This is a genomic window from Ferrovibrio sp. (assembly GCF_002796975.1).
In the GTDB taxonomy this organism is placed as follows: domain Bacteria; phylum Pseudomonadota; class Alphaproteobacteria; order Ferrovibrionales; family Ferrovibrionaceae; genus Ferrovibrio.
Genome location: NZ_PEKV01000010.1, coordinates 109,043 through 160,817 on the forward strand (window position 1 = coordinate 109,043; position 51,775 = coordinate 160,817).

The window sequence follows — 51,775 nt, forward strand, 5'->3', positions numbered from 1 at the left end:
GGCCGGCAACCGCGAGGATTTCCCGCCCGCCACCGGCTGGATTGGCCGCGCCCATCGCGCCCATCTCAACATGGTGGAGAATATGGTGCCCTTCGCCGCCCTGGTGCTGGGCGCGGCTGTGGCCGGCAAGGCCGATGGCTGGACTGCGCTGGGCGCGCAGGTCTTCTTCTACAGCCGCGTGGTGCATGCCGTGATGTATATCGCCGGCGTGCCGTGGCTGCGCACCTTTGCCTGGCTCGGCGGCGTCGCCGGCATGGCGATGGTGCTGTACGGGATCGTGGCGTGAGGCAATGATCACTTGTCATGCCCGGGCTTGACCCGGGCATCCCATTTCAACTCACGTCAAGTAAATGGGATCCTCGGGTCAAGCCCGAGGATGACAAAGATTCAGCCCAGCTTCGCCCGGCAGGTCTTGTCGACAAAAATCGTCGCGTCCTTCGCCGGCACCGACAGGCGGCAGCGCATCTGGCGCGTCCGGCCGTCGAAGATTTCCACGGTGATGCCGTCCGGCTTGCGCGGCACATGACAGTCGCGTTCGCCCGGCATGAGATTGGGCTTCACGTAAACCGGCATCGGCGGACCGCCGGCCTGCACGACCAATGGCGTGGTGCCGTCATTCTGCACGCAGAAGGCACTGGCCGAACCGGCGTAGAAACCAGCGGCGAGGACAAGGGCAATGGCGGCGGCTTTCAGCATCCGGCCAGTCTGGCACGGAGTCCTGAAAAGGGGGTTAAAGCATGAGCATTCTCGACCACATCGGCGGCACGCGGCTGCTGGCGCTGACGTCAATGGCTCCGCGGAATTCCGCCACTGTCCTGCTCAAGCTGGAAACCGAGAATCCCACGGGGAGCATGAAGGACCGCATGGCGCTGGCCATGGTGACGGCCGCTGAGAAAGACGGCCGGCTCAAGCCGGGCGGCGCCGTGGTGGAATATACCGGCGGCAGCACCGGCGTCTCGCTCAGCCTGGTCTGTGCGGCAAAGCACATCCCGCTCGAGATCGTGACATCTGACGCCTTCTCGAAAGAAAAGCGCAACCATATGACGGCACTCGGCGCAAATCTGACGCTGGTGCCGAGCACGACCGGCGGCACCACGAAGGAGCTGACCCTGGAGATGATCGAGACGGCGCGACGGATCGCGGCGGCAAAACCCGGCAGCTTCTGGACCGACCAGTTCAACAACACCGACGTGCTGCCCGGCTATGCGAAAATGGCCGATGAAATCTGGGCGCAGACCGGCGGGAAAGTTGATGCCTTCGTCCAGAGCGTCGGCACATCCGGTTCCTTCCGCGGTCTTGCCACGCGCCTTCGTCAATTGAATCCGGCCTTGCACGCCGTTGCAGTCGAGCCGGCGGAATCCGCCGTACTGTCGGGCGGCCCGAGCGGCAGTCACAAGATTGAAGGCACCGGACCGGGCTTCGTGCCGCCGCAATGGAGGCCGGACCTCGCCAGCGAAATCGCGCAGGTGTCGAGCATGGATGCGATGGCGATGGCGCGCAGACTGGCACGCGAGGAAGGCATTTTCGCCGGCACGTCCACCGGTGCGAATGTGCTGGCGGCGTTGCACGTGGCCGAACGGCTCGGGCCGGGCAAAACGGTCGTCACTATCGCCTGCGATACCGGCATGAAATACCTCAGCACGGCGCTGTATTCCCGGACCTGACACCCCCACCCGTGTCATGGCCGGGCTTGTCCCGGCCATCCACGTCTTTGCCGTCACCAAGAAAGTAAGACGTGGATGCCCGGCACGAGGCCGGGCATGACAATTAGGGAAAGCCGGATTCAGGCAAAAACGCCGCCGAGATTGCTCTCGACGGCGTTTCCGCTTCCCTGGACCGGCGGCGAATGCCGGCTCAGAAATTTTTACGCGCGCTTGGCATCACTGGCAGCGGCAACCTTGTCGCTGAGCGGATGATCCAGACGTGCGATCATTTCCTTCGGGCAGATCTGCCAGAATTTCGCCTTCACCTGGTCCCAGTCGGCGAACAGGTTGTTGGCATAGAGCGACTGCGTTTCGCGGATATGCTCCTCGATCAGGCCGCGCAGCACGCCTTCCCAGTAGGACGACGCCAGCCGCTGGTACACCACGCTTTCGTCATTGATCGCGATCGGCAGCACATCGTCCACGTCGTAGACGAAGGCCATGCCGCCGGTCATGCCGGCACCGAAATTGTCGCCGACCTTGCCCAGAATGGCGATGCGGCCGCCGGTCATGTATTCGCAGCCGTTCGAGCCGCAGCCCTCGACCACCGCNNNATGATGGTGTTCTCATTCGTCACCGGCATCAGCGGCGAGGCCGGCGACGGCCGCACCACGATCATGCCACCCGACAGCCCCTTGCCGACATAATCGTTGGCATCGCCGAAGACTTCCAGCTTGAGCCCCTGCACGGCGAAGGCGCCAAGCGACTGACCAGCCGAACCGGTGAGCCGCGCGGTGATATGGCCCGGCTTCAGCCCCTTCATGCCGAACTTGCGCACCAGATGCGAGCTGAGCCGCGTGCCGATGGCGCGATGCGTGTTCCGGATATTGTAGGCCAGCTGCATCTTCTCGCCATGCGTGAAGACCGGGGCGGCATCCTCCAGCATCTGGGCATCGAGCGTATCGGGTACCTCGTTGCGGCCATCCAGCGTGCAGTAGCGCGCATGTTCGCCCGCATCGGCCTGCGCCAGGATCGGGTTGAGATCGAGATCGTCGAGATGCGCGCCGCCGCGGCTGACCTGCGTGAGCAGATCGGTACGGCCGATGATCTCGTCGAGCGACTTCACGCCGAGCTCAGACAGGATTTCACGTACCTCTTCGGCGATGAAGCTGAACAGGTTGATGACCTTCTCCGGGCTGCCATTGAATTTCTGCCGCAGCGCGTCGTTCTGCGTGCAGATGCCGACTGGGCAGGTATTCGAATGGCACTGGCGCACCATGATGCAGCCCATCGCCACCAGCGCCGCCGTGCCGACACCGTATTCCTCGGCACCCAGCATGGCGGCGATGACGATGTCGCGGCCCGACTTCAGGCCGCCGTCGGTGCGCAGCTTCACGCGATGCCGCAGCTTGTTCAGCGTCAGCACCTGGTTGGCTTCCGACAGGCCCATTTCCCACGGCGTGCCGGCATATTTCACGCTGGTCTGCGGCGAGGCGCCGGTGCCACCGACATGGCCCGAGATCAGGATGACGTCGGCCTTGGCTTTGGCGACGCCGGCGGCAATCGTGCCGATGCCGGCTTCCGACACCAGCTTGACGGCAACCTGCGCTTCCGGGTTGATCTGCTTCAAATCGTAGATCAGCTGCGCCAGATCCTCGATCGAATAAATATCGTGATGCGGTGGCGGCGAGATCAGCATCACGCCGGGCGTCGCCAGACGACGCTTGGCGATCAGCTCGGTGACCTTGAAGCCGGGCAGCTGACCGCCCTCGCCGGGCTTGGCGCCCTGGGCGACCTTGATTTCCAGTTCGCGGCAGTTGTTGAGGTATTCCGCCGTGACGCCGAAGCGACCCGAGGCAACCTGCTTGATGGCCGAATTGGCATTGTCGCCATTCGGACGCGGCTTGAAATTCTCGGGCCCTTCGCCGCCTTCGCCGGAATCCGACTTGGCGCCGATGCGGTTCATCGCAATGGTCAGCGTCTCATGCGCCTCGGGGCCGAGCGCGCCGAGCGACATGCCGGGCGTGATGAAGCGCTTGCGGATTTCGGTCACGGACTCGACCTGTTCGATCGGGATCGGCGCCGAAGCTGGCTTGATCTCCAGCAGATCGCGCACCGAGATCGGCGGCAGTTCGCGCAGACCGGCCGTGTATTTCTTGAACAGCGCGTAATTCTCGCTGCCCACTGCCGTCTGCATCATATGGATCAGGTTGGCTTCCCAGGCATGCGCCTCGCCGCCACGACGGTAGCGGTAGATGCCGCCAACCGGCAGCGCGGTCACGTCAGACCGGAAGGCCTTCTCATGCAGGGCGAGAACCTTCTTCTGGATACCGATCAGACCGATGCCGGAGATGCGCGACGGCATACCGGGGAAGAGATCGGCCACCAGCGACCGGGACAGCCCGAGCGCCTCGAAGTTATAACCGCCGCGATAGCTGCTGATCACCGAAATGCCCATCTTGGACATGATCTTCAGCAGGCCGCCATCCACCGCGTCCTTGAAGCGGGTGACGGCCTCTTCGGCGCTCAGCTTGCCGAGCAGGCCGCGAGTGACGCGGTCGACCAGGCAGGCTTCGGCCAGATAGGCATTCACCGAGGTGGCGCCGACGCCGATCAGCACGGCGAAGTAATGCACATCGAGGCATTCGCCCGAGCGCACGGTGAGAGAGGTGAAAGTACGCAGGCCCTGGCGCACCAGGTGGCTGTGCACGGCACCCGTCGCCAGGATCATCGGGATCGCGGCGCGGGCCGGATTCATGCCCTCGTCGGTCAGCACGATATGGGCAGCACCGCCGCGCACGGCGTTTTCCGCTTCGCCGCGGATTCGCTTCAGCGCATCGCGCAGGACACCCTCGCCGCCATCGATGGCGAAGGTGCAGTCGATCTTCGCCGTCATCTTCTCGGCGTATTTCAGCACTTTCGAATAATCGGCATTCGACAGGCAGGGCGATTCGAGCAGGAGAATCGCGACCTGCTTGGCATCTTCATCCAGCACGTTGGTCAGGTTGCCCATGCGGGTGCGCAGACTCATCACCCGCTTCTCGCGCAGGCTGTCGATCGGCGGATTGGTGACCTGGCTGAACTGCTGGCGGAAGAAATGATGCAACCCGCGATACTGCTCGGAGAGCACCGCAATCGGCGTGTCGTCGCCCATCGAGCCGATGGCCTCCTTGGCGTCTTCCGCCATCGGATGCAGGATCAGCTCCATGTCTTCCAGGGTCAGGCCGAAAGCCAGCTGCGAGCGGCGCAGCTCATCCTTGCTGAAGGGCCTGGACGCACCCGGCGCATCCTTGATCTTCTCCAGCGTGACGATGTTCTTGACCCACTCACCATAAGGGTGATCGGACGCCAGCTTGTCCTTGATCTCGCGATCGAGGAATAGTTTGCCCTTCTTCAGGTCGATGGCGATCATGTCGCCCGGACCGACGCGGCCCTTGCGGACGATATTCTGCTCCGGCACCGGCACCATGCCGGTTTCCGAGCCGACGATGAGAAGATTGTCGGTGGTCACCGTATAGCGGATCGGACGCAGGCCGTTGCGGTCGAGGCCCGCCACCGCCCAGCGGCCGTCGGTGGCGCAGATCGCCGCCGGACCGTCCCACGGTTCCATGATCGAGTTGCAGTAGGCGTAGAGGTCGCGATGCGACTGCGGCATCAGCGGCTTGTTCGACGCGCTTTCAGGAATCAGGATGGTCTTCACCATCGGCGCGGTACGACCGGCGCGCACCAGCACCTCGAACACGCTGTCGAGCGCAGCCGAATCCGACGAGCCCGACTGCACGATCGGCTTGATGTCGTCCGAGAAATCGCCGAAGGCCTCGGAGGCCATCTTGATCTCGTGGCTCTTCATCCAGTTGACGTTGCCGCGCAGCGTGTTGATCTCGCCGTTATGGGCGAGCATGCGGAAGGGCTGCGCCAGACGCCAGGTCGGGAAAGTGTTGGTCGAATAGCGCTGGTGATAGATGGCAAAGGTCGAGACGAAACGCTCGTCCTGCAGATCGGGATAGAAGAAGTCGATCTGCTCGGCGAGGAACATGCCCTTGTAGATCACGCTGCGGCAGCTCAGCGAGCAGATATAGAAGTCGCTGATATGCGCGGCCAGCACCAGATTCTCGATACGGCGGCGGATCAGGAAGAGATCGCGCTCGAACGCGCCGTCATCCTTGCCATGGCGGTTCTCGATCAGCACCTGTTCGATTTCAGGGCGCGTCGCATTGGCCTTCTCGCCAATGATGCTGGCATCGACCGGCACCTGGCGCCAGCCATAGATGCCATAGCCGAAATCGAGGATCGCGGTCTCGACGATGGTGCGGCAGGTTTCCTGCGCCGACAGGTCGGTCTTGGGCAGGAAGACCATGCCCAGGCCGAGCTTGCCTTCGCCCGGCTCGAAGCCCGAGCGGCGCACATGCTCGCGGAAGAAATCCTGCGGAATCTGCACGTGAATGCCGGCGCCGTCGCCGGTCTTGCCATCGGCATCCACCGCGCCGCGATGCCACAAAGCCTTCAGCGCCGTAATACCGGCGGCGACGACGCTGCGGCGCGGCTGACCATCCAGCGAGGCGATCAGACCGACGCCGCAGGCATCGCGCTCATCCTCGCGGCTGTACATGCCGGTGTCCGACAGACGCTTGGTTTCGTCCTGCCACTGCTCGACGTAAGTGTTCCTGATGTCGGTCATGGTCGGACTCCTTCTACTTCTTCTGCAGACCCAGCTCGGCGAGCCGGTCCTTGTTCAATTCCTGCGCCCGCTCGGCGCGCAGCCGCGCCAGCAAAGCGAGTTCCTTGTGGCGCTGGTCGAGCGACTGGCCGAAAGCAGCCATGCGGGTGTGATCGACATTGCGCTCGATCTCGAGCAGCACGTTGATCGCGGCCTTTGACAGCTTGTCGGTGGCGATGCCGGGCTGCATCGCCTCCTGGCCGGCCGGCGAGAGCAGCACGCGCTTGAAGACCTGCAGTTCAGTCGCCGTGAAATTGGCGGCGAATTCATCAGCGACGACGCCAACGAGGTCTTCCAGCACGGCGCGCATACTGGCGGCCTGGAATTCCTCGACATAAACCTGGATGCTGGCGTCCTTGCCGGGGAATTCACGGCTCAGGCTTGCATAGAGCTGGCTGCGGCTGAGCGCGATCTGCTCGGCCAGCATCTGCTCGACGGGGAAAGCGCGCGCCACGATCTGCGCGTCCTGCTGGCGCGAGACTGCGTCGTTCCTGGGCGCCCCATTTGATCCTGGCGTGACGCAGGCCGTCAGCGCGAGCGACAGCAGCGCAGCGAGCGTTATGTTGCGAAGCGCGCTCATTCGGCAGCCACAGCCGATGGCTGTACCTTCGACTGAATGAACTGATGGATCGCATCGGCGCAGTCGCGGCCGTCGCGGATCGCCCAGACGACGAGGCTGGCGCCGCGCACGATATCGCCGGCGGCAAACACGCCCGGGATATTGGTCATCTTGCTGCGCGCCGAGATCTTCACGGTGCCCCAGCGGGTGACTTCCAGATGCGGCGCCTTGAAGGCCTGGGCCAGATCTTCCGGATCGAAGCCGAGCGCCTTGATCACGATATCGGCCGGCTGGTCGAAATCGGCATTCTCGATTTCCACCGGGACCTGACGGCCCGAAGCATCGGCCGGACCGAGCTTCATGCGGCTGGCATGCACGGCGCTGACGCCCTCGCCGCCCTGGAAGCTGACATCCTTCACGCGGGCAGCAGCCGGATCGGCCTGCTTCAGCTTGTCGAAGCCGGCTTCGGCGCTGGCATTGAAGTCGCCGCCGCGGAAACTCTTGGGCAGCGACAGCCAGACGAATTCGACGCCTTCTTCCTCGGCATTCTTCACTTCGCGCATCGAGCCCGGCATGTTGGCCTTGTCGCGGCGATACAGGCAATGCACGGCGGTGGCGCCCTGGCGAATGGCGGTGCGTACGCAGTCCATCGCGGTGTCGCCGCCACCGATCACGACCACCTTCTTGCCAGCTGCATTCAGCTTGCCGCTGTCATACTCGGGCACCTTGTCGCCCAGACCGTTCCGGTTCGAGGCGGTGAGATAGGTCATCGCCGGCACGATATTGTCGAGCCCCGAACCCGGCGCCTGCAGCTCGCGCGCCTTGTAGACGCCGGTGGCGATCAGCACGGCGTCGTGCTTCTTGCGCAGGTCGTCGAGCGAGGCATCGCGGCCGACTTCGAAATTCATGTGGAAGGTCACGCCGGCCGCTTCGAGCAGCGCCGTGCGGCGCTCGACCACATGCTTCTCCAGCTTGAAGTTCGGAATGCCGTAGATCATCAGCCCGCCGGCGCGGTCGTAGCGATCATAGACATGCACCGCGTAACCCAGGCGACGCAGCTTGTCGGCGGCAGCCAGACCGGCGGGGCCGGCGCCAATGATGCCGATGCTCTGCGGCCGTTCGCCATGGGTCGGCTTCGGCGCCTGCACCCAGCCGGCCTCCCAGGCCTTCTCGGTGATGTACTTCTCGATCGAGCCGATGGTGACGGTGCCATGACCCGACTGCTCGATCACGCAGTTGCCTTCGCACAGACGGTCCTGCGGGCAGATGCGGCCGCAGACCTCGGGAAACGTATTGGTCGCCTGGCTCAGCTCATAGGCTTCTTCCAGCCGGCCTTCGGCGGTCATGCGCAGCCAGTCGGGGATATTGTTGTGCAGCGGGCAATGCACCTGACAGAAGGGCACGCCGCATTGCGAGCAGCGCGACGCCTGCTCGGTCGCCTTGGTGGCCGCGAATTCGCGATAGATCTCGTCGAAGTCGCCGGCGCGCTCGGACGCGGTGCGCTTTTCCGGCATCGCCTGGGCGGTCTGCACGAACTTCAGCATCTTCTCGGCCATGGCACGGCGCCTTCCTGGGGCGACCTGCCGGCTGGTCGATAGATATTAAGGAGCGGCAGATCGGGTCTTGGGACAAAGACACCCCGGGCGGCGGATCCGCTCGCACCCTGCTGGGATGCAAAAGGACGCTTCGACTGGGGCGGAGTGCAACTTTTATTGCTGAATGCCCGCCCGATCAAGCAAATAATATCCGATAGGTCATGTTTGTTGACCTTTTCGATTCTTGCGCGGCCATGACAAGGCTTGACCACAGGGTCAGAGCGTCACACACCCACCATATTAGGACCGAAATGAGACGATATGGGTATTAAGCCATTGAAATGGCTGCGGCAGTTTTCCACAGCCAGCCTGTGCCGCAAAACGCCGCCGCTTTGCCCGCCTTCCGCCTGAATTGAGCGTCTTGATGAGAGCAGGCCGGAACAGCCGGTCAGCCACATGCGAGGTTTCCTCATGCGCCTTCTTCATGGTCTGGCGATCGCGAGCGCCATGTTGATCTCGGTGCCCGCCTTCACCTCCTCGGCCGAGGCCGGCGACAGGCATCATCACGGCGGCCCCAGGCATGGCCATCACTACCATGGTGGCGGCAAGCAGGTGTTCTATGACTACCGGATCGAGCGACGCTGGCACGGCCCTCCCGGCTACTATGCCTATCCGCCGGGCTATTACATCGCGCCGGCCCCGGTCTACTACTATCCAGCGCCGCCACCACGATACGTGCCGCGCGGCCCTTCGATCAGCGTGACGATCCCGCTGGATTAAGCAGGCTTTCCAAGCCTTTGAACGACGAAGCGCCCGGTCATAAGCCGGGCGCTTTTTCATTGCCTGTGGTTGCAGAGATATGAATACTAGCATAATTAGGTTGCATATTTAGAACATTTCAGGTACATAAAGATGGTATGCCGTCTCGATATTCAGGATAGCCAAATGAGCCTGCTTCCGATTGATCCCGACCAGAACTCGATCCGCCCCTCTTTCTTCCCTGCCATCGGCGACATTTTCAACCTCACCGGCGCCATTGGACCGGAAGCCGCCAATGCCCGCGACGATGTCATCCGCGCGCAGATTCTGCTCGGCGAGTCCGGCGATCTCGATCTCGGAAGTCTCGGCGGTCCGACCGGCTGGCCCGGCAGCGAACTGACCCGTGGCCTGAAACGCTATCAGCGGCGCAAGGGACTGACGGTCGACGGCCTGATGCTGCCCGACGGCGAAACGATCCATGCGCTGCAGGCTCTCGGCGAACGCTTTGCAGGCTCTCACGCGCCGACAACAGCGGAGGTCGACGATCACCACGACCGCCTGGCGCGCTATCGCGCCGAGGATAGTGAAGATGTGGAGCTGCCACGGCTGGAACTGCCGCGTGCAGATGACGGCAGGGTGCCAGCTGACGCGCGGACCGTTGCGACGGATTCCGACCGGCTCGCTACGATACAGCCGCTCTCAGAGGTGAAAAGCGACATCGATGACGATGGCTCGCTCCGCTTCACGCCTGGCGCGCAGGTCGCACAAGCGGCCGAGCTCATGCAGATGATGCAGGCACAGGCAGCGGCCAACGCTGCTGCGGCAGCCGGTGGTGCTGTCGGTGCATCAAAACAACTGCCGCCCGGCGTGACACCGGAGATAGATAAAGTCGGCCATCGGCTGGAAAAATGGGTCGACGACAAGATCAACCTGCTGACTTTGCCGGTGCAGGCCCAGCGTTATCTCAATGACGGTACGCCGATCAACCTGCCGTCCGCCTTGCTCGATCCGGCCATTGACGCAGCCAGCAGAACGCCGCGCTGAAGCCGAGCGCGCCGGAGGAAAAGGGGAATTATTCGGGCGACCTATTAGCCTGGGGCACCAAGGCCATACAAGCTGGCATTCAGGATATTTTCGGCACAACAGTTGAGCGCAACGAAACAGACAACACCCGATTGTCGAGTAATGTCATAGTACAGGCATGCAATGAAGTGATTGGCGAAAATATCCGTCTACACGGCTTCAAGCATGTTGCTGGAGCCTCACTTGATGGGAAAGGTGAAAATGAACTCGCCGAAGCCGCAATGAAAGACGGTATAATCAATAAAGGCGGTGGCGGTCATAGCTTTCCTGATATTCTTTATAAGCGAGGAGAGGAACTCGTCGGCATCAATAGCGCTACGGAATCAGCACCCGGCCGTTATATTGGCCGTGAAGTCAGAAGTTTCGCCAAACTGGTGGAGAATATGGGGCGGTGGGTTGCAGCCATTACTGGCAAAAAGCGTCCCGATGAAGATATCGACGAATATCGGCAACGCGCCAGGCAGGTCTGTGAAGACGCATTTGGGAAGCATCTTGCAAAAGATGACGCCGAGTCAGAGCAGCAAGTCGATAATTCAAATCCTGCAAGCCCATGAGCACGACTTTCGCCATACATCGGAAACGGACGCATCACCGCTCCAGGAATACCGCGATGTCGGCCGAGGACTTCCGGGCTTTTTCAGAGATTCTCTCCGCAGTTTTTCCGGGCGCGCGCTACTATATGGCGCCGACAGACAAACAACGTAATTATCTTTACCGGCCGATCGACGGCCTTCTACGTCAACGGCCGCCACGCATACTGGCCCATCACTCACTGTACCGAGTGTGGCAAGCGGCGCATCGATGGGAAGCCGACATTGTAATGACTCTTGATGCACAGTGGCAGCCGGTCTGGGAACATACAAACACCGGCCATGAGGAGTATCCACCGTACTGGTATCTTATGTCCCCACAAAAACCATTTGTATGGTTTCAGCATCCAGCCCACCGCTTTACATCCACCCGAAGTGGAATGACCTGCATGGCAAACTGTCTTATGACGGCTCATTGCGTGCCCGGAAATCAGGGCCACTTTCGCTTTGCGAATCAGTTCTTTCGCTTACTTCGGAAGGTCACCAACGACAAGAATCTTGTGAGAGTGAAGCATCCCTCTGGAGAACTGGTCGCAGCTTATGTCGACAAAAGCTCCTGGCTATGGGTCGGCCATGACGCACGCCGATGGGCGGCGGAGGACAGCAAACATTTTCTCTCCTTTCAGGGCCATAAGGAGTGGGATGGCGGCATACGTCCGATGCCCATTAATTCACTCGAAACCTGAATACTCCTCTCTGCGCGCTTACCTCCTTCAACCCGAATACCGGCCGCAGCACACTCACCCGCCGCACAATCTCATAGCCCACGAAGCATGCCATCGCCGTGCCCAGCACAAGAAGCACTGCTTCCGCACCGACCGGCAGGGCGAGTTTGGTGAGGTGATGGCCCAGCACCACGATGGCGGTCTGGTGGATGATGTAGAAGGGGAAGACGGCATCCGTCAGATAGCGTCGCGCGGGACTGTCGAAATTCATCAGCCGCCGCGCGAAGCCCAGCAGCATCAGGATCCAGGCCCACTGATCCAGCGCCCAGATGAAGGGGCGTGCGGGCCCTCCGGTATTCGTCACCACCGCCACGATCATCGAGGCATAGATTGCGACGGCCAGCGTCAGGGCGATCCAGCGCAGGTTTTCGATGCTGCGCCAGATGCCCTCCTGCCTGGCAATGCCATAGCCGAACAGGAACATCGACAGATACAGCGCATGCAGATACCAGTCGTCGAGCAGCGCATGGGTCTCACCGAAAACCGGCTTCAGTGTCAGACGTAGCAGCCCGACGAAGAGCGGCGGCAAGAGAAGCAACGCCATCGGTCGACGCATCAGTGCAGCCATGCGCTGCATCGGCAGGCGATGGAGCAGCGGGCGCAGCGCGAGCACCAGCATCGTATAGACCCAGAGATAGACCACGAACCACAGATGATTCCAGGTCGGCACGATCAGCGGCGCGCCGTTGCTGCGCCAGCCATCGTGGAAGCCGATGTATTTCACGTAGAAGGCGAGCCAGCCTTCGTCGAAATTCATATGTTCCACGACCTCGTAATAGGTCTGCGGCGGCACGATGACCAGCATACCGAACAGGAGCGGCGGCAGCAGGCGCCAGCTTCTGGCTGTCGCCATCGCACCGCGCGGTAACTTGTCCGACATGAAACGCGTCGCGCAGCCGGCGATCAAGAACAGCAGGCCCAGTCGCCAGGGATTGCTCAGCAGCATTACAGGCTGGACGACCTGCCACACGTCCGGGCCGGTCTGGCTGCTCTTCACATGCCAGGGCCAGGAGACATAGAACATGCCGATATGGTAGAAAATCAGCAGCCCGAAGGCGCCGATGCGCAGCCAGTCGAGATCGTAGCGACGCTCAGTGATGTCCGACATGGAATCCTCTGTTCAGCAAGGCGACACGCCGTCATTGCCAGCGACGGACGCCGCTGCAAAGCCGGCTGGGACGGGCGGCGGGTCTGCTGGGATGAACGGCCCAAAGAGAAGTAACGTCACGGATTACATCGGTTTTTCGCGCCGGCTCTGGCTCGGTTATGCGGCGTCGCTGCTGATCGCCGCGGCGCTCGGCGCGACCTCCTTCTGGATCGAAGACACCCGCAACGGCATCGCCCTGCCGGCCTGGTGCTATGCCGTCACCGAGGGCACCAGCATCTTCATGCTGTTCATCCTGACCCCGGCGCTGCTGTGGCTGACCGCCCGGCTCGACCCGAACCGCATCGGCTGGCCGCGCACGGTCGCGGGCCATCTCGGCGGCTTCGCGCTGGGCAGTGCTGCGCATATTGCCGGCATGGCCGCGCTGCGCTGGCTGATCTTTCCGCTGTTCGGCCAGGCCTATGGCTTCGGCAGGCCCGGCCAGCTCGGCCTGCAGCTGCTCTACGAAGTCCGCAAGGACGCCGTGATCTATCTCGGCATGGTGGCGCTGATCTGGCTGGTGGCGATGGCGCGGCGACGGGCGCAGGTCATTGTTCAGCAGGTGGTGATACATCGCCCGGCTTCGACAGGCGCCTCCCGGCTGGAAATCCGCGACGGCACCAGACGCCTCTTCCTCGATCCGGCCGAGATCCTCTGGGCCGAAGCCGCCGGCAATTATGTCGAACTGCATCTGGCAAATGCCAGCCATCTGCAGCGCCAGACGCTGTCGTCGCTGGAAGAGCAATTGTCCACGCTGGGCTTCGTGCGCATCCATCGCTCACGGCTGGTCAACCGCCAGCGCGTGCGCGGCATTGCCGGCAACGACAGCGGCGACTTCACGGTGACGCTGGATGATGGCCGCGAGATCGGCGGCGGCCGGCGCTGGCGCGAGGCGCTGAAACTGAACTGAGGCTTACGAGAAGCGCGGCTCGAATTTGCCGCCGCCGCGACGGTAGCGGTAGAGATAGCTGTCGATATTGCCTTCCACCGGGGTCGGCTGGTCGACGCCAAGATCCTTCAGGCCTTTCGCGCCTTCCGAAACGACATTGTCGGATTTCAGCAGTTCGATCTGGTCGCGCGTGATCGGCGGCGCGAACAGCGGCTGCATCTCCAGCGCAAAGGCCAGCGGCTTGAGCGCGAAGCCCGGCACCGGCAGCAGCAGCCGCTTCTTGTGGATCGCGGCGAGCGTGAGCTGCAGGATTTCCTTCATGCTGTAGACCTTCGGCCCGCCCAGCTGATAGGTCTGGCCGGCGGCGGCATCGTCCTGCACGGCGCGCAGGATCGCGCTGGCGACATCGACCACGTAAACGGGCTGCAGCTTCGTATGGCCGCCATCGACCAGCGGCAGTACCGGCGCGAGCGCCGCCATGGAGGCAAAGCGGTTGAAGAAATCGTCTTCCTGGCCGAACACCACGCTGGGACGGATGATGGTCGCCTGCGGCATGTGGCGATGTACGCCCGCTTCGCCGGCGGCCTTGGTCCTGGCATAGTTCGAGCTGCTCCTGGCATTCGCGCCGATCGCCGAGACATGCACCATCTTCCGCACGCCGGCTTCCTTGGCGCAGAGCGCAATCACCTCGGCGCCGCGCGCCTGCACGGCGGAGAATTTCTGCGCGCCGCGCTCATACAGGATACCGACGCAGTTGATCACCACATCAGACCCCTGCACCGCCTGCTGCACCGACCTCGGCATGCGGATATTGGCCTGCACGATGTCGATCTGGCCGACCGAGCCCATTGGCTTGAGGAACAGGCCCTCGTCGGGACGGCGGATGGCGACGCGGACACGGGCACCCTCGCGGGCCAGCTTCTGCACGACATAGCGGCCGATAAAGCCGGAGCCGCCGAAAACGGTGACGAGCTGGTTGCGCAGCGACATGACGCGATTCCCCTGCCAAAAACGCGAGTATTGAACGCCCGGACTATAGCCAATTCGCTTCGCCATCCAATAGCTTGGCCCGCATGGGTGCCGGATTCCCCACTGTCATCATCGGCCTGCTGGCCGGGACGGTCTATTTCCTGCCCAGCCTGCTGGCCTGGCGGCGCCAGCATCGCTGGCGGGACAGGATCCTGCTGGCCAATCTCCTGACCGGCTGGACCGTGCTCGGCTGGGCGATCTGCCTCGGCCTGGCGCTGCGGCCAGCGCGCCCAAAGCTCTAAGCCATTGATTTCCCTGACTCTGCCCGCCCGTGGATAATGTTCATTTGACGTCACAGAATGTTCATGTGATGGTCATTTCAACGAAATAAGCGTCTGGCAATGTTCATTTGAACATGACCAGCTGCACGGGACAGGGAACGACCATGGGCGCCGGAATGCCGGCCGATAACCGCGCCCGCCTCATTCTGGAGGCGGTCCAGCGGGACGGTTACCAGACCATCGAGGCGCTGGCGTCGCTGTGCGGCGTGAAGCCTTACACCACCCGGCGCGACGTGATCGGCCTGTGCGACCGCGGCCTGCTGCGCCGTCGCCATGGCGGCGTCGAACTGCCGCCCGAGGGCGAGAACCTCGCCTATCCCGCCCGCCAGGTGCTGAACTTCCAGGCCAAGCGCCGCATCGCCGAACTGGTGGCGCGCAATGTGCCCGACAGCGCTACGCTGTTCTTCGGCATCGGCACCACGCCCGAGCAATGCGCGCTGGCGCTGACTGATCATCCCGGCCTGCGCGTGATGACCAACAACCTCAACGTGGCCACGGCGCTCAGCCGCAATCCGTCCTGCGAGATCACCATCGCCGGCGGTCGCGTGCGCAATCTCGACAGGGATGTGGTCGCCGCCGAGGCGCATGATTTCTTCAGCCGCTTCGCCGTCGATATCGGCATCTACGGCGTCGGCGCCGTGGCAGCCGACGGCACGCTGCTCGATTTCGGGCCCGACGAAGTGACGATGCGCCGCAACATGGCGCAGCACTGCCGCCAGCGCTTCCTGGTGCTCGATCATTCCAAATTCGGCCGCGACGCCACGGTGCGCGGCGGCCATATCACCGAGGCCACGGCTGTCTTCACCGACAAGCCGGTGCCACCCGCCATCGCCGCGCAACTGAAAGATGCCGGCGTCCGTCTCGTCGTCTGGTCCGACGACGCCAGTGAACCTGCACTCAACAACGGGAGAGGCTGAACATGTTTAAACGTATTCTTCTCGCGACCGCACTGGGCATCGCTGCCCTTGGCGGCGTGGCCGACGCCAACGCGCAGCAGCGCGCCATCTGCTACAACTGCCCGCCGCAATGGGCCGACTGGGGCTCGCAGCTCAAGGCGATCCAGAGCAAGCTCGGCATCACCGTGCCGCCGGACAACAAGAATTCCGGCCAGGCCATCGCCGCGCTGATCGCCGAGAAAGCCAATCCGGTCGCCGACGTCACCTATCTCGGCGGCATCGCCTCCGACCAGGCCAAGAGCGCCGGCATCCTGAGCCCCTACAAGCCGAAGAACTGGGACAAGATCCCAGCCGACCTGAAGGATCCGGAAGGCTACTGGTTCACCATCCACTCCGGCACGCTCGGCCTGTTCGTCAACAAGCAGGCGCTGGGCGGCAAGCCGGTGCCGCAGAGCTGGGCCGATCTGCAGAAGCCCGAATACAAGGGCCTGGTCGGCTATCTCGATCCCACTTCGGCCTCGGTCGGCCAGCTCGGCGTGATGGCAGTCAATCTCGCGCTCGGCGGCACCTACGAGAATCTCGATCCGGCGATCAAGTATTTCAAGGATCTGCAGAAGAACCAGCCGATCGTGCCGAAGCAGACCTCTTACGCCCGCGTGATCTCGGGCGAAATCCCGATCCTGCTCGACTACGATTTCAACGCCTATCGCGGCAAGTATACCGACAAGGCGCCGGTCGAGTTCGTGATCCCGAAGGAAGGCAGCGTGGTCTTCCCCTATGTGATGGGTCTGACCGCGAAGGGCCCGAATCCGGAGAACGGCAAGAAGGTGCTGGATTTCGTGCTGTCGGATGAAAGCCAGGCGATGTGGGGCAATGCCTATCTGCGTCCGGTCTTTGCCGAGCGTCTCTCGGCCGATGCCAAGGCGAAGTTCCTGCCCGACGCCGACTATGCCCGCGCCAAGCCGATCGACCTGAAGAAGCTGGCCGGCGCCATGCAGCCGATCGTCGACCGCTACAACAAGGAAGTGAACTGAGTATACGTTAAGGCGGAGATCAAACAGTTATTCGTCATTCCCGCGAAAGCGGGAATCCAGACCAGCCGCCGGTCTGGACCCCCGCTTCCGCGGGGGTGACGACGTAACTGGATAATACGAGTGGAGATGATGCGTCGGGAAACACAAAGACTGATTCTGCTTCTGCTGCCGGCTGGAATCCTCTTCTCGGCCTTTTTCCTGATTCCGATGGCCGAACTGTTCCTGATCGGCGGCGCCGGCAAAGACGGCTGGGCGGCCTATGCCGCCATCCTCACCAATGCGAATTACTTCAACAGCCTGCTCGCCACGCTGGGCGTCGCCGTGCTGACCACGATTGTGACTTTGATTATCAGTGGTATTTCCGGCGTGTTCCTGCAACGCCACAAGTTTCGCGGCAACGGCGCACTGGTCGCCATGCTGACCTTCCCGCTCGCCTTTCCCGGCGTCGTCATCGGCTTCATGGTGATCATGCTGGCCGGCCGCCAGGGGTTGATCGGCGCGGTGAGCGAGGCGCTGATCGGCGACAAGATCGTCTTCGCCTATTCGCTGACCGGCCTGTTCATGGGCTATGTCTATTTCTCGATCCCGCGCACCATCCTCACCGTGATGGCCGCCGCCGAAAAACTCGATCCGAAACTGGAAGAGGCCGCGCGCTCACTCGGCGCCTCGCCATTCCGTGTCGTGCTCGACGTCATCATCCCGGGGCTGAAACCCGCCTTCATCTCGGCCGGCGCGATCTGCTTCGCGACTGCCGTGGGTGCTTTCGGCACGGCCTTCACATTGGCCGCGAGGATCAACGTGCTGCCGATGGTGATCTATACCGAATTCACCCTGGCGGCGAATATCACCATGGCCGCGGCGCTCAGCTTCGTGCTCGGCGCGGTGACCTGGATCGTGCTGGCGCTGGCGCGCACCGCTGCCGGCGGCACCGTTGCGGCTGCCGGTTAGTGGGTGGGGGTTAGCACCATGCGCACAAAATGGCTCTTCAACCTGCAGCTCGGCTTCACCCTGCTCGTCTGCGCCTTCCTGATCGTGCCGGTCATCCTGTCGATCATGGCCGGCCTGACGGTGAATTATCTGGTTGGCATCGAAAGCGGGCTGACCCTGCGCTGGGTGATGGAAGTCTGGAACGGCTATCGCAACACCATCTTCCTCTCCATCGGCATTTCGCTGGCCTGCCTGGTCGTCACGCTGCTGATCGGCATTCCCACGGCCTATGTGCTGGCGCGGCGACAGAACGCGCTCGCCCGCGCCATCGAGGAACTGCTCGTCATGCCGGTGGCTGTTCCTGGACTGGCGACCGCGCTGGCGCTGATCGTCACCTATGGCAGCCTGTCCGGTTTCCGCACCAGCTGGACCTTCATCCTGGTCGGCCATGTGCTGTTCACCCTGCCCTTCATGGTGCGCAGCGTGCTGGCCGTGCTGATGGCGATCGACCTGAATACCCTGGAAGAAGGCGCGTCATCGCTCGGCGCCGGGTGGTGGCGGCGCTTCCGCGACATCGTGCTGCCGAACTGCCGCGCCGGTATCCTCGCCGGGTCGCTGATGGTGGTGACGCTGTCGATGGGCGAGTTCAACATGACCTGGCTGCTGCACACGCCCTTCACCAAGACGCTGCCGGTCGGCCTCGCCGATGCCTATGCGAGCTTACGGCTGGAAGTCGGCAGCGCCTATACGCTGGTCTTCTTCCTGATGATCATGCCGCTGCTGCTGGCCCTGCAGGCCTTTGCGCAGCCGCGTCTCAAGAAATATGTGCCCGAGGATGACACCCATGAGTGATATCAACCCGATGTCGATTGCGCTGAAAAACTGCGCCAAGACTTTCGCTGATGGCACCAAAGCGCTGGAACCGCTCGACCTTGCGATCAACGCGGGCGAGACCGTGGTATTCCTCGGACCGTCCGGTTGCGGCAAGACCACAACCTTGCGGATCATCGCCGGGCTGGAAGAACCGGATGCCGGCGGCAGCGTCCTGTTCGACGGCCAGGATGTGACGCAGATCCCGATCGAGCAACGCAACGTCGGCATGGTGTTCCAGTCCTATGCGCTGTTTCCCAACATGAGCGTGGCCGAGAATATCGGTTACGGTCTGAAGATCCGCAGAATGCCGGCAGCGCAGGTGCGCACCCGCGTCGGCGAGATGCTGGCCATGATGCAGATCGAGAAGCTGGCCAACCGCAGGATCGACCAGCTGTCAGGCGGCCAGCGCCAGCGCGTGGCGCTCGCCCGTGCCATCGCCGTGCGACCGCGCGCGCTGCTGCTGGACGAGCCGCTCACTGCGCTGGACGCCAAGCTGCGCGATACCTTGCGGCTCGAGATCGACACGCTGCTGCGCAGCCTGAAGATCACCGCGATCTATGTCACCCACGACCAGGCCGAGGCGATGGCGCTGGGCGACCGTATCGTGGTGATGGAGCATGGCCGCGTCGCCCAGATCGGCGCACCGCGCGACATCTATCAGAAACCCGCGTCGCGGTTTGTGGCCGATTTCATCGGCACCATGAACCGCCTGAACGGTGCGGTGCGCAACGGCGTGTTCACCTGCCGCGCCGGCGACCTGCCCTGGCCCGCCGCGCCGGCCGATGCCAGCGAGATCCTGTTCCGCCCCGAAGACATCCGCGTTACCGAAGACGGCGAACCCAGCACCTTGCGCGGCAGGATTGCCTCGGCCTTCTTCCTCGGCGACCGCACGCGGCTGTTCGTCGAAGTCGGCGAGCGTCAGCCGCTGGTGGTGGAAAGCACGGCGCGTCGCGACTTCTCCCATGGCGAACAGGTGGGACTGGCCATTGATCCGCGCGGTATAGTGATTCTGTGAGTTCGTTATTTTCGTCGTCCCCGCGAAAGCGGGGACCCAGCTTTAAAACAAAAACTGGATTCCCGCTTTCACGGGAATGACGGGAAGAAGGAGAATGCTCCCATGCTGATCGCCCAGATCACCGATACCCATATCAAGCTGCCGGGCAAGCTGGCCTATCGCAAGGTCGATACCGCCGCCATGCTGGAAAGCTGCGTGCAGCATCTGCAGACGCTGAAGCAGCAGCCCGACCTGATCCTGCTCACCGGCGACCTGGTCGATCTCGGCCGGCCCGAGGAATACGACCATCTGAAATCGATCCTCGCGCCCCTGCAGCAGCGTATCATCGCCATCCCGGGCAACCATGACGAACGCGATGCGATGCGCGACGCCTTTGCCGCCGGCGGCTATCTGCCAAAAGAGCGCGGCAGCTTTCTGCAATTCGCCATTGACGACGAATATCCGCTGCGTCTGATCGGACTCGACACGCTGGTCCCCGGCCAGGGCGGCGGCGAGCTTTGCGCTGAACGTTTAAGCTGGCTGGACGCAGTGCTGCAGCAGCGACCGGACCAGCCGACCCTGGTGATGATGCATCATCCGCCTTTCGTCACCGGCATCGGCCATATGGACAAGATCGGCCTGAAGGGCGCGACCGAGTTCGAGCGCATCGTGGCGCGGCATGCGCAGATCCAGCTGATCCTGTGCGGTCATCTGCATCGCGTGATCCGCGCCGATGTCGGCAGCCGCACTGCTCTCACCTGTCCGAGCCCGGCGCATCAGGTCGCGCTGGATATCGATGCAGACGCGCCGAGCCGCTTCACCATGGAACCGCCGGGCTACATGCTGCACTGGTGGAACGAGGGCAGGCTCGTTACGCATACGGTCGCCATCGGCGCATATGACGGCCCGCATCCCTTCCACGGCCCGGATGGGAAATTGATCGATTAAGCCCAATCGTCGTCCCCGCGAAAGCGGGGACCCAGAGCAACGGTTGGACTGGGCTCCCGCCTTCGCGGGAGCGACGAGATTCCTTAATCCTTCCCGTCCTTCCAGAACGGCTGCAGCGCCGCGAAACTTTCCCAGGCTTCGCCGAGCTGGGCCAGCTGCAGCTGCTGCCGCCCGGCGAACCAGGCGGCGATCGCGGCGGCGGCAGGATCCTGGTCCGGCACCGGCAGCAGATCGCGCACCAGACGCAGCCCCACATCGGCATCGTTGAGCATGCCGAGGCAATCCTGCAGATGCGCCAGCGCGTCGATGAAACGTCGCGGGCTTTTCTTCTGGCCCTTGCGATGCCGGAACAACGGCCGGAAGAACTCGGCCGCGTAACGCAGCTTCTTGGCGCGGATGCGCAGATCGTGCAGCGCCGGCACGTCGAGTTCGGCATGGCGGCTGCCAAGCAGCTTCACCTTGCGGCGCCGGCGCCGCAGCAGGTCGGTGGCGAATCCAGCGGCCGGCGCCGCGGCCAGCACGGCATCGGCCAGCACGGCGGGATCGTTGCTTTCGACGGCTACGAGGAAGCGGTTGAGCCCGAGGCGTAACGCGGCCAGCCGCGGCGCGTTCAACGCCGAGTCGAGGGCCTCCTGCGCCGAGACGCGGCGATCTTCCAGGATGGTGGCGAGATGCTGCAGGCGTTTCGGCGGATCGGGCAGACGGCGCAGCGGCGCCAGCGTTTCAGACAGGAAGACATCGAGATCGCGCTTGCGTCCGAGCGGCGCACCGAGCCAGCGCAGATCGTCGAGCAGCGGAGCGAGTGCGCCATCATCCAGCATCGGCGAGAACAGGCCGATGGCCGAACGCAGGCGGCGCAATGCGACACGCATCTGGTGCACGCCCTCGATATCGCGGTCGCGCAGCACCGGCAGCAGGTTGGCATCGAACTGCGCCAGGCAATGCCGGCCGATGGCGGCGAAGACAGTGGCGGCCGTGGCATCGCCGGGTGGTTCGAAATCCAGGCTGGCGGCACGCAGCGGCTGCGGCTCGATCAGGTCGAGTGCTGCGGCGGCCTGCACCAGCGGCGCAGCACCGGTCCAGCGCAACGGCAGATCGCGCACCAGATCGGTGGCCATCGCATCCAGCGCCGCGGCAGCATCGGCCGTCGCCTGCAGGGTCAGCGCTTCATACGTCGTGCGCTTGTGACCGGCTTTGAGCTGCACCTTGTAGGCCTGCAGCAGAATGGTGTGGCCGCCTTGCCGGAGATTATACAGCTGGCCGCTCTGCGTGCCTTCGGCCAGGGTTTCGAGATCGCCGATCTCTTCCAGTACCGGTGCCGGCGCGATCGGCAGGCCCGCGGTCGGCAGGGTGACGATGCGCTGGCCCTCCGCGTCGCTGATGGCGAGGCAGAGCCAGCCGCTGGCGGCAAAACGGCGGTCGACGGTATCAAGCAGGGTCAGCGCGGATTTCAGGACACGGCCGCGCCTGGCGACGAGACGTTCATGCCGGCGCAATGCCGACAGCCCACCCGGAGCAAGGCCGAAACGCAGCAGCGCGGGCGGTTCGTTCATGGCCGCGGACTCTATCGGAGCCACTGGAAAATAGTCAAACAATACAGCCGTTTACGATTGTTACAGTTCTGCGAAACCGATATGCGGTCCGCCCGCCCTATTTCCGCCGCTTTCCTTCGCTTAACTGCGTCCATTGCAGGCCGCTGAAAGGCAGCCTGAACAGGGCCGTCCGGCACCCCGCCATCCCCCCGGCATCGTCCGGACGGCCCTTTCCCTTTCTCTCCCAACAGCTTTCCGGTTTGCCGCCGCCTCACGCGGTCGCGATCCGCGCATTCCGTGCGGCACCCGATGCCGCCCTGCGCCGTTGTTACGGGAGCCTTCCAATCCTTCCTTCGTAGCGAGTTTCCCGATGGCCTCCAGCAAGAAATCCCCCGCCATGGGCGCCAGCCGGGCCCTGCAGCAACCGACACCGCGCCGCGCCCGCTCCGGCGGCAGCGACACCGAGCAGGTCCGCAGCGCCAGGCCGAAACTGATGCTGCGCAATGCCACGCCGCAGGACATTCCCGGCATCCATGCGCTGACCTCGAAAGTCTATGCCGGACACAGTTCGGACGGCGCCTATACGGTGGCGCAGCTGCGCGGTCACCAGCATCATTTCCCACAGGGGCAGTTCGTCGCGATCTTTGAAGACACCATCGTCGGCTACTGCGCCACCTTCCGCATAGCCGAGAAGCTGGCGCTCAAGCCGCACGACTGGGAAGGCATCACCGGCCGCGGCTATGCCGCGCGGCACGACAGCCAGGGCGACTGGCTCTACGGCATGGAGGTCTGCGTCGATCCCGACTATCGCGGCCTGCGTCTTGGTCAGCGGCTGTACAATGCGCGCAAGCAGCTCTGTGAGCGGCTGCATCTGAAGGGCATCGTCTTCGGCGGTCGCATGCCGGGCCTGAGCCGGCGCTGGTCGCAGCTGCGCTCGGCCGAGAAATACCTCGAACGCGTGCGCACAGGCAGCCTGCGCGATCAGGTGATCAATTTCCAGCTGCGCAATGCCTTCGAGCCGATCGGCGTGCTGCGCGGCTATCTCGACACCGACCATGAATCGCGCGGCCACGCCACCCATATGGTCTGGCGTAATCCCGCCTATGGCGTGGATGGTGGGTTGGAGGTTTCTGCCCCGCTGCCGCGCGCCCGCACCGCCCGCGTCGCCGCCGTGCAGTATCAGCAGCGCGCCGTGCATTCCTTCGAGGAATTCGCCAGGCAGGTCGAGTATTTCGTCGACGTGGTGGCCGACTACAAGGCGGATTTCGCACTGTTCCCCGAACTCTTTACGCTGCAGCTGCTATCCATCGAAAACCGCAACGCGCCGGCTGCCGAAGCGGTGGCGGCGCTGACGCGCTATACCGACCGGATCAAGACGCTGCTGAGCGAACTGGCGGTCAGCTACAACATCAACATCATCGGCGGCTCGCATCCGACGCGCGATCCGAATGACGGCCATGTCTACAACATCTGCTATGTCTGCCTGCGCAACGGTGCGGTGCACGAGCAGCGCAAGATCCATCCGACGCCGAACGAGCGCTACTGGTGGAACATCACCGGCGGCAACAGTTCGAATGTGATCGAGACCGATTTCGGCCCGATCGGCATCATGATCTGCTACGACGCGGAATTCCCCGAACTGGCGCGGCATCTGGTCGACCAGGGCGCGCAGATCCTGTTCGTGCCCTTCTGCACCGACGAGCGCCAGAGCTATCAGCGCGTACGTTTCTGCGCCCAGGCCCGCGCGGTGGAAAACCAGTGCTACGTGGTGATGGCCGGCAATGTCGGCAACCTGCCCAGCGTCGAGAATATGGACATCCAGTATGCCCAGAGCTGCGTGCTGACGCCTTGCGACTTCGCCTTTGCGCGCGACGGTATCGCCGCCGACACCACGCCGAATGTCGAGATGGTGGCGATTGCCGATGTGCAGCTCGACAGCCTGGCGGCTGCGCGCCAGCATGGCACGGTGCAGAACCTGAAGGATCGCCGTTTCGATCTGTACAACGTGACCTGGAAGGACGCGCCGCCACATTCGCATGGCCATGCACATACGCAGGCGCGCGAAACCCAGCTGCGCGATGCCGCCGACTAGGCCGAACCCTGGTCACCCAGCATGCGTTTGAGTGCTTCAGCCAGGTCGGCCTTGCGCACCGGCTTGGCCAGGATCTCCGAGACGCCGAAATAGCGCGTATCGCGCAGCAGGTCATCGCCGATAGAGCCTGACATGAACAGCACCGGCAGATCGGGTTTGCGCGCCAGCACCTGATCGGCCAGCTCGATACCGCTGATCCCGCCCGGCATCTGGATGTCGGTCAGCAGCAGATCGATCGGCAGGCCGCGCCGCAGTTCCTGCAGCGCATCATGCGCCGTGGCCGCCGGCAACACGGCAAAGCCCAGGCTGCCCAGCAGCGCCGTCATGGTGGCACGCACATCCGGATTGTCGTCGACGCAGAGCACCAGCCGGCGGTTGGGGTCGTATTCGGGCCGTCGCGCCGACAGGCGGTCGCCTTCCAGTGCGGGCAGGAAGATGCGGAATTCGGTGCCGGCGCCGGGGATGCTGTCGACCTCAATGAAACCGCCCGACTGCACGGTGAAGCCGTAGACCATGCTCAGGCCCAGTCCGCTGCCCTTGCCGACCTCCTTGGTGGTGAAGAAGGGCTCGAAGACGCGGGCGATGACATCGGGCGGCATGCCGCTGCCGGTGTCGCGCAGGCCGATCATCACATAGGTGCCAACCGGTGCGATGCGGGTGGGCATGGCACGCGGCTCGGCCAGGTGCGTTACCGCCGTGCGGACCACCAGCATGCCGCTGCCGCTCATCGCATCGCGGGCATTCAGCGCGATGTTGAGGACGGCATTCTCCAGCTGGTTCGGATCGGCCTCGACCATATAGACATCCAGCTCCAGCGCCGGCTGGATCGTCACGCCCGAGCCCAGCGTCCGCCGCAGCATGTCGAGCATGCCGTTGACCAGGTCGTTGACATCGAACCGGGCCGGCTTGAGCTGCTGCTGGCGGCCAAAGGCGAGCAGGCGGCGGGTCAGTTCGGCGCCGCGTTCGGCGTTGCGCATCGCCTGTTCGATCATCCGGCTGCCGTCGCCGTCGGTGACGCGGTCGCCGAGCAGTTCGAGATTGCCGACGATCACCGCCAGCAGGTTGTTGAAGTCATGCGCGATGCCGCCGGTGAGCTGGCCCAGCGCCTCCATCTTCTGCGCCTGGCGCAGCTGGTCGCGCAGTTCCTCGGCCTGGCGCCGCTCGGTCATGTCGCGCGTGATGTTGACGAAGCCGTGCAGCTCGCCATCGCCGTCGCGCAGCGCGCTGATCACCACGCTGGCCCAGAATTTCGTGCCGTCCTTGCGGATGCGCCATTCCTCGTTGACATAGCGGCCCTTCTCGGCGGCGATGCGCAGCACCTCGGACGGCTGGCCCGCCTGGCGCGCTTCGGCAACATAGAACTGATCGCGTGGTTGGCCGATTGCCTCCTCGGGCGTGTAGCCGGTCAGATTCTGCGCGCCGGTATTCCAGGTCAGCACGATACCCTCGGCATCCATCAGGAAGATCGAATAGTCGGTGATCGAATCGACCAGCAGGCGGAAACGCGCCTCGCTCTCGCGCTGCTGCTTCTGGCTGCGCCGGTCCTGTGTCAGGTCGTGGATCACGCCGAGGAACATCGGCGCGCCGTCTTCCTCGAAACTGCCGACCGCCAGCGAAAACGGAAACACCGTGCCGTCCTTGCGCCGGCCCATCACTTCGCGGCCGATGCCGATGATGCGTTTCTCGCCGGTCGCCAGATGATGCCGGAGGTAGCCGTCATGCGCCGAACGGTCGGGCTCGGGCATCAGCATCGAGACATTGCGGCCCAGCACCTCGTCCGGCCCATAGCCGAACAGCGTCTCGCAGGCCGGATTGAACAGCTTCACCGTGCCGCGTGCGTCGATCAGGATCATGCCGTCGATGGCGGTTTCCACCATCTTGCGCAGGCGCTGCTCGCTGCGCCGGTATTTGCTCAGGTCGTGGATCACACCGACGAACATCACCCGGCCGTCGCGGCTGTATTCGCCGACCGCCAGTTCGAAGGGGAAGACCGTGCCGTCCTTGCGCCGGCCCATCACCTCGCGGCCGACGCCGATGATGCGTTTCTCGCCGGTCGCGCGATAGCGGCCGATATAGTTGTCATGCGCCGAACGGTCGGGCTCGGGCATCAGCATCGAGACGTTGCGGCCCAGAACTTCGTCGCGGCTGTAGCCGAACAACCGCTCGCATGCGGCGTTATACAGCGCGACACGACCATCCGCCTCGATCAGGATCAGTCCATCGATGGCGGTGTCTACAACCGCCTGCAGCAGATCGTCGTTCATGTTCCGTTACCTGGAGCGCGGAAAACCGAACAGAAATACTATTTGAAATATATGCTGCATTCTGGATATTCGCCGCTAGAATGGGCAGAAGTCCGCAACATTTCAATCCAGAAGTTTTGTCCTGTTGCCAATAATCGCCCCCGGAAGACATTCACTGATGGCCTGCATCCTCGTCATCGACGACAACCCGGAATTCCGCGACATCCTTCGCGTCCACCTGGAAGCGAACGGTCACCGCACCGTGCTGGCCGGCAACGGCGAGCAGGGTATCGCGCTGCTGGAGCGCGGCGGCATCGACATGGTGCTGACCGATATCCTGATGCCGCAGCGCGACGGGGTGGAAGTGCTGCGCGAGGCCAAGCGGCGCTGGCCGGGCCTGCCGGTGATCGCGATTTCCGGCGGCGGCTGGATCGGCGCCAACGAACTGCTCGGCATGGCCGAACGGCTGGGCGCCGACAATATCCTGCAAAAACCGGTGCGGCGTGACGATCTGCTCAAGGCCGTGGACGACGCGCTGAAAGCCAACCTGAAGAAACAGGCCTGAGTTACGCCGGCATCATCGCGTAGCGCTGCAGCACCACGAGCAGCAGCCAGGCTGCCGTCACCCCCAGCACGATCCAGGTCAGCCCGATGCCGAGCGCGCGGCCGAACGACAGCTGCGGCGTCATCAGGTAGCCCCAGGCATGCAGCAGCCGGCCGATAAACAAAGCCGCACCGAGCAGATGCAGCGCCCAGACCGGCTGGCGCGACATCTCCAGCATGAACAGCAGCAGCAGGGTGAGCGGCACATACTCGACGAAATTCGCCTGCACGCGCATGGCGCGCGCGAGCGTCGCATGGCCGCCGTCGCCGGTCAGCACTGCATGCTTGCGCCGCAGTCGCACGACGACAAGGCCGAGCGCCAGCAGCAGCAGGCCACAGAGCGCAGCATAGAGCGGCGTGACGGCAAAAGGCGGCAGCATGGTTTCCTCCGGATCAAGATCGCGCAAGCTTAGCGGTCGTAGCAGAACCTGCCCAGTCGTCCGGAGTTCCCCTTACGGATCGCAGCGGCCGGCGCGCTCGGGCTGGTAGGCCACCTTGTGCAGCGTGATGCGGCGTACTGCGCCGCTGGCCGTCGTCCAGGCAATCGACTGGCCTTCGCGCAGGCCGATCAGCGCAGCACCCACCGGCGTCGCCACCGAGATCTTCGCCTTGTCGAGATCGGCCTCGGCCGGATAGACCAGCGTGAGCCAGTGACTGCGCCTGGCATGGTCGTAGCCGAAGGTGACGTGGCTGCCCATCGTCACCGTGTCGGGCGGCAGATCGGCGGGCGCGACAATGGCGGCGCGGGCAACTTCGGCCTCCAGCATATCGGCGACATCGGGCTGGCGGCTGCGGGCGGTTTCGGCCAGCGCCGACAGCCGGTCGGCATCGGCACCGGTGAGGATGATGGCGGGACGCGGATCGAGAAAGCTCATGACATGACTCCGTGCGCGGGGCAGCAGAGCTGCACGCGGTGAATGAGAAGAAAAAGTTTTTCGGAAGGTATGCCCCGGCGGGCGATGCGCGAAAACGCGCGCGCGGCCGGGGCCTAGCGGCCTGCGTGCAGGCGGCTGGCGCGGCAGGTCAGAGCAAGAAAGCGTGCGCGCGACGGGATCATGATGCAGCCAATATGGGCTGCATCGGTGCAGGTTTCAACTGCCACCCTCACCCCGACCCTCTCCCATTTCATGGGAGAGGGAGGACTGCGGCATCTTTCCCCTCGCCCGCGAGAGCGGGAGAGGGTGAGGGCCTGCTACTCCGCCGCGCCCTTAGCCGCGGTGGCATGCTGCTGGCGGATCAGCCTGACGATCTCGGCGGCGGCCTGCGGGATATTGGTGCCGGGGCCGTAGATGCCGGCGACGCCGGCTTTGCGCAGGAAGTCGTAATCCTGCGGCGGGATCACGCCGCCGGTGATGACCAGAATGTCGCCAGCACCCTGCTTGCGCAAAGCCTCGATCAATTGCGGCACTAACGTCTTGTGGCCGGCCGCCTGCGAGGAAATGCCGACGACATGCACGTCGTTCTCGATGGCGTCTTTCGCAGCTTCCTCGGGCGTCTGGAACAGCGGCCCCACATCGACGTCGAAACCGAGATCGGCAAAGGCCGTGGCAATCACCTTGGCGCCACGGTCATGGCCGTCCTGGCCGAGTTTCACCACCAGCATGCGCGGGCGGCGGCCCTCTTCGGCGGCGAAGGCCTCGATATCCTTCTGGATCTGCATGAAGCCCTCGTCGTTGGTATAGGCCGCGCCATAGACGCCGCTGATCGAGCGGATGGTGGCCTGGTGGCGCGAGAAGACGCGCTCCATCGCATCCGACATCTCGCCGACGGTGACACGCGCGCGCGCCGCCTGTACGCAAAGCTCCAGCAGGTTGGCGTTGCCGGCGGCACCTTCCTCAAGCGCCCTGATCGCGGCAGCGGCTTTCTCCTTGTCGCGCGTGTTGCGGATGGTCTTGAGCCGCGCCACCTGGTTCTCGCGCACTTTGGTATTGTCGACTTCCAGCGTCTCGGGCACGTCCTGGCTGGGCGCGCGATACTTGTTGACGCCGACGATGACATCCTCGCCACGGTCGACGCGGGCCTGGCGGCGCGCCGCCGCTTCCTCGATACGCAGCTTCGGCATGCCGCTTTCGACCGCCTTGGTCATGCCACCCATCGACTCGACCTCCTCGATCAGCGCCCAGGCATGGCTGGCCAGCGCATGGGTCAGCGCCTCGACGTAATAGGAACCGGCGAGCGGATCGACGACTTTGGTGACGTAGGTTTCATCCTGGATGATGAGCTGGGTGTTGCGGGCAATCCGCGCCGAGAATTCGGTCGGCAGCGCGATGGCTTCGTCCAGCGCATTGGTGTGCAGCGACTGGGTGCCGCCGAGCACGGCGGCGAGCGCCTCGACCGCGGTACGCACCACGTTGTTATAGGGATCCTGCTCGGTGAGCGAGACGCCCGAGGTCTGGCAATGCGTGCGCAGCATCAGGCTGCCGGTCTTCTTCGGGTTGAACTCCTTCATGATCCGCGTCCACAGCAGGCGCGCGGCACGCAGCTTGGCGATCTCCATGAAGAAATTCATGCCGATGGCGAAGAAGAAGCTGAGACGCCCGGCGAAGGCATCGACATCGAGGCCGGACTCGATCGCGGTGCGGACATATTCCTTGCCGTCGGCCAGCGTAAACGCCAGCTCCTGCACGGCGGTCGCGCCGGCTTCCTGCATGTGATAGCCGGAAATCGAGATCGAATTGAACTTCGGCATATGCTGCGCGGTATAGCCGATGATATCCGAGATAATCCGCATGCTGGGTGCCGGCGGATAGATATAGGTGTTGCGCACCATGAACTCTTTCAGGATGTCGTTCTGGATGGTGCCTGAAAGCTGTGCGGGCGACACGCCCTGTTCCTCGCCGGCGACGATGTAGCAGGCCAGCACCGGCAGCACGGCGCCGTTCATGGTCATCGACACGCTCATCTTGTCGAGCGGAATGCCGTCGAAGAGGATTTTCATATCCTCGATGGAATCGATCGCCACGCCGGCCTTGCCGACATCGCCGACCACGCGCGGATGATCGCTGTCATAGCCGCGATGGGTGGCAAGATCGAAGGCAACAGAAACGCCCTGCTGGCCGGCGGCGAGATTCTTGCGATAGAAGGCGTTGGATTCTTCGGCGGTCGAGAAGCCGGCATACTGGCGGATCGTCCAGGGCCGGTTGGTATACATGGTGCCGCGCACGCCGCGCGTGAACGGATCGACGCCGGGCAGCGAATTCAGGCCTTCGAGGCCTTCGAGATCGGCGGCGGTGTAGAGCGGCTTGACCTTGATGCCTTCGGGCGTGAGCCAGACCAGATCGGACAGCGGCTTCTCGCCCAGTTCCTTCTGCGCGAGTTTGGCCCAGGCTTCCGGGAAGGTGATGTCGTCCTTGCTGCCAGTCATCTTCTCTGCGTCCACCCACTCTACTTATATAGGCCGCAGTCTAACCCATGCTGCGGTGCAACAGGCAGTATGCCGGGCTTTGGCCAGGTGTCAAATTTACCTTTCGGGCCGAACCGGTCCGGGTCACCGGAAGTCCGCCCAGGGGGGTCCATCCGGTGCTCGTTCCGCTTCGCTGGTGCTTGTTTCGGTTCGTAGCGCTTCGTTTGCGTTCGTTGGTGTTCGTTGGTGTTCGTTGGTGTTCGTTTGGCTTCATTTGCGTTCGTTTGGGTTCTTTCAGCCCGTAAGCATTTGATCGAGCACAAACGGCACTGCAAGCCCGACGCCCCGTCAGCCTATCACAAATAGAACATTAAGGCAACATACTGTCTGGCAGCCGACCGGTCGGCCAACCCGGTTGACCAGGCAGCGATGCCGATATAGTTTACTAGTCAATTAAATCGATCCGGCCACAGTCTGTATGTCTGCCTCCTCACCCGCCGATACATCTCCCGGCCCGGCCGCGCTGGCCAGCCATCTCGGCTACTGGCTGCGCTACGTCTCCAACCATGTGTCGCAGGCTTTCGCGCGCCGGCTGGAAGATCGCGGCGTGACGGTGGCGGAATGGGTGGTGCTGCGGCAGCTGCTGGAGGGCGAGACCGCGCCGAGCCAGCTGGCGCAGCAGATCGGCCTGACGCGCGGCGCCGTGACCCGGCTGGCCGACCGGCTGATCGCCAAGCAGCTGGTGACGCGCCGCGCCAGCGCCACCGACGGCCGCGCGCAGATGCTCTCGCTCACCGAAGCCGGCCGCGATCTCGTGCCGGTGCTGGCAGCAACAGCGGATGAGAATGACGCGGCTTTCTTCGCGCATCTGCCGCCGGCCGAACGTGCGGCACTCGAACGCGCGCTGAAAGACCTGGTGCGCCATCACGGCCTGCGCGCCGTGCCCATAGATTAGAAAAAGCTGCGACTGAAAGGATCAAGCCGATGCAAAGCGACACCGACTGGCAGGCCGTGCTGCACGAGTGCACCGATGGTTCGGATCAGGAGCGCCTGAGTTTTCCGCAGGTGGTGGGCAAGCTGATGGCGGCCGGCGTCGAGCGCTATCGCGCCGACCTGCTGCGCCATGAGAAAACCTACTACATGCCTGACGGTCGCTCGCATGTGGTGAGCAATGCCATGATCGCAGCAACGCCGGCGATGGAGTTTTCCGCCGCCGGCGTGGATTCAGCGGTGCGCGACATCCAGGCCGGCCGGATCGCCTATCGCGAATTCTGCCGCCGCGTGATGGCGGCCGGCTGCGTAGATTACATCGTGTCGCTCAGCGGCCGGCGCGCGGTCTATTTCGGCCGCAGCGGCGAAAGCCATGTGGAGATGTTTCCGGGGGCGAGGTGAGGTTCAGGCGGCTCTCTTCTTCATGGTTTTCTTCTTCACTGTGCTTCGCTTGGCCACCTTCTCCGTCACCTCGATCCACACCGGCGCGTGATCCGAGGTCTTTTCCCAGCCGCGCACCTCTGAATCCACGCCGGCTTGTTTCAGCCGCTTCACCAGCGGCGCGTTGAGCAGCAGGTGGTCAATCCGGAGCCCGGCATTGCGCGGCCAGGCGTTGCGGAAGTAATCCCAGAATGTGTAGATCCGCTCATCCGGGTGCAGTTCGCGCAGCGCATCGGTCCAGCCCTGCTTCACCAGCGTGGCATAGGCCTTTCGTATTTCGGGGCGGAACAGCGCGTCGTTCTTCCAGTTCTCCGCCTTGTACACATCAAGCTCGGTCGGCATCACGTTGTAATCGCCAGCCAGCACGACAGGCTGCTTCAGCTTGAGCAGCCGCTTTCCATGTGCCTGCAGGCGTCTGAACCAGGCGAGCTTGTAGTCGAATTTCGGACCCGGCCATGGGTTGCCATTCGGCAAGTAGAGGCAGCCAACGAGAATGCCGTTCATGGCGGCCTCGATATAGCGGCTGTGCAGATCGTCCGCGTCGCCGGGCAGGCCGCGCCGGGTTTCCTCAGGTTCCTTCCCGCGCGCCAGGATCGCCACGCCGTTCCAGCTTTTCTGGCCATGCCAGATCGCGCCGTAGCCGGCTTTCTCGATCGCCGCCAGCGGGAAGCGGTCCTGCGGCGCCTTCAGCTCCTGCAGGCAGACGATGTCTGGCTTGGCTTTTTTCAGCCAGCGCAGCAGCACCGGCAGGCGGCCGTTGATGCCGTTCACGTTATAGGTGGCGATCTTCATCACTCCTATAACGCGCGATGGCGTGGCTGGTTCTACGGTTTCGCCCCGCTGCCCTCGCCCAGTGCGCGCTGCATCAGCGCCGTGTCACGCCAGCCGTCATGCTTGAAGCCGACATCGGTGAAACTGCCGACGAGCCGGAAACCGCAGGCCGCATGCAGGCCGACTGAGCCGGCATTGTTTTCGCCGTCGCCGATGATGGCGATCATCTGGCGGAAACCGGCGGCGGTGCAGCGGTCGATCACGCCCTGCAACAGCAGCCGCCCGATGCCGCGCCGCTGCGCGCCCTCGGCCATGTAAACCGAATCCTCGACCGTGAAGCGATACGCGCGGCGCGGGCGGTATGGCGTGGCATAGGCATAGCCGAGCACGCGGTCCTCATTCGCCGCTTTCGCCACCAGATAGGGCAGGCCGTGCTCCAGCACCTTCGCGCGCCGCTCAAGCATCTCCGCCAGCGGCGGCGGCTCCTCCTCGAAACTGGCCAGGCCGTTCAGAACGTGATGCGCGTAGATGCGCTGGATCTGCGTCATGTCGGCCTCCGAGGCATCGGAGAGCAGGATCGGCGCGGCAGAGAGAGCGTTCATGGCAGCCAGGGGATGATGAAGCGACAGGGGCCGGGCCGGAAAGCCTTATGGGGCCGGGTGAGCGCGAGATCGCGTAGCTGCCAGTCTTCCATGTCCTCGGGCAGCCGGGTGTCGTTGCTGCCGGCGAGCCGGCGCAGCAGCGGACGGAGCCAGTCGCCGGCGACCGGCAGGTGAGACATGGAAAGCGGCCGGGAGAGCAGCAGGAGTGTCATGGCGGCAGGATGCGGTTTTTCCGGCCATAAATAAAATTTTGCCTTTTTATGCAAAGCATCAGTAAAATTAAGGCATGCGCGGCTTCAACCTCGACCACCTGCAGACCTTCGCCGATGTCGTGCGGCTCGGCAGCTTCTCGGCCGCGGCGGCGCGGCTTAACCTGACGCAACCCGCCGTCAGCCTGCAGATCCGCCAGCTGGAACGGAAACTCGGGCTGAAGCTGATCGAACGCGTCGGCCGCACGGCGACGCCGACGGCAGCCGGCCGCGCCCTGCTGCAGCATGCCGGCACGATCGACTCTGCCGTGAATGCCGCACTTGAAGACGTGGCGCAGCATGGCCGCAGCGTGACCGGGCGGGTGCGGATCGGCATCGGCGCCACCGCCTGCATTCACATCCTGCCGCCGATCCTGAGCGACCTGCGCAGGCGCTTTCCCAAACTCGACCTGACGGTGAATACCGGCAATGCGCCGGAGATCCTACGCGCCATCGAAGACAACAGCCTCGACCTCGGCCTCGTCACGCTGCCGCCGAAAACCAAATCGCAGTCGCTCGGTCGCGCGCTCGATGCCACACCGCTGATCGACGACGATTTCGTGGCGATTTCATCCAGGGCGCTCAAGCTGCCCGAGCCGGTGACGCCGCAGGCGCTGATGGATCTGCCGCTGGTGATCCCCGAACCCGGCGGCAATACGCGCAGCCTGATCGACGGCTGGTTCGCCACCGCCGGCCTGGCGCCGAACGCCGGCATGGAGCTCGACAGCGTGGAAGCGATCAAGCAGCTGGTCGGTGCCGGGCTGGGCTGTTCGGTGCTGCCGGCCATGGCGCTGGCAACCGCGGAAGCGCGTAAAGGTCTGGAGGTGCGCGCGCTGAAACCGCGCCTGACGCGGCAGCTGGCGCTGGTGCTGCGGCGGGACAAACCCTTAAGCCGCGGCCTGCGCGAAACCGTCGCGGCATTGCGCCGGCTCAAACAGAAAACCTGACGCAACAGAAAGAGGCGGACAGCTTATGGCGCTGCCCGCCTCATCCTTACTCTGCCTCACCTAGACTTGGCTTATGTACGGTCAGCGCGTACCGCTCACCGTGCCGCCGGCCGTGGCATCGGCACCGGCCGCCGCACTAGCGCTCTGGCCACTGGCGTTGCTGACGCCACCGGCCACGCCGGCATTGCTGCCCAGGCCAGCACTTACGCTGCCGCCGTGACCATGGCCGCCATGACCGGCTGAGCTGCCGCTGACACCGGCGCCCAGACCAGTGGCGGCGCCAAGGCCCGCCGTACTGCCGTGACCGTTGGCGACGCCGGCATTCGCGCCGGTGCCGCTGCTGACGCCGATCCCCGACGGGCCGACGCCGACCGCCGTGCCGTTATTGGCGCCGACCGCCGCCGCACTGCCGTTGCTGCCGGTGGCGCCGATGCCCGCGCCGGTGCCGCTGCTGACGCCGATGCCCGAAGGCCCGACGCCGACCGCGTTGCCGTTACTGACGCCCGCCGCCACACCGTTGCCGTTGCTGCTGGCGGCAGTGCCACCCGCGCCGATGCCGGTGCTGGCGCCGATGCCCGACGGACCGGCGCTCACGCCGACGCCGGTATTGCCGCCAACGCCGATGCCGACGCTGTTGCTGTTGGTGTCGCTGCCATTGGTGCTGGCCGTGGCGCCGCCCGAGGTACCGGCGCCGGCACTGCCGGAACCGCCGCTACCCGAGGCACCGCCGGACGCGCTGCCCGATCCACCGGCCGACCCACCGGCCGAAGCGCTGCCCGAACCGCCGCCGACACCGGCCGCGCCCGCCGCACCCGCGGCAGCACCGGCCGCAGCGCCTGCCGCAGCACCGGCCGCACCTGCGGCGGCGCCAGCTGCAGCACCTGCGGCGCCGGCCGCGCCGGCACCTGCCCCGCCGCTACCGCCACCGGCGGCTAGGGCAAAGGTCGACACCGAAACCATCAGTGCAGCCGCGAGCGCGGCCTGTGGCATCTGTTTCAAAAAGCGTTTCATCTGCTGTTTCTCCTGTCTGAGGGGATCGACAAACAGAGGCGCCACGCAGGTTTCAGTCCCGCGGCGGCGAACCGCTGCCATGACACGAAACCCGCAGCCACGAAAAGGGGACCGAGCGTGGCCGCAGATGCCCCATGGCGGTCACACCCGCGCGAATGCCTTGCGAACAGACTGTGCCGGGACCGTGGCTTTCGCGGAGGGCTGGCGCCGCATATCGCGGCTGTGCTGTAGTCCCGTCCCATGGCGAAGATCACGGCAAAGGTTGCAGCGAAGAAAACATCTGCCGGCGGCAAAGCGGCGACGCGGCTGCGCGTGGTGCTGGCGCCGGACGCCTTTCTCGGTCCCGGCAAGGGCGAGCTGCTGGAGCGCATCGCCGCCAGCGGCTCGATCTCGGCGGCCGGCCGCGCCATGGGCATGAGCTACAAACGCGCCTGGCAGCTGGTGGAAACGCTGAACGGCTATTTCAGGGCGCCGCTGGTGCAGGCCGCGACCGGCGGCAAGGCCGGCGGCGGCGCGCAGCTCACCGCGCTGGGCCGGCAGGTGCTGGCGCATTACCAGGCGATGACGGCCGCCACCGAGAAAGCCTGCGCGCGTAACATCGCCGCATTGCAGAAGCTGCGGAAGACATAGAGTTTGTTGTCATGCCCGGGCTTGTCCCGGGTATCCCATTAAAGCGGCCGGCAGGAAATGGGATGCGCGGATCAAGTCCGCGCATGACAGTAAAAGGAAAGCAAGTTCCGCTATTGCCGTGCAGCTATAACGGCCGTTATAGTTCTCGGGACATAACGCGGGAAATCCATGCGCTGCCTGCTGCTTGCCGCCCTGATGGCCATTGCCGTCCCTGCTTCCGCGAAAGCCCAGGACCTGCTGGTCTTCGCCGCCGCGTCGCTGAAAACCGCGCTTGACGAGATCAAGACCGGCCAGAGCATCGTGCCGCCGGCGCAGGTGAAGATTTCCTATGCCGCGTCTTCCGCGCTGGCCAAGCAGATCGAGGCCGGCGCGCCGGCCGACCTGTTCCTGTCGGCCGATCTCGACTGGATGGATTATGTCGAGCGGAAGAAACTGGTGAAGCCGGGCACGCGCGGCACCTTGCTCGGCAACCGCATCGTGCTGATCGCGCCGGCGGGCTCGAAGGCGAGTGTGAAGATCGCGCCGGGCTTCGACCTCGCCGGCCTGCTGGGGAAAGACGGCCGGCTGGCGATGGCCGATGTGAATGCCGTGCCGGCCGGCAAATACGGCAAGGCGGCGCTGCAAGCGCTGCAGGTCTGGCCGAGTGTGCAGCCCCGCCTGGCGCAGGGCGAGAATGTGCGCGCCACGCTGTTGCTGGTGGCACGCGGCGAGGCGCCGGCCGGGATTGTCTACGCGAGCGATGCTGCCGTGGAAAAGAATGTCCGCGCGCTGGATGCCTTCCCGGCCAACACGCATCCGCCGATCCTCTATCCGGCGGCGCAGCTGAGCGACAGCAGGCATCCGCAGGCCGCCGCCTGGCTGGCGGGGTTGCGCAGTGCCGCGGCAAAGGCCGTGTTCGCGAAGAACGGCTTCACGGTGATCGCAGCGCATGCGGCGACGAATTGAGATTTACAGGCCAGCGTGCTCTCCCTCACCCCCGAAGAAACCACCGCGATCCTGCTGAGCCTGAAAGTGGCGAGTGTCGCCACGCTCGGCAGTCTTCCGTTTGGTGTTTTGATTGCATGGCTGCTGGCGCGCAAAACCTTCCCCGGCAAGGCGCTGCTCGATGCACTCGTACACCTGCCGCTGATCATCCCGCCGGTGGTCACTGGCTATCTGCTGCTGCTGCTGTTCGGCAAGCGCGGCCCGCTCGGCAGCTGGCTCGCCGAGATCGGCATTGTCTTTGCCTTCCGCTGGACCGGCGCCGCACTGGCCTGCGCGGTGATGGGTTTTCCGCTGCTGGTGCGCGCCATCCGTCTCTCGATGGAAGCGGTCGATCCCAGGCTCGAAGCCGCCGGCCGCACACTGGGCGCGCATCCTGCGCTGGTCTTTCTCACCGTGACGCTGCCGCTCAGCCTGCCGGGGATTCTCGCCGGCGTGGTGCTGAGCTTCGCCCGCGCCTTTGGCGAGTTCGGCGCCACCGTGACCTTCGTCTCCAACATCCCAGGCGAGACGCAGACGCTGCCCACGGCGATCTACACCTTCACCCAGGTACCGGGCGGCGATGCGCAGGCGCTGCGGCTGACCCTGATCTCCATCGCCATCGCCGCCGTGGCGATCCTGCTGAGCGAACTGCTGGCGCGGCGCAGTGCAAGGCGCGTGCTGGGATGAGTCTGGAGATCGACATCGCGCATGACTATGGCGGCTTTGCGCTGCAGGCGCAGTTTGCCTGCGCCCCGGGGCTGACCGCGCTGTTCGGCCGCTCCGGTGCCGGCAAGACCACGCTGGTCAATGCCATCGCCGGGCTGCTGACGCCGCAACGCGCGCGCATCAGCATCAACGGACGGGTACTGGCGGATACCGGGAACGGCATCAACGTGCCGCCGCACCAGCGCCGCATCGGCTATGTGTTCCAGGATGCCCGGCTGTTCCCGCATCTGACCGTGCGCAACAACCTGCTCTATGGCCGCTTCTTCGCGCGCCGCGATGACGACATCGACTTCGGCCATATCGTCGACCTGCTCGGCATCGCACAGCTTTTGCAGCGCCGGCCGGCGACGCTGTCGGGCGGCGAGAAGCAGCGCGTCGCCATCGGCCGCGCGCTGCTGTCGCGGCCGGAACTGCTGCTGATGGACGAGCCGCTCGCTTCGCTGGATGGCGCGCGCAAGGACGAGATCCTGCCCTATCTCGAACGCCTGCGCGACGAACTGCGGCTGCCGATCGTCTATGTCAGCCACGCCATCCCGGAAGTGACGCGGCTGGCCGACACGGTGGTGCTGCTGTCGGACGGCCGTGTGCAGGCGGTCGGCAGCGTGGAAGACCTGACGGCGCGGCTCGACCTGTTTCCGCTCACCGGCCGCTACGAGGCCGGCGCGGTGCTGAACGCCACGCTGGTGCGCCATGACGAGGCCTGGGGCCTGAGCGTGCTGCAGACCCGCGCCGGCGACGTGATGGTGCCGCGGCTGGAGCGTGCGCTGGGCACGGCTTTGCGCATCCGCATCCGGGCCCGCGATGTGACGCTGGCGCTGACTCCGCCCACCGGTACCAGCGCGCTCAACATCCTGCCCGGCACCGTGGCCGAGCTGCAACCGAGCAGCGAGGGCGCCCCGCAGGTGGAGGTGCGGCTGGACTGCCATGGCGACACCGTGCTGGCCCGCGTCACCCGGCTGTCAGCCGACCGGCTGGACCTGCAGCCCGGCAAGCCCGTCTATGCCATGATCAAGACCGTGGCGCTGGATGGCGGCAGCCTGGGGGGACGTGGTCGGTAGCCAGACGGTTGAGGCAGGCGCAAACGCCGCCCTATAATGCCGCGCCGCCGGAGTGATGAGCGGTCGTCTCAGAAAGCTTCCGCCGTGACCGAGATCAAGACTTCCGCCAAGGGCCGCATCCTCTGCGTGCTGGGCCCGACCAATACCGGCAAGACCCATCTGGCCGTCGAACGCATGCTGAGTCATCGCAGCGGCATCATCGGTCTGCCGCTGCGGCTGCTGGCCCGGGAAATCTACGATCGCGCCGTCCAGATCAAAGGCGACCGCGCCGTGGCGCTGGTGACCGGCGAGGAAAAGATCATCCCGCGCGGCGCACAGTGGTTCGTCTGCACCGTCGAAGCCATGCCGCTCGACCGCGCATACGACTTCCTCGCCATCGACGAAGTGCAGCTGGCGGCCGATGCCGAGCGCGGCCATGTCTTCACGGATCGTTTGCTGCAGGCGCGCGGCACGGAAGAAACCATGTTCCTCGGCGCCGACACCATGCGCGGCCTGATCCGGCGGCTGGTGCCGAATGCCGAATTCATCGCCCGGCCGCGTCTGTCGCAGCTGTCTTACGCCGGCGCCAAGAAACTCTCGCGACTGCCCAAACGCTCGGCCATCGTGGCCTTCTCGGCCAGCGACGTCTATGCCATCGCCGAGCAGGTGCGGCGCCAGCGCGGCGGTGCCGCCGTGGTGCTGGGGGCGCTCAGCCCGCGCGCGCGCAATGCGCAGGTAGCGCTGTTCCAGAATCGCGATGTCGATGTGATGGTGGCGACCGATGCCATCGGCATGGGGCTTAATCTCGATATCGAACATATGGCCTTCGCCGAGATGACCAAGTTCGATGGCGTCGGCATGCGGCCGCTGATGCCGGCCGAAGTGGCGCAGATCGCCGGCCGCGCCGGCCGTCACATGCGCAACGGCACCTTCGGCACCACGGCCGATTGCCCGGCCATGGACCCCGACCTGATCGAGCGGATCGAGAACCATCGCTTCGAGCCGGTGAATGCGGCGCGCTGGCGCAACACCGATCTGGATTTCCGCAGCGTGGAGGCCCTGGTCCGCACGCTGGAACTTCCGCCGCCGCGCGAGGGCCTGACGCGCGGCCGCGATGCCGACGATCTGCTGTCGCTGCAGGCGCTGCGCGAAGATGCCGCGGTGCAGGAGCGCGCGACTTCGAAGGACCGTGTCGAACTGCTGTGGCAGGTCTGCGCGATTCCGGATTTCGCCAAGGATCTGCATGACAGCCATGCGCGGCTGTTGAGCCAGCTATATGTGCATCTGTGCGACCGCAACGGCAAGCTGCCGTCGGACTGGGTGGCCGGACAGCTGCGCAACATCGACCGCACCGATGGCGATATCGACACGCTGTCGCAAAGGCTGGCGCATATCCGCACATGGACCACCGTCACCCATCGCGGCGGCTGGATGGACGATGCCGCAAGCTGGCAGGGCAAGACCCGGTCCATCGAAGACCGCCTGTCGGATGCGCTGCATGAAAAGCTGACCGAGCGCTTTGTCGACCGCCGCACCAGCGTGCTGAGCCGCGGTCTGGAGGAAGATGCCGCCGCCCTCGACGTGAAACTGGGCGAGGATGACGCGCTGACCGTGGAAGGCGAGATCATCGGCCATCTGCATGGCCTGCGCTTCCGACCGGTCGGCCATGACACGGTGGAGCAGCGCCGCATCCTGCGCTCAGCCGCCCTGCGCGTGCTGGGCCCGGCGCTGGCGGAGCGCGCCGCCGCGCTGGTGGAACTGCCCGACGAGGCCTTTGCCCTGTCGCCCGAAGGCGGCATCCAGCGCATCACGCCGGAGAAGGACGCCGTCATGCTGGCGGTGCTGGCCAAGGGCAGCGAGATGCTGGAGCCGAAGGTCAGTCTGCTGGCCGACGACCAGCTGCCCGGCGAGACACGCAAGGCAGTGGAAGAAAAGCTGACCGGCTGGCTGAAGCGCCATCTGCGCCAGCATCTGGGCGACCTGTACCGGCTGCGCGATGCCGAGCTGAAAGGCGCGGCGCGCGGGCTGGCTTTCCAGCTGGCCGAGAATCTCGGCGCACTGAAACGCGACGACGTCTCGGACCTGGTGCGCAACATGGGTCAGGCCGAGCGACATCCTTTGCGCAAGATGGGCGTCAGCTTCGGCGAGACGCATATCCTCGCCACCAAGCTGCTGAAGCCGAAGCCGACGCAGCTGAAGACGCTGCTCTGGGCGATCTTCAACAGCAAGGAACCGGAGGCGCCGCCGACGCCGGGGCTCACATCCGTGCCGCTGCTGGAATGGCGCGATGACGCCTGGTGGCTGGCGGCGGGATTCTTACGCGCCGGACGCCAGGCCTATCGCCTGGACATCGTGCAGCGCATCGCCGAAGGCGGGCGCCAGGCCGAGATGGCCTCGCGCCAGTATTTCAGGAAAGACCCGGCGGGACATGACAGGCCGAAAGGCGGAAGGGCGGGAGAGCCGAAGCCCGAGGCTGCAGTTGTTGCGGAAACGCCGGCTGAAGACATGCATGTGGAAGAGACACCGGCCAGCCAGGCACCGGCAGAAGAGGTGCTGGTGGAAGCCGCCGCCGTGCCGGATCCGGCAGCGGAAGGCGCTTCGCTCGCCGCACTGGCTGAAAGCGTGAAAGCCGAAACCGCACCGGATGCCGCGCGGGATGTCGCACCGGATGTCGTACCGGCCGAAGCAGCCCCCAAACTATCCGGGCCGAAAAAGCGTCTCGGCCCGCCGGGCAGCTTCGTTGCCGATACCGCCTGGATGAACCTGGCCGGCTGCGGACCAGATGAGTTGCAGCGTCTGCTCTGGGCACTGGGCTACAAGACCATTACCGCGCGCGATCCCGAGACGAAGGAAGACGTGACGCTGTACCTGCGCTCGCACAAGGCCATCGTCGCCAAGCGCGAACGCGAGCAGGAAAAGCGCAAGGCGGATGAGGCGAAGATGGCGGATTCACCCTTCGCGGCGCTGATGGCGCTCAAGCAGCAGCCGCAGAAACCGCCGCACAAGGGCGGCGGCAAGCGGCGCTGACCGCGTTTACCATCGACCTGAACCCTGAGGAGTAAGCGATCCTTGGCATGAGGATTGCTCCGTTCTCCCTGTCGCCACACAACGATGCAGCGAAACCCGCAGTCCATGCGGTTTCCGCTGCATCGCCGTGCCGGCAGATTCTGCCCGGGCGCGCCTCCGGCCCGGCAGGCTTTGCCAAGGTAGTGCGGGACTTCAGAGGGGATTAACCATGCGAATCGAAACCGGCAGTCTCAGCCAGACCGGCAGCAGTAAACGATCCTGCAGCGGCGATTTCGCCGCCATGCTGTATGACGGCCGCTTCTCGGCGCAGGATCTGGCCGGCAAACAGACCGCCGTGGATGCGATCCGTGACAGCGCCAGCGCCAGCGTGGCGCGCGGCGGCGCGAAGGGTTTTCTCGCCGGCTTGACGGCTCAGGATCTGACGCTGCTGCAACAGGCCAGGGGCCTGGCGGATACGATCAATGTCGCGTCGCTGTCGGAGGAAGGCGCGGCCAACCTGTTGCTGGGGCGCGATATGCAGGTCGACCTGAATAACGACGGCATCGTCGAGGTCGGTGCTGGCAGGATGATGACGTTTCCGCCGCCGAATGCGCCGCAGGCTGCGAAGGATGCGTGGGCAGCGGCCACCGCCGGAATGAGCGAACGCGACCGGATGAGTCTGAGCGGCTATATCGGCCTGCCGCTGCTGTTGCCGGGAAGTGGTAGTACCGTGCCATCGATGGGCGACCTGGCTGCAGCGGATTTCGACTGGGGCGATCTGGTTGCCCGCCTGCTGCGGGGTATTGAAGGCGACCGGGCGTATAACGCGCCGGCACAGATAGATATGCTGGAAGCTGGCGTCAGCCGTTTCGGCGACGAGCTGAAGTCGCGCGGCCTCGGCTAGGTCCCAGATTACAGGCGCAGCTGCGTGCCGGTTTCGGCCAGGCGCAAGGCCGTGAGCAGGCGCTGCATGGCGGCGTCGATGTCGCTCATGGCGACGGCATCCAGCACCCAGTCGCGCTGCTGGGCGACCAAATCGCCCTGCACCACCTGGAGTTCGAGCACGATCAGGCCGAGGAACTGCAGGCGTTCGGCCACCGGCAGTTTCGCCAGCGGCGAATGATGGCCGATGGAATAAGGACCGAGCAGGTCGCGCACATGCTGGCCGATGCCGCGTTCTTCGCTGATCGCCTGCAGATCGGCCGCCGTGACCGGCGCGATGGCATGCAGGTTGGTCTGGGCGGCCACGAGGCAGAGCAGGCCGTGATAGGCATTCTCGATGGTGGCGATCCAGTCTTCCAGCGGAGCGATGCCGGCGGTCATGGCCGGCGTGATCGAGGCCACGCCGATGAAGCTGGCGCCGTCGTGCAGATGCCGGCGGGCGAGGTCGATATAGGACTGCGAGCTGGTGGACGGCATGCGGGCGCTCCTGGCTGCCGGCGACCCGAGGCTGGGACAGGCGTCGCACAGAAGGGCGTCGTCCGGCGAAAGACACTCTGCCACTGCGCCGGGGACCACACGCAGTTACTTTTCGGATATGCCGGAATCGACCGGAAAAATGCGCGCCGGCCAGGCCGTTGCCGGCTGCGCCAGTGCACGGTGGATGGGGGCGGCGGGTTGCGACCCGGCGGCACAGGCGCTAGGGTCCGCCGCGTGCGTCTCCGTAGCTCAGCTGGATAGAGCGGCTGCGTCCTAAGCAGCGGGTCGGGAGTTCGAATCTCTCCGGGGACGCCATTCCAACTGAAGTGCCGGAAATTCAAGCCGGACTCCGGATTTTCGCCCCGACAATGCGTTTTCCGTGAAATGGAGGCGCTCCGGGCGATTGGAGTATAAAGCCCTGCCACTCATCTCGGAAAAAGAGCTCCGACATCTAGCCGGCCGCTCATTCGCAGCAACCCGAGCAAACTGCGATAATTCTTTTGTTTGACCTGGCGCAATGATGTTCTGGACGTCGCCGCTATCCTGCAGACATCGAACATCGATGGAGGCCGGCAATGCGGAAACATGTTCTTCCAGACCCGCTACATCAGGCGTTTGCGGGGTCCATGCGCTGGCTACGTCAGGCCGCCAAAGCCGCCACCCGCAGCGCTGAATGGGACAGCCTCTCACCGGACACGCGCCGCCAGGTATGCGCTGACTTCAACCTCAGTGAAACCGATATGGCTCTCGCGGCCCGCACCGGCGGTGGCAGTCGCGAACTTGCGACACTCCTGAGCCGCCCCGCACTCCGCCACCTCTCCTACCCGACGGATGTGCTGCGCGACCTGCAGCGCGTCTGCACGTTCTGTCCGGAACGCAAGCGCTGCCGCGCCTGGCAGGCAAGTGCCGGCGCGGCGGCGAAATGGCCCGCCTTCTGCTCCAACGCCTATACCTTTGCCAGCTTGCAGCGCTCGGCGACATCCATCGCACGCCAGTAACGCGCCATGACCCTTTTTGCAGCTCTTGATCGGCGCAGCGGCTTGTTGCACCGCATGATGGAGCGGTTCGGCATCGATATCGAAAAGGCCGCCCGTGTCGCGCTGGGCACCCAGTTGAGCAATGCGGCGCGAAGCTGTGCCTTCTGCCGCTACACCCGCGAATGCCGCCAATGGCTGGACAGCGACACCGACGACGACAGGTGGCGCGGCTTCTGCCCCAATGCGCAGCGTTTCGAACGATTGCGGCAGCTCTGATGCCGGCCGTGCCCCCGGAATCCGCAATGCCCGACCTGCCGCGCGATCTCGCCCCGCGCCTGGCCGCCCTGGCGGCCGGCGACCGCGATGTGCCGCGTTACACCTCCTATCCGACCGCGCCGCATTTCAATCCCGCACACGACGACGCGGACTGGCGCAACTGGCTTGGCGCGGTACCGGAGCAGGCGCCGCTGTCCCTGTATCTGCATGTCCCTTTCTGCCGCAGCATGTGCTGGTATTGCGGCTGCGCCACGCAGATCGCCAAGGGCGACGATGCCATCGGGCATTATGTCGACGCGCTGCTGACCGAGATCGCCCTGGTGGCGCAGTATCTGCCGCCGCAGGCGCGGGTCAGCCAGATCCACTGGGGGGGCGGCACGCCCACCATCCTCGGCGCCGCCGGCCTGCAGCGGGTCACCGACCGGCTGGCCGGACTGTTCGCTTTCGATCCCGGCATCGAGATCGCCGTGGAGGTCGACCCCCGCCGCTTCGACACAGACCTTGCACGGGGCTTCGCCAGCTGTGGTGTGAACCGCGCCAGCCTGGGCGTGCAGAGTTTCGATCCCCTGGTGCAGCAGGCGATCAACCGGATCCAGCCCTTCGGCGATGTGCAGCGATCCGTCGGCCTGCTGCGGCAGAACGGTATCGCATCGATCAATTTCGACATTCTCTACGGTCTGCCCCGGCAGGACGAGCACAGCCTGGCGGATACGATCGAACAAGCCATGCTGCTGCAGCCCGAGCGCCTGGCGCTGTTCGGCTATGCCCATGTGCCGTGGATGCGCGCGCATCAGAAGCGGATCGATGCCGCCGCGCTGCCAGACCATGATCTGCGGCTGCGCCAGTTTCTTCTGGCCGAAGCGCAGCTGAACCGCTCAGGTTATGCCAGCATCGGTCTCGACCACTTTGCCCGGGCCGGCGATCCGCTGGCGGTGGCTGCGTGGAGCGGCCGTCTGCATCGCAATTTCCAGGGCTATACCACCGACGGCGCTGGCACGCTGATCGGCTTCGGCGCCTCTGCGATCAGCCAGCTGCCGCAGGGTTATATCGCCAATCTGCGCGGCGTCGCGGCCTGGCGGCGCAAAATCGGCACAGCTGCGCTGCCGGTCGAGCGGATGCGGGCACTGACGCCCGAGGACCGGATGCGCGGCCGAATTATCGAGCAGCTGATGTGCAACCTGCATGTCGATCTGAATGCCGAAGCCGCGCAGTTCGGTCTGGATGCGCAGCCGCTGCATGACGATCTGATTGCACTGCAGCCGATCGCGGCGGCCGGCTTCCTCACCATCGAGGACGGCGTGGTTGCAGTGCATCCGCAGGGACGCCTGCTATTGCGACAAATATGCAGTGCCTTCGACAGCTATCTGCCGCGCGTGAATACGATTCGGCATGCCGCAGCATAACAGGTTGCCTTCGTCGGGAATCTGCGCAAAAGTTTATTCCCGTCGCCACGATGACGGCTTTATGCAGACCGCACGTCCTGCCCGGGAGAGTCCCCGATGCCTGTGCAAGTCTCCACGAACGAGCCGGAGCAGGTTGTCCGGCGTCGCGAATGGTTCGTCTTCCTTTTTCTTACCTTTGTCGTGGCACCCGCGACCGCGGTTGCCATCGTTGGAAGCTACGGCCTTGCCGTCTGGATTTTCCAGATGGTCGCCGGGCCGCCGACAGGATGAGGCCGCCATGTCCTCCACAGATGCAGATTTCAATCCCCGCCGGCGCGCGCTTCTGACCGGCCGGCTGGAGACGCATATCTCCAGCCTCGTCATTCATGCGCTGCCGGCACGGCTCGACGCCGTGCAGCGCGCGATCGCGCGCGTGCCGGGTGCCGTGATCGACGCCACGTCGCCCGCAGGCAAACTGGTGGTCACGCTCGAAACCGCCAGCGAACAGGATATTGCCAGCCATCTCGGCCAGATCCAGTCGATCAAGGGCGTGCTCGCCGCAACGCTCGTCTATCACCAGGTTGAAACGTCCGCCGACGAATGAGGGGTTGCCCCCAATGAAGCTGACCCGCCGCCAGATGATCAAGGCCAAGGCCGCCGCCATCGCCGCCAGCGCCGCCGGCCTGCCATTCTCCACTGAAGCCGCCAATGTCGTGATTCCCGGCGACGAGGCGCGCCTGAAATGGTCCAAAGCGCCCTGCCGTTTCTGCGGCACCGGCTGCAGCGTCATGGTCGCCACCCGCGACAACCGCGTCGTCGCCACGCATGGCGACGTCAAGGCCGAGGTCAATCGCGGCCTGAATTGCGTGAAAGGCTATTTCCTCTCCAAGATCATGTATGGCCAGGACCGACTGACGCAGCCCCTGCTGCGCATGAAGGATGGCCGCTATGCCAAGGATGGCGAATTCCAGCCGGTCAGCTGGGATCGCGCCTTCGACGTGATGGCGGAACAGTTCAAGCGCGTGCTGCGCGAGAAAGGCCCCACCGCCGTCGGCATGTTCGGCTCGGGTCAATGGACGGTCTGGGAGGGCTATGCCGCCACCAAGCTGATGCGCGGTGGCTTCCGCTCCAACAATCTGGATCCCAACGCGCGACATTGCATGGCCTCCGCCGCCTTCGGCTTCATGCGCACCTTCGGCATGGACGAGCCGATGGGGTGCTATGACGATATCGAGGCTGCCGACGCCTTCGTGCTCTGGGGCTCGAACATGGCGGAGATGCATCCGATCCTGTGGACCCGCGTGACCGACCGCCGCCTCAGCAATCCGCATGTCAAGGTAGCGGTGCTGTCGACCTTCGAGCATCGCAGCTTCGATCTTGCGGACGTGCCGGTGATCTTTTTTCCCGGCACGGATCTCGCGATCCTGAATTACATCGCCAACTACATCATCACCACCAACCGGGTGAACCGCCAGTTCGTCGACAAACATACCAGCTTCCGGCGCGGTAATACCGATATCGGTTACGGGCTGCGCGCCGAAAATCCGCTGGAGGTCAAAGCGAAGAACCGCGACGATGCCGGCGGTTCCAGTCCGATGACCTTCGATGAATTCGCACGCTATGTCAGCGAGTACACTGCGGAGAAAGTCTCCAAGCTCACCAACGTGCCGGTGCGTCAGCTGCAGGCGCTGGCCGAACTCTATGCCGATCCGAAACGCAAGGTCATGTCCTTCTGGACCATGGGCTTCAACCAGCATGTCCGCGGCGTCTGGTGCAACCAGATGGTCTACAACATCCATCTGCTGACCGGCAAAATCGCCGAACCGGGCAACAGCCCCTTCTCGCTGACCGGCCAGCCTTCGGCCTGCGGCACCGCGCGTGAGGTCGGTACCTTCAGCCACCGCCTGCCGGCCGATATGGTGGTCACCAATCCGAAGCATCGCGAAACCGCCGAGAAGATCTGGAAGCTTCCGCCCGGCCTGCTGCCGGACAAGCCGGGCTATCATGCGGTCGAACAGAACCGCATGCTGAAGGACGGCAAGCTCAGCGCTTACTGGGTACAGGTCAACAACAACATGCAGGCCGGCGCCAACATCATGGAAGAAGGCCTGCCGGGCTACCGGAACCCGGAGAATTTTGTCGTTGTTTCGGATGCCTATCCGACCGTCACCGCGCGGGCAGCTGATCTGATCCTGCCCGCCGCCATGTGGGTCGAAAAGGAAGGCGCCTACGGCAACGCCGAGCGGCGCACGCATTTCTGGCACCAGCTGGTGAGTGCACCGGGCGAAGCCCGCTCCGACCTGTGGCAGCTCGTGGAATTCTCCAAGCGCTTCAAGACCGAGGAAGTCTGGCCAAAGGAAACCCTGGACGCCAATCCCGGTTATCGCGGCAAGACGCTGTACGACGTGCTCTTCGCTAACGGCTCGGTCAACCGCTTTCCGGCCAGCGAAGTCGAGGAAGGCTATGCCAATGCCGAGGCGAAGGCCTTCGGTTTCTATATCCAGAAAGGCCTGTTCGAGGAATATGCATCTTTCGGCCGCGGCCATGGCCACGATCTCGCGCCTTTCGACCGCTATCATCAGGAGCGCGGCCTGCGCTGGCCGGTGGTTGATGGCAAGGAAACCCGCTGGCGCTATCGTGAGGGCCACGATCCCTATGTGAAAACCGGAGAGGGCGTTGCCTTCTACGGCTTCGACGACAAGAAGGCGCGGATTTTTGCCTTCCCGTATGAACCGCCGGCCGAGTCGCCGGACGATCAGTACGACACCTGGCTGGTCACCGGCCGCGTGCTGGAGCACTGGCATTCCGGCTCGATGACCCGTCGCGTCCCCGAACTGCACCGCGCCGTCCCGTCGGCACTCTGCTACATGCATCCCGATGATGCGAAGCGGCGCGGCATCCGGCGCGGCGATGAAGTCCGTCTGGTTTCGCGGCGCGGCGAGGTGCTGATCCGGGTCGAGACCCGTGGCCGCAACAAGCCGCCGGTCGGCCTGGTCTACGTGCCGTGGTTCGATGAGAGCATCCTGATCAACAAGGTGACGCTCGACGCCACCGATCCGATCTCGCGCCAGACCGACTTCAAGAAATGCGCCATCCGCATCGAAAGGGTGCGGTCGGGCCAGGGAGGTGAGCTGTGAGACGGGTGATACTCGCTACCTGTCTGGCAGCAACTATGCTCGCCGCCGCGACGGCGCTGGCCGTCGACCTGCGCGGCCTGCGCGGCCCGACGCCGATCGGCGAAACCAAGGAGTCGGCGCAGATTGCCCGCGAGATCAACGACGACGCACGCCGGAGCCGCAATTATCCGGAGCAGCCGCCGGTGATCCCGCACAGCATCCGCGGCTATGAAGTCTCGCTCAATGCAAATCGCTGCCTGTCCTGCCACGGCCGCCGGATGACGGAAATGAGCCAGGCACCGATGATCAGCGTCACCCATTTCATGGACCGGGACGACCAGATCCTGGCGACCGTTTCGGCACGGCGGTATTTCTGCACGCAGTGCCACGTTCCGCAGCATGAGGCGAAGCCGCTGGTGCCCAACGGATTCACCGATATCGATACGCTGATCGAGCGGCAGCGCAAGACGCTGGGGACCGCGGGCACAGGGGCCAGGCAATGATCCGGCGCCTTTGGAGATTCCTGCAGCCCTACTGGCTGACGCTGATCCGGCCCAGCACCAGCCTGAGCCTGGGATTGCTGGTCGTCTGCGGTTTCATTGCCGGCATCATATTCTGGGGTGGTTTCAACACCGCACTCGAACTGACCAATACCGAGCGTTTCTGCGTCAGCTGTCATGAAATGCGCGACAATGTGTTCGCCGAGCTGAAGGATACCATTCATTACACCAACCGCTCCGGTGTCCGCGCGACTTGCCCGGACTGTCATGTGCCGCATAACTGGACCGACAAGATCGCCCGCAAGATGCAGGCCTCGAAAGAGGTCTGGGGGAAGATCTTCGGGACCATCAATACCCGCGAGAAATTCGTCGCCATGCGCCTCGAACTGGCCCAGCACGAATGGGTCCGGCTGAAGGCCAACAATTCGCTCGAATGCCGCAACTGCCACAGTGCCGATTCGATGGATCTGACCAAGCAGTCAGAGCGCGCGGCCATCATGCATTCGAGGCATCTGTTCCCCGGCGAAAAGACCTGCATCGATTGCCACAAGGGCATCGCGCATCGCCTGCCGAACATGGCGGGCGTTCCGGGCTGGAACTGATCTCACCGTCCGTATGGCTTAGCGGCCCGGCGCCATGAAGCGGGGAAACAGGACGGTGTTTTCGATGCTGATATGCTCGTCCAGGTCGTTCAGCAATTTGCGGATGCCGGTGTAAAGGTTCCGCCAGGTCGAGCAGGCCTCGGGGGGCGGGGTGCAGTTGTCGGTAATGCTATCCAGTAGCCTGATCAGTGCTATTTGATCTTCATGATCGATCAGCATCAGGGAGATTGGTTGGGCGGTCAATGTACCCTGTCCCTCCTTCATAAGTGGGAACAGCACATGCTCCTCCTTGCACATATGCATCTCCAGCTCGATCTTCATATCCTGAAGCAGGCGGGTGAGTCCCTTCGGCAAAGCGGGATGATTGGCATGCACCATCTCCACGCGGCGTGCCGCCGCGATCAATATCTCAAGTTCGCGGCGGTGCGTTTCATGGTATCGCTGCAGGATATGATCAATCAGCGCCCCGGATTCGGCCGGAAGTGGTTCGACCGACTGGGGCGATGCAGGTGCTGCTGAAGCGGCAGTGTCAGACATGGAAGCTCCTTTTCATGACGCGAGTCAGCCGGGCCGGCCATCTGCCCGCGGTTTGACCAGGATCGGCAGATAGCCGATCACGAAAACGAGGAAGCCGGTTGCCCAGAGGATTCCCGCGCCGGCGGTGAGCCAGTAGGTCATGGCGCCAAGATCGAAGGCCGCAGCCACCCGCCCCGCTGCACCGAGGCCGACCAGGCCATAGGCTGCAACAGCGCTGGCCGGCGCGACCAGCGGCCGCCCGCTATGGCCCAGCGACGCCCGCGTCATCACCGCCAGCACCATCATGCCGACGCATCCGGCGCCCAGGGCATGCGGCGCCACCTTAAGCGGTATCAGATCGAGCGCGGCGAGGGCCTTCAGGGCAATGCCGATGACCAGCCAGGCATATCCCAGGTGTAACGACCAGATAAGCGGAACGCGCCATGTGCGCCAGAACTGCCAGAGCAGAAAGCGACGCAGATGCAGCAGGGCGGCGATGGCGAACAATGCGGCCTGAAGACCCGCCGGCGCCGCCGCCAACTCGGCGATCAGGCCGGCGGCGAGTGTGAACAGCGCGCAGCGGTCGAGCCACGGACGCGGCACGATCTGCATCGGCCGGCCCGCTGCCCGCATCCCGTTGACGGTGAAGGCCGGCACGATCCGCCCGCCGATGATGGCGACCATGAGAGCGAAGAGTCCCAGCGCGCCATACAGACCGGCATGGCCGAATTGGCCCACGCCAAGCGCCTCCAGATGCCAGCCCAGATCGGCCAGGAAAAGTGCCGCGAGAATGACGACGAAGACGCCATTCCGTTTCGCGTTGCGGCGCAGGATGCCGGGTCCGACAAGAGAGGCGAGGAGCGGCCAGAATGCCAGATCGGCAAGAGTGAAGACGCCGGCCTCGATGGCGCCGGGCCAGAGGGCGAGAATTCGGGCGGCGAGCCACAGGCCCGCCAGCATGCCAAGACGCCAGCCGCGTACCGGCGGCGTCTCGGTCCAGTTCGGCACGGCGGTCAGCAGAAAGCCGGCCAGCGCGGCCGAAGCGAAGCCGAAGACCATCGCATGGCCGTGCCAGAGTTCCGGCTTCGGCGCCATGGCCAGCGGCATGCCGAAGAACCATGCCGCCACCCATAGCAGGATATAGACGCTTGCCTGCAGACCGGCGAACAGGAAGAA

Annotated in this window: 50 protein-coding genes, 1 tRNA gene and 1 pseudogene (1 of these 52 only partly in view); 34 read left to right on the top strand and 18 right to left on the bottom strand. The window is 64.4% G+C overall.

The genetic code is table 11. The annotated features are described in order from the left end of the window. Positions 1 to 286, top strand: partial view of an MAPEG family protein gene (locus tag CTR53_RS12455; protein WP_290813666.1) — the 3' portion only. 104 nt of this gene lie to the left of the window's left edge; the window shows 286 of its 390 coding nt (coding positions 105-390); the start codon falls outside the window, past its left edge; the stop codon is at positions 284 to 286. Between the two features lie 101 nt (positions 287 to 387). On the opposite strand, the gene CTR53_RS12460 is transcribed toward CTR53_RS12455, so the two are convergent. After that, on the bottom strand, positions 388 to 696 hold the full coding sequence (locus CTR53_RS12460) for a hypothetical protein (protein ID WP_290813669.1): 309 nt from the start codon (positions 694 to 696) through the stop codon (positions 388 to 390). Between the two features lie 41 nt (positions 697 to 737). Between CTR53_RS12460 and CTR53_RS12465 the strand changes: the two genes are divergently transcribed. Continuing rightward, positions 738 to 1,664 (top strand): PLP-dependent cysteine synthase family protein, encoded by a 927-nt coding sequence (locus CTR53_RS12465; protein ID WP_290813672.1) that lies wholly within the window; start codon positions 738 to 740, stop codon positions 1,662 to 1,664. A gap of 200 nt (positions 1,665 to 1,864) precedes the next feature. Here CTR53_RS12465 and gltB read toward each other — a convergent pair. From gltB to CTR53_RS12480, 3 genes and pseudogenes are all read right to left on the bottom strand, one after another. Continuing rightward, positions 1,865 to 6,252, bottom strand: a pseudogene (gltB, locus tag CTR53_RS12470) (glutamate synthase large subunit). A gap of 82 nt (positions 6,253 to 6,334) precedes the next feature. After that, positions 6,335 to 6,940: a hypothetical protein gene (locus CTR53_RS12475; protein WP_290813675.1), complete on the bottom strand. Its 606-nt coding sequence runs from the start codon at positions 6,938 to 6,940 to the stop codon at positions 6,335 to 6,337. Beyond that, positions 6,937 to 8,475 carry an NAD(P)-dependent oxidoreductase gene (locus CTR53_RS12480; RefSeq protein ID WP_290813678.1) on the bottom strand — a complete coding sequence of 513 codons (1,539 nt, stop codon included), beginning with the start codon at positions 8,473 to 8,475 and terminating at the stop codon, positions 6,937 to 6,939. The genes CTR53_RS12475 and CTR53_RS12480 overlap by 4 nt, the downstream gene beginning before the upstream one ends. Before the next feature lie 450 nt (positions 8,476 to 8,925). Here CTR53_RS12480 and CTR53_RS12485 point away from each other — a divergent pair, with 450 nt between their 5' ends. The 4 genes from CTR53_RS12485 (at position 8,926) to CTR53_RS12500 (ending at position 11,572) form a co-directional block, all read left to right on the top strand. Continuing rightward, positions 8,926 to 9,234 (top strand): hypothetical protein, encoded by a 309-nt coding sequence (locus tag CTR53_RS12485; protein WP_290813681.1) that lies wholly within the window; start codon positions 8,926 to 8,928, stop codon positions 9,232 to 9,234. Positions 9,235 to 9,399: 165 nt separating this feature from the next. Then, on the top strand, positions 9,400 to 10,257 hold the full coding sequence (locus CTR53_RS12490; RefSeq protein ID WP_290813686.1) for a peptidoglycan-binding domain-containing protein: 858 nt from the start codon (positions 9,400 to 9,402) through the stop codon (positions 10,255 to 10,257). A 167-nt stretch (positions 10,258 to 10,424) separates the two neighbouring features. After that, a complete protein-coding gene (locus tag CTR53_RS12495) occupies positions 10,425 to 10,850 on the top strand; it encodes a hypothetical protein (protein ID WP_290813689.1) in 426 nt (141 codons plus the stop codon). A 56-nt stretch (positions 10,851 to 10,906) separates the two neighbouring features. Beyond that, positions 10,907 to 11,572, top strand: coding sequence for a hypothetical protein (locus CTR53_RS12500; protein ID WP_290813691.1), 666 nt, complete (start codon positions 10,907 to 10,909; stop codon positions 11,570 to 11,572). Here the strand turns inward: CTR53_RS12500 and CTR53_RS12505 are convergent. Next, positions 11,553 to 12,719 carry an acyltransferase family protein gene (locus CTR53_RS12505; RefSeq protein ID WP_290813694.1) on the bottom strand — a complete coding sequence of 389 codons (1,167 nt, stop codon included), beginning with the start codon at positions 12,717 to 12,719 and terminating at the stop codon, positions 11,553 to 11,555. The two genes, CTR53_RS12500 and CTR53_RS12505, sit on opposite strands and share 20 nt — an antisense overlap. A 91-nt stretch (positions 12,720 to 12,810) precedes the next feature. On the opposite strand from CTR53_RS12505, the gene CTR53_RS12510 reads away from it, so the two are divergent. Then, positions 12,811 to 13,665 carry a LytTR family DNA-binding domain-containing protein gene (locus tag CTR53_RS12510; RefSeq protein WP_290813697.1) on the top strand — a complete coding sequence of 285 codons (855 nt, stop codon included), beginning with the start codon at positions 12,811 to 12,813 and terminating at the stop codon, positions 13,663 to 13,665. Positions 13,666 to 13,668: 3 nt separating this feature from the next. Here CTR53_RS12510 and CTR53_RS12515 read toward each other — a convergent pair whose 3' ends face one another. Next, complete coding sequence (locus CTR53_RS12515; RefSeq protein ID WP_290813700.1) at positions 13,669 to 14,634, bottom strand: complex I NDUFA9 subunit family protein; 966 nt, start codon at positions 14,632 to 14,634, stop codon at positions 13,669 to 13,671. Positions 14,635 to 14,717: 83 nt separating this feature from the next. Here CTR53_RS12515 and CTR53_RS12520 point away from each other — a divergent pair, with 83 nt between their 5' ends. From CTR53_RS12520 to CTR53_RS12550, 7 genes are all read left to right on the top strand, one after another. Further along, positions 14,718 to 14,915, top strand: coding sequence for a superinfection immunity protein (locus tag CTR53_RS12520; RefSeq protein ID WP_290813703.1), 198 nt, complete (start codon positions 14,718 to 14,720; stop codon positions 14,913 to 14,915). A gap of 143 nt (positions 14,916 to 15,058) precedes the next feature. Then, the gene (locus CTR53_RS12525) at positions 15,059 to 15,871 is read left to right on the top strand and encodes a DeoR/GlpR family DNA-binding transcription regulator (protein ID WP_290813706.1); all 813 of its coding nucleotides are present in this window, start codon (positions 15,059 to 15,061) and stop codon (positions 15,869 to 15,871) included. Positions 15,872 to 15,873: 2 nt separating this feature from the next. Continuing rightward, positions 15,874 to 16,884 carry an extracellular solute-binding protein gene (locus CTR53_RS12530; protein WP_290813709.1) on the top strand — a complete coding sequence of 337 codons (1,011 nt, stop codon included), beginning with the start codon at positions 15,874 to 15,876 and terminating at the stop codon, positions 16,882 to 16,884. 126 nt (positions 16,885 to 17,010) lie between these two features. Then, positions 17,011 to 17,832, top strand: a complete 822-nt coding sequence (locus tag CTR53_RS12535; RefSeq protein ID WP_367158972.1) for an ABC transporter permease — start codon at positions 17,011 to 17,013, stop codon at positions 17,830 to 17,832. A gap of 18 nt (positions 17,833 to 17,850) precedes the next feature. Continuing rightward, entirely contained in the window at positions 17,851 to 18,663 is an 813-nt protein-coding gene (locus CTR53_RS12540; RefSeq protein ID WP_290813712.1) for an ABC transporter permease, read from the top strand. Beyond that, on the top strand, positions 18,656 to 19,699 hold the full coding sequence (locus tag CTR53_RS12545) for an ABC transporter ATP-binding protein (protein WP_290813715.1): 1,044 nt from the start codon (positions 18,656 to 18,658) through the stop codon (positions 19,697 to 19,699). Before CTR53_RS12540 ends, CTR53_RS12545 begins: the two co-directional genes overlap by 8 nt. Before the next feature lie 102 nt (positions 19,700 to 19,801). Continuing rightward, the gene (locus CTR53_RS12550) at positions 19,802 to 20,626 is read left to right on the top strand and encodes a phosphodiesterase (RefSeq protein ID WP_290813718.1); all 825 of its coding nucleotides are present in this window, start codon (positions 19,802 to 19,804) and stop codon (positions 20,624 to 20,626) included. An 83-nt stretch (positions 20,627 to 20,709) separates the two neighbouring features. Here CTR53_RS12550 and CTR53_RS12555 read toward each other — a convergent pair whose 3' ends face one another. After that, positions 20,710 to 22,179, bottom strand: coding sequence for a CHAD domain-containing protein (locus CTR53_RS12555; protein WP_290813721.1), 1,470 nt, complete (start codon positions 22,177 to 22,179; stop codon positions 20,710 to 20,712). A gap of 349 nt (positions 22,180 to 22,528) precedes the next feature. On the opposite strand from CTR53_RS12555, the gene CTR53_RS12560 reads away from it, so the two are divergent. Further along, positions 22,529 to 24,250, top strand: coding sequence for a carbon-nitrogen hydrolase family protein (locus CTR53_RS12560; protein WP_290813724.1), 1,722 nt, complete (start codon positions 22,529 to 22,531; stop codon positions 24,248 to 24,250). Here CTR53_RS12560 and CTR53_RS12565 read toward each other — a convergent pair. After that, positions 24,247 to 26,514 carry a PAS domain S-box protein gene (locus CTR53_RS12565; RefSeq protein WP_290813727.1) on the bottom strand — a complete coding sequence of 756 codons (2,268 nt, stop codon included), beginning with the start codon at positions 26,512 to 26,514 and terminating at the stop codon, positions 24,247 to 24,249. The two genes, CTR53_RS12560 and CTR53_RS12565, sit on opposite strands and share 4 nt — an antisense overlap. A 157-nt stretch (positions 26,515 to 26,671) precedes the next feature. On the opposite strand from CTR53_RS12565, the gene CTR53_RS12570 reads away from it, so the two are divergent. Beyond that, positions 26,672 to 27,058, top strand: coding sequence for a response regulator (locus tag CTR53_RS12570; RefSeq protein ID WP_290813730.1), 387 nt, complete (start codon positions 26,672 to 26,674; stop codon positions 27,056 to 27,058). 1 nt (position 27,059) lies between these two features. Here CTR53_RS12570 and CTR53_RS12575 read toward each other — a convergent pair whose 3' ends face one another. The 3 genes from CTR53_RS12575 to scpA all read right to left on the bottom strand — a co-directional run bounded on the left by CTR53_RS12575 (position 27,060) and on the right by scpA (position 30,460). Further along, positions 27,060 to 27,476: an MAPEG family protein gene (locus CTR53_RS12575; RefSeq protein WP_290813732.1), complete on the bottom strand. Its 417-nt coding sequence runs from the start codon at positions 27,474 to 27,476 to the stop codon at positions 27,060 to 27,062. A gap of 72 nt (positions 27,477 to 27,548) precedes the next feature. Beyond that, on the bottom strand, positions 27,549 to 27,971 hold the full coding sequence (gene rnk / locus CTR53_RS12580) for a nucleoside diphosphate kinase regulator (RefSeq protein ID WP_290813736.1): 423 nt from the start codon (positions 27,969 to 27,971) through the stop codon (positions 27,549 to 27,551). Positions 27,972 to 28,288: 317 nt separating this feature from the next. Beyond that, positions 28,289 to 30,460: a methylmalonyl-CoA mutase gene (gene scpA / locus CTR53_RS12585; protein ID WP_290813739.1), complete on the bottom strand. Its 2,172-nt coding sequence runs from the start codon at positions 30,458 to 30,460 to the stop codon at positions 28,289 to 28,291. Between the two features lie 457 nt (positions 30,461 to 30,917). Here scpA and CTR53_RS12590 point away from each other — a divergent pair, with 457 nt between their 5' ends. Further along, positions 30,918 to 31,394, top strand: coding sequence for a MarR family winged helix-turn-helix transcriptional regulator (locus CTR53_RS12590; protein ID WP_290813743.1), 477 nt, complete (start codon positions 30,918 to 30,920; stop codon positions 31,392 to 31,394). 29 nt (positions 31,395 to 31,423) lie between these two features. Continuing rightward, positions 31,424 to 31,831, top strand: a complete 408-nt coding sequence (locus CTR53_RS12595) for a DUF1398 family protein (RefSeq protein ID WP_290813746.1) — start codon at positions 31,424 to 31,426, stop codon at positions 31,829 to 31,831. A 3-nt stretch (positions 31,832 to 31,834) separates the two neighbouring features. On the opposite strand, the gene xth is transcribed toward CTR53_RS12595, so the two are convergent. From xth to CTR53_RS12610, 3 genes are read right to left on the bottom strand one after another with little or no spacing between them, the layout of a single operon-like run. Beyond that, on the bottom strand, positions 31,835 to 32,662 hold the full coding sequence (gene xth / locus CTR53_RS12600) for an exodeoxyribonuclease III (RefSeq protein WP_290813749.1): 828 nt from the start codon (positions 32,660 to 32,662) through the stop codon (positions 31,835 to 31,837). A gap of 32 nt (positions 32,663 to 32,694) precedes the next feature. Further along, positions 32,695 to 33,243 carry a GNAT family N-acetyltransferase gene (locus tag CTR53_RS12605; protein ID WP_290813752.1) on the bottom strand — a complete coding sequence of 183 codons (549 nt, stop codon included), beginning with the start codon at positions 33,241 to 33,243 and terminating at the stop codon, positions 32,695 to 32,697. Then, positions 33,240 to 33,455, bottom strand: coding sequence for a hypothetical protein (locus tag CTR53_RS12610; RefSeq protein ID WP_290813756.1), 216 nt, complete (start codon positions 33,453 to 33,455; stop codon positions 33,240 to 33,242). The genes CTR53_RS12605 and CTR53_RS12610 overlap by 4 nt, the downstream gene beginning before the upstream one ends. A gap of 74 nt (positions 33,456 to 33,529) precedes the next feature. Here CTR53_RS12610 and CTR53_RS12615 point away from each other — a divergent pair, with 74 nt between their 5' ends. Further along, positions 33,530 to 34,438, top strand: a complete 909-nt coding sequence (locus CTR53_RS12615; RefSeq protein WP_290813759.1) for a LysR family transcriptional regulator — start codon at positions 33,530 to 33,532, stop codon at positions 34,436 to 34,438. A gap of 81 nt (positions 34,439 to 34,519) precedes the next feature. On the opposite strand, the gene CTR53_RS12620 is transcribed toward CTR53_RS12615, so the two are convergent. Then, positions 34,520 to 35,449, bottom strand: coding sequence for a hypothetical protein (locus CTR53_RS12620; RefSeq protein WP_290813762.1), 930 nt, complete (start codon positions 35,447 to 35,449; stop codon positions 34,520 to 34,522). Positions 35,450 to 35,689: 240 nt separating this feature from the next. On the opposite strand from CTR53_RS12620, the gene CTR53_RS12625 reads away from it, so the two are divergent. The 6 genes from CTR53_RS12625 to CTR53_RS12650 all read left to right on the top strand — a co-directional run bounded on the left by CTR53_RS12625 (position 35,690) and on the right by CTR53_RS12650 (position 42,715). After that, positions 35,690 to 36,079, top strand: coding sequence for a LysR family transcriptional regulator (locus CTR53_RS12625; RefSeq protein WP_290813764.1), 390 nt, complete (start codon positions 35,690 to 35,692; stop codon positions 36,077 to 36,079). A 168-nt stretch (positions 36,080 to 36,247) separates the two neighbouring features. Beyond that, complete coding sequence (gene modA / locus CTR53_RS12630) at positions 36,248 to 37,024, top strand: molybdate ABC transporter substrate-binding protein (protein ID WP_290813767.1); 777 nt, start codon at positions 36,248 to 36,250, stop codon at positions 37,022 to 37,024. Positions 37,025 to 37,039: 15 nt separating this feature from the next. Further along, the gene (modB, locus tag CTR53_RS12635; protein ID WP_290813770.1) at positions 37,040 to 37,729 is read left to right on the top strand and encodes a molybdate ABC transporter permease subunit; all 690 of its coding nucleotides are present in this window, start codon (positions 37,040 to 37,042) and stop codon (positions 37,727 to 37,729) included. Continuing rightward, positions 37,726 to 38,826 (top strand): molybdenum ABC transporter ATP-binding protein, encoded by a 1,101-nt coding sequence (gene modC / locus CTR53_RS12640; protein WP_290813774.1) that lies wholly within the window; start codon positions 37,726 to 37,728, stop codon positions 38,824 to 38,826. The genes modB and modC overlap by 4 nt, the downstream gene beginning before the upstream one ends. Positions 38,827 to 38,910: 84 nt before the next feature. Then, on the top strand, positions 38,911 to 41,832 hold the full coding sequence (locus CTR53_RS12645) for a helicase-related protein (protein WP_290813776.1): 2,922 nt from the start codon (positions 38,911 to 38,913) through the stop codon (positions 41,830 to 41,832). Between the two features lie 208 nt (positions 41,833 to 42,040). Then, positions 42,041 to 42,715 (top strand): hypothetical protein, encoded by a 675-nt coding sequence (locus CTR53_RS12650; protein WP_290813779.1) that lies wholly within the window; start codon positions 42,041 to 42,043, stop codon positions 42,713 to 42,715. Between the two features lie 8 nt (positions 42,716 to 42,723). Here the strand turns inward: CTR53_RS12650 and CTR53_RS12655 are convergent, their stop codons facing one another. Then, positions 42,724 to 43,230 carry a hypothetical protein gene (locus tag CTR53_RS12655; RefSeq protein ID WP_290813782.1) on the bottom strand — a complete coding sequence of 169 codons (507 nt, stop codon included), beginning with the start codon at positions 43,228 to 43,230 and terminating at the stop codon, positions 42,724 to 42,726. A 238-nt stretch (positions 43,231 to 43,468) separates the two neighbouring features. Here CTR53_RS12655 and CTR53_RS12660 point away from each other — a divergent pair. From CTR53_RS12660 to CTR53_RS12700, 9 genes are all read left to right on the top strand, one after another. Beyond that, positions 43,469 to 43,545: transfer RNA gene (locus CTR53_RS12660), tRNA-Arg, on the top strand. A 311-nt stretch (positions 43,546 to 43,856) separates the two neighbouring features. Beyond that, positions 43,857 to 44,228: a DUF6455 family protein gene (locus CTR53_RS12665; protein WP_290813784.1), complete on the top strand. Its 372-nt coding sequence runs from the start codon at positions 43,857 to 43,859 to the stop codon at positions 44,226 to 44,228. A gap of 6 nt (positions 44,229 to 44,234) precedes the next feature. Then, positions 44,235 to 44,483, top strand: a complete 249-nt coding sequence (locus CTR53_RS12670; RefSeq protein WP_290813787.1) for a DUF6455 family protein — start codon at positions 44,235 to 44,237, stop codon at positions 44,481 to 44,483. Positions 44,484 to 44,509: 26 nt separating this feature from the next. After that, positions 44,510 to 45,886 carry an oxygen-independent coproporphyrinogen III oxidase gene (gene hemN, locus CTR53_RS12675; RefSeq protein WP_290813789.1) on the top strand — a complete coding sequence of 459 codons (1,377 nt, stop codon included), beginning with the start codon at positions 44,510 to 44,512 and terminating at the stop codon, positions 45,884 to 45,886. A 96-nt stretch (positions 45,887 to 45,982) separates the two neighbouring features. Further along, positions 45,983 to 46,156 (top strand): periplasmic nitrate reductase, NapE protein, encoded by a 174-nt coding sequence (locus CTR53_RS12680; RefSeq protein WP_290813792.1) that lies wholly within the window; start codon positions 45,983 to 45,985, stop codon positions 46,154 to 46,156. A 7-nt stretch (positions 46,157 to 46,163) separates the two neighbouring features. Then, complete coding sequence (locus CTR53_RS12685) at positions 46,164 to 46,469, top strand: chaperone NapD (protein WP_290813795.1); 306 nt, start codon at positions 46,164 to 46,166, stop codon at positions 46,467 to 46,469. Between the two features lie 13 nt (positions 46,470 to 46,482). Beyond that, on the top strand, positions 46,483 to 49,002 hold the full coding sequence (gene napA / locus CTR53_RS12690) for a periplasmic nitrate reductase subunit alpha (RefSeq protein WP_290813798.1): 2,520 nt from the start codon (positions 46,483 to 46,485) through the stop codon (positions 49,000 to 49,002). A 35-nt stretch (positions 49,003 to 49,037) separates the two neighbouring features. Next, positions 49,038 to 49,484: a nitrate reductase cytochrome c-type subunit gene (locus CTR53_RS12695; protein ID WP_290813801.1), complete on the top strand. Its 447-nt coding sequence runs from the start codon at positions 49,038 to 49,040 to the stop codon at positions 49,482 to 49,484. Then, on the top strand, positions 49,481 to 50,083 hold the full coding sequence (locus tag CTR53_RS12700) for a NapC/NirT family cytochrome c (RefSeq protein WP_290813803.1): 603 nt from the start codon (positions 49,481 to 49,483) through the stop codon (positions 50,081 to 50,083). Before CTR53_RS12695 ends, CTR53_RS12700 begins: the two co-directional genes overlap by 4 nt. An 18-nt stretch (positions 50,084 to 50,101) precedes the next feature. On the opposite strand, the gene CTR53_RS12705 is transcribed toward CTR53_RS12700, so the two are convergent. Both CTR53_RS12705 and CTR53_RS12710 read right to left on the bottom strand, forming a co-directional pair. After that, positions 50,102 to 50,620, bottom strand: a complete 519-nt coding sequence (locus tag CTR53_RS12705) for a hemerythrin domain-containing protein (RefSeq protein WP_290813806.1) — start codon at positions 50,618 to 50,620, stop codon at positions 50,102 to 50,104. A 24-nt stretch (positions 50,621 to 50,644) separates the two neighbouring features. Further along, positions 50,645 to 51,775 (bottom strand): NnrS family protein (locus CTR53_RS12710; protein WP_290813809.1); only part of this gene is annotated, 1,131 nt, incomplete at its 5' end.

What these genes read in the sequence shown, in the direction of transcription:
- CTR53_RS12695 (WP_290813801.1), top strand. Translation starts at nt 49,038, where the DNA reads ATGCTCGCCGCCGCGACGGCGCTGGCCGTCGACCTGCGCGGCCTGCGC.
- CTR53_RS12655 (WP_290813782.1), bottom strand. Translation starts at nt 43,230, where the DNA reads ATGCCGTCCACCAGCTCGCAGTCCTATATCGACCTCGCCCGCCGGCAT.
- CTR53_RS12650 (WP_290813779.1), top strand. Translation starts at nt 42,041, where the DNA reads ATGCGAATCGAAACCGGCAGTCTCAGCCAGACCGGCAGCAGTAAACGA.
- CTR53_RS12545 (WP_290813715.1), top strand. Translation starts at nt 18,656, where the DNA reads ATGAGTGATATCAACCCGATGTCGATTGCGCTGAAAAACTGCGCCAAG.
- CTR53_RS12555 (WP_290813721.1), bottom strand. Translation starts at nt 22,179, where the DNA reads ATGAACGAACCGCCCGCGCTGCTGCGTTTCGGCCTTGCTCCGGGTGGG.
- CTR53_RS12565 (WP_290813727.1), bottom strand. Translation starts at nt 26,514, where the DNA reads ATGAACGACGATCTGCTGCAGGCGGTTGTAGACACCGCCATCGATGGA.
- CTR53_RS12590 (WP_290813743.1), top strand. Translation starts at nt 30,918, where the DNA reads ATGTCTGCCTCCTCACCCGCCGATACATCTCCCGGCCCGGCCGCGCTG.
- CTR53_RS12560 (WP_290813724.1), top strand. Translation starts at nt 22,529, where the DNA reads ATGGCCTCCAGCAAGAAATCCCCCGCCATGGGCGCCAGCCGGGCCCTG.
- hemN (WP_290813789.1), top strand. Translation starts at nt 44,510, where the DNA reads ATGCCCGACCTGCCGCGCGATCTCGCCCCGCGCCTGGCCGCCCTGGCG.
- modC (WP_290813774.1), top strand. Translation starts at nt 37,726, where the DNA reads ATGAGTCTGGAGATCGACATCGCGCATGACTATGGCGGCTTTGCGCTG.
- CTR53_RS12500 (WP_290813691.1), top strand. Translation starts at nt 10,907, where the DNA reads ATGTCGGCCGAGGACTTCCGGGCTTTTTCAGAGATTCTCTCCGCAGTT.
- CTR53_RS12575 (WP_290813732.1), bottom strand. Translation starts at nt 27,476, where the DNA reads ATGCTGCCGCCTTTTGCCGTCACGCCGCTCTATGCTGCGCTCTGTGGC.
- CTR53_RS12485 (WP_290813681.1), top strand. Translation starts at nt 8,926, where the DNA reads ATGCGCCTTCTTCATGGTCTGGCGATCGCGAGCGCCATGTTGATCTCG.
- CTR53_RS12515 (WP_290813700.1), bottom strand. Translation starts at nt 14,634, where the DNA reads ATGTCGCTGCGCAACCAGCTCGTCACCGTTTTCGGCGGCTCCGGCTTT.
- CTR53_RS12605 (WP_290813752.1), bottom strand. Translation starts at nt 33,243, where the DNA reads ATGAACGCTCTCTCTGCCGCGCCGATCCTGCTCTCCGATGCCTCGGAG.
- CTR53_RS12670 (WP_290813787.1), top strand. Translation starts at nt 44,235, where the DNA reads ATGACCCTTTTTGCAGCTCTTGATCGGCGCAGCGGCTTGTTGCACCGC.
- napA (WP_290813798.1), top strand. Translation starts at nt 46,483, where the DNA reads ATGAAGCTGACCCGCCGCCAGATGATCAAGGCCAAGGCCGCCGCCATC.
- CTR53_RS12615 (WP_290813759.1), top strand. Translation starts at nt 33,530, where the DNA reads ATGCGCGGCTTCAACCTCGACCACCTGCAGACCTTCGCCGATGTCGTG.
- CTR53_RS12465 (WP_290813672.1), top strand. Translation starts at nt 738, where the DNA reads ATGAGCATTCTCGACCACATCGGCGGCACGCGGCTGCTGGCGCTGACG.
- CTR53_RS12550 (WP_290813718.1), top strand. Translation starts at nt 19,802, where the DNA reads ATGCTGATCGCCCAGATCACCGATACCCATATCAAGCTGCCGGGCAAG.
- CTR53_RS12680 (WP_290813792.1), top strand. Translation starts at nt 45,983, where the DNA reads ATGCCTGTGCAAGTCTCCACGAACGAGCCGGAGCAGGTTGTCCGGCGT.
- CTR53_RS12700 (WP_290813803.1), top strand. Translation starts at nt 49,481, where the DNA reads ATGATCCGGCGCCTTTGGAGATTCCTGCAGCCCTACTGGCTGACGCTG.
- CTR53_RS12475 (WP_290813675.1), bottom strand. Translation starts at nt 6,940, where the DNA reads ATGAGCGCGCTTCGCAACATAACGCTCGCTGCGCTGCTGTCGCTCGCG.
- CTR53_RS12685 (WP_290813795.1), top strand. Translation starts at nt 46,164, where the DNA reads ATGTCCTCCACAGATGCAGATTTCAATCCCCGCCGGCGCGCGCTTCTG.
- CTR53_RS12620 (WP_290813762.1), bottom strand. Translation starts at nt 35,449, where the DNA reads ATGAAACGCTTTTTGAAACAGATGCCACAGGCCGCGCTCGCGGCTGCA.
- CTR53_RS12480 (WP_290813678.1), bottom strand. Translation starts at nt 8,475, where the DNA reads ATGGCCGAGAAGATGCTGAAGTTCGTGCAGACCGCCCAGGCGATGCCG.
- CTR53_RS12595 (WP_290813746.1), top strand. Translation starts at nt 31,424, where the DNA reads ATGCAAAGCGACACCGACTGGCAGGCCGTGCTGCACGAGTGCACCGAT.
- scpA (WP_290813739.1), bottom strand. Translation starts at nt 30,460, where the DNA reads ATGACTGGCAGCAAGGACGACATCACCTTCCCGGAAGCCTGGGCCAAA.
- CTR53_RS12525 (WP_290813706.1), top strand. Translation starts at nt 15,059, where the DNA reads ATGGGCGCCGGAATGCCGGCCGATAACCGCGCCCGCCTCATTCTGGAG.
- CTR53_RS12625 (WP_290813764.1), top strand. Translation starts at nt 35,690, where the DNA reads ATGGCGAAGATCACGGCAAAGGTTGCAGCGAAGAAAACATCTGCCGGC.
- xth (WP_290813749.1), bottom strand. Translation starts at nt 32,662, where the DNA reads ATGAAGATCGCCACCTATAACGTGAACGGCATCAACGGCCGCCTGCCG.
- CTR53_RS12490 (WP_290813686.1), top strand. Translation starts at nt 9,400, where the DNA reads ATGAGCCTGCTTCCGATTGATCCCGACCAGAACTCGATCCGCCCCTCT.
- CTR53_RS12540 (WP_290813712.1), top strand. Translation starts at nt 17,851, where the DNA reads ATGCGCACAAAATGGCTCTTCAACCTGCAGCTCGGCTTCACCCTGCTC.
- modA (WP_290813767.1), top strand. Translation starts at nt 36,248, where the DNA reads ATGCGCTGCCTGCTGCTTGCCGCCCTGATGGCCATTGCCGTCCCTGCT.
- rnk (WP_290813736.1), bottom strand. Translation starts at nt 27,971, where the DNA reads ATGAGCTTTCTCGATCCGCGTCCCGCCATCATCCTCACCGGTGCCGAT.
- CTR53_RS12570 (WP_290813730.1), top strand. Translation starts at nt 26,672, where the DNA reads ATGGCCTGCATCCTCGTCATCGACGACAACCCGGAATTCCGCGACATC.
- CTR53_RS12530 (WP_290813709.1), top strand. Translation starts at nt 15,874, where the DNA reads ATGTTTAAACGTATTCTTCTCGCGACCGCACTGGGCATCGCTGCCCTT.
- CTR53_RS12535 (WP_367158972.1), top strand. Translation starts at nt 17,011, where the DNA reads ATGATGCGTCGGGAAACACAAAGACTGATTCTGCTTCTGCTGCCGGCT.
- CTR53_RS12610 (WP_290813756.1), bottom strand. Translation starts at nt 33,455, where the DNA reads ATGACACTCCTGCTGCTCTCCCGGCCGCTTTCCATGTCTCACCTGCCG.
- CTR53_RS12505 (WP_290813694.1), bottom strand. Translation starts at nt 12,719, where the DNA reads ATGTCGGACATCACTGAGCGTCGCTACGATCTCGACTGGCTGCGCATC.
- CTR53_RS12705 (WP_290813806.1), bottom strand. Translation starts at nt 50,620, where the DNA reads ATGTCTGACACTGCCGCTTCAGCAGCACCTGCATCGCCCCAGTCGGTC.
- CTR53_RS12665 (WP_290813784.1), top strand. Translation starts at nt 43,857, where the DNA reads ATGCGCTGGCTACGTCAGGCCGCCAAAGCCGCCACCCGCAGCGCTGAA.
- CTR53_RS12520 (WP_290813703.1), top strand. Translation starts at nt 14,718, where the DNA reads ATGGGTGCCGGATTCCCCACTGTCATCATCGGCCTGCTGGCCGGGACG.
- CTR53_RS12510 (WP_290813697.1), top strand. Translation starts at nt 12,811, where the DNA reads ATGAACGGCCCAAAGAGAAGTAACGTCACGGATTACATCGGTTTTTCG.
- CTR53_RS12460 (WP_290813669.1), bottom strand. Translation starts at nt 696, where the DNA reads ATGCTGAAAGCCGCCGCCATTGCCCTTGTCCTCGCCGCTGGTTTCTAC.